This is a genomic window from Blastococcus saxobsidens (genome assembly GCF_002938435.1).
GTDB lineage: Bacteria > Actinomycetota > Actinomycetes > Mycobacteriales > Geodermatophilaceae > Blastococcus > Blastococcus saxobsidens.
In genome coordinates, this window is sequence record NZ_POQT01000008.1 from 1 (window position 1) to 57,671 (window position 57,671).

A 57,671-nucleotide genomic window follows, 5' to 3' on the forward strand; every position below is an offset into this window, starting at 1 on the left:
TGAAGACCATCGCCGAGCTGGAGGCGATGGCCGCCGCGATCGGCCGCCCGGCCCGCCAGCGGACGACGGAGTACGGCACCCCCTCGGCCGAGCGGATCGCCACCGCCCGCTCCGACGAGGGCCGCGCGCGGCTCACCCTGTCCCCGCTGCCGTGACGGCGCCGACGGCCTGGATCGTCGTTCTTCCCCTCAAGGCCCTGGGGCGAGCCAAGTCACGCCTGCACGACCTGCCGATCCACGTCAGGCGCGCCCTTGTGGTTGCCATGGCCCGCGATGTCTGCGACGCCGTCCTTGCCTGTCCTGGTGTTGAAGAAGTGGTCGTCGTCAGCGGCGATCCGCGGTGGGAGGGCCTCCTCGGCTCCCCGCGGGTGCAGCATGTAGCTGATGCCCATACGGACACGCTGAACGACGCCCTCCGCCGCGGAGCAGGAGCATGTGACACGAAGCGGTCCCGGTATGGAGTGGCGGCATTGACCGGCGATCTCCCGGCCCTGCGACCGGATGAACTCGCGCAGGCGCTGACTCATGCGTCCAGAACGTCGACCGCCTTCGTGCCTGACGCCAGAGGGGACGGGACGACAATGTTCGCGGCCCGATCGCTCTCGGAGTTCTGGCCCCAGTTCGGTGAATGCTCCGCCACACTCCACAGCCAGGCTGGCGCGCAGATGATCTGCTTACCCGAACTGACAGGACTGCGTCAGGACGTCGACACCCTCGATGATCTGAAGCGTGTCCAAGACCTGGGACTGGGCCTGCACACCGCCACCGTTCTGCTGACGCTCGTGAACAGCAGCTCGGAGGCGGCGCTGGCCCGATGGCCGTAGACGGGCGCGGGTCGCCTTCCAGCTCGTCTAACGGATCTCGCGAGGCCGTCCCCGGCAAGCAGTTTCCTGCCGTGGTGTTACGCCCCACGTGGTTCCTGCCAGGACCCGCTTGTCGAGGGGCACCAGACGCCAGTCGCGGCGGCCGAGGATCCCGCACAGCCGTGGTTGACACGGGTTCTCCGAGGAGACCTTCGACGGCGTCGAGTAGCGCGACGTCGTCTCCTTCACGGTGCAGCTCTACGACGGCAAGCAGTTCCTGCTGCTGGTCTACGTCGACGCCGTCTGCGACTTCTCATGAACCGGCTGGTCCTGATGCGGCAGGGCCCTGCGGCAGTCGGCGCAGATGCCGAAGATCTCCAGGGTGTGGCTGACGTCGGCGAAGCCGTGCTCGTCGGCCACCCGGTCGGCCCACTGCTCCACGGCGGGTCCGGCCACCTCCACGGTGCGCCCACAGGTGCGGCACACCAGGTGGTGGTGGTGCTGCGGGCTGCACCGGCGGTAGAGCGCCTCGCCGGTGTCCGTCCGGATGGAGTCCAGCTCGCCGTCGTCGGCCAGCGACTGCACGGCGCGGTAGACGGTGGACAGGCCCACCTGGTCGCCGGAGCCGCGCAGCCGGGCGTGCACCTCCTGGGCGCTGTGGAAGCCCTCGAGGTCCGCGAAGACGGCTCGGACGGCGGCGCGCTGCCGGGTGGTGCGGACCATGCGTCCATGGTGACAGGCGCGCATGGCACGTTCTGCGCACGACCACGGGGCGACGACGGGAGATCTGGGTGTTCGCGGTGACACGACTGCGCGTCGGAGCGGGCCAGGCGGCGGAGCTGGTCGAGCAGCTGGACGCGCTGCTCGCGGCGCTCGCCGCGCGGCCCGGGTTCCGCGGTGGGGAGTTCGGCACGTCCGCGGACGACCCCGGGCTGTGGGCGATGGTCACCCGGTGGGACGGCGTCGGCGCCTACCGCCGGGCCCTCTCCGCGGCGGAGGTCAAGATCGCCGGGGCGCCGGTCTGGGTGCACGCCCTCGACGAGCCCGGGGCCTACCTGCCGCCGGCCGACGCCGCTCCGGGGACGCGGCAGGCGTAGTCCGCCGCGGGACGGGCACTCCTCCGGCGACATCGCCGCCGTCGGAGGACGGACCGCCGAACCCCGTGGAGGCCCGCATGACCGAGTCCGTGCACCCCGATCGCCCCGTGCCCGAGGACCGCACGCGGGACATCGCCCTGCCGCCGCTGCCGGACCGGCCGCCGCCGGCGCTGCCGAAGGAGTGGGCGGGACTGCGCGCACCCACCGATGCCCCGACGACGAAGGTCCCCGGCCGGGTGCCGCCGCCGTCACCCGACGCGCTCCCGGCCACCGCGCCCCCTGCGACGGCGCCCCCGGCCCCGGCAGCACCGGCGGACGCGGCACCGGTGGATGCAGCACCGGCGGACGCCGGGCAGGAGGCCACCGCACCCCCGGCCACCGCACCACCGGAGCCGCCCCCGTTGTCCGCCATCAGCCGCGAGGACGCCGTCGCCCGGATCGAGGCCCGGCGGCTGGCCTCGCAGCGCACCGACGAGATGCAGCAGCCGCCCGTCTCCACCCGGCGGGACCGCACGCTGGCGTTCAGCTCCCCGGAGATGAGCCGGCGGCCGGTCGAGCCGGTGGCGGTGGGTCGGACCTCCCGCCGCTGGCCCTGGGTGGTGCTGACCCTGCTGCCGATCCTCGTCATCGTGGGCGCCGCCGTCGCCTGGATGCTCCTCCTCGACGGGGCCTGAGCACCCGACCGCGCCCGGGACCGGCCGACGCGGGACGACTAACGTCTTGAAGAACCTCCCTGCCCCCCCCCGCCACTCGCACGCTCGTGGCGGGCCCCTGCAGGAAGGCCACCGCCGACCGCCAGCCGGATGGAGCCCCTCCCCGTGAGCACCGCCACGCACGATTCCGCACGCCTCGACAAGGTCGTCAACCTCTGCAAGCGCCGGGGGTTCGTCTTCCCGTCCGGCGAGATCTACGGCGGCACCCGCTCGGCGTGGGACTACGGCCCGCTGGGCGTCGAGCTCAAGGAGAACATCAAGAAGCAGTGGTGGCGCACCGTCGTCCAGAGCCGCGACGACATCGTCGGCCTGGACTCCTCGGTGATCCTGCCGCGGCAGACGTGGGTGGCCTCCGGGCACGTCGGCGTCTTCACCGACCCGCTGACGGAGTGCCAGAGCTGCCACAAGCGGTTCCGCGCCGACCACCTGGAAGAGGCCTACGAGGAGAAGAAGGGCCGGCTGCCGGAGAACGGCCTCGCCGACATCTCCTGCCCGAACTGCGGCACGAAGGGCGCGTGGACCGAGCCGCGCGACTTCAACATGATGCTCAAGACCTACCTCGGCCCGATCGAGGACGAGTCCGGGCTGCACTACCTGCGCCCGGAGACCGCGCAGGGCATCTTCGTCAACTTCGCCAACGTCATGGGCGCCGCGCGCAAGAAGCCGCCGTTCGGCATCGGCCAGATCGGAAAGTCCTTCCGCAACGAGATCACCCCCGGGAACTTCATCTTCCGGACGCGTGAGTTCGAGCAGATGGAGATGGAGTTCTTCGTCGAGCCCGGCAGCGACGAGGAGTGGCACCAGTACTGGATCGACGAGCGCACCCGCTGGTACACCGACCTCGGCATCTCCCCGGACAACCTGCGGCACTACGAGCACGCCACGGAGAAGTTGTCGCACTACTCGAAGCGCACCGTCGACATCGAGTACCGCTTCGGCTTCCAGGGCTCGGAGTGGGGTGAGCTGGAGGGCATCGCCAACCGCACCGACTTCGACCTGTCGACGCACTCGCAGCACTCGGGCACGGACCTGTCCTACTTCGACCAGGCCACCAACACCCGCTGGACGCCGTACGTCATCGAGCCCGCGGCCGGTCTGACCCGCTCGCTGATGGCCTTCCTCATCGAGGCCTACACCGAGGACGAGGCGCCCAACGCCAAGGGCGGCGTCGACGTGCGCACGGTGCTCAAGCTCGACCCGCGCCTGGCGCCGGTGAAGGCCGCCGTCCTGCCGCTCTCGCGCAACGCCGACCTCTCACCGAAGGCCCGCGACCTGGCCGGCGCCCTGCGGCGGAACTGGAACGTGGACTTCGACGACGCCGGCGCGATCGGCCGCCGCTACCGCCGCCAGGACGAGGTCGGCACGCCCTTCTGCCTCACCGTCGACTTCGACACCCTCGAGGACGACGCCGTCACGGTGCGGGAGCGGGACTCGATGAGCCAGGAGCGCGTCGGCCTGAGCCAGGTCGAGTCCTACCTCGCTGCGAAGCTCCCCGGCTGCTGATCCGGCCCCGTGCCGTACTGCCGGCGCCCGCCTCCGCCCCCGGAGCCGGGCGCCGGCGGCCAGGCCGGCATCGACGCCTTCACCGAACTGCGCTGGAAGGGCATGCAGGTGGAGCCCCGCGTCCACCCGTTCTGAGCGGGCCTCGTCGTGGGCCGTGCACCGGGCCAACCCGCACGGTCGACCCCTGAGCCGCGCCACTGCGCGGCCCAGGGGGCGACGGCGCGGCTCAACCCGGTCGGCCGACGCCGTCGTCGGCCCGGGCGAGCCAGCCGTCGTCCTCGCCGTCACCCCCTCGTGCTCGGCCCTCGGGTCGCGGGACCGCCCGGGACTCCCGCCGTTCGGGGCCGGGCACGGCCAGGAGCCGCCGGGCCGACTTCTCCAGTCGCCGCCGCCGCCCGCCGCTGAGGTCCTCGTAGGCGACCCGCAGGAACCGCACCCCGATCGAGCGGAGCAGATCCTCCCGGCGCTTCTCCTCCCACAACTCCTGCTCCGCGGTGCGGCCGAACTGCGTCCGCCGGTACCTGATGCGACCGTCGAACTCGACCGCCACCGCGGCCTCGGGGTACCAGCCGTCGACGACCTCGAGGAGCTCTCCCTCCACCCACAGCTCGACCTGCGAGACGAACGACGGGAGCCCGAGCGCGTCGAGCGTCAACCGGCCGCAGGTCTCCAGCCACGACTCCGCCCGGCCGTCGGCGAGGTACAGGGCGCGGACGGTGCGCGGGATGCCCGGCACGGTGGCCTGCCTGCCGAGGACGCGCCGCACGTCGGCGCGGGTCGTCAGCCCGCGCAGCAGCGCGGCGTCGAGCGCGGCGACGGCGTGGACCTCCGGCCACGTGCGGGCGACGTCGACCAGCGTGCGCGCCGCCGTCGTCACCCGGCAGGCGCCGCGGACGGTGACCTCGTCGACGGGCAGCGCGGCACGGGTCATCCGCCAGCCACGCCCTGGCGCCAGTGGTGCGGGTCCGTCAGGTGCACCGTGACCGGGGTGGCGGTGCGCGGTCGGGGGAGCCCCCACACCCAGGCCGCGCACTCCCGGCTGAGGACGGCGGACGGACGGGCGAGGCCGGCCACGACGGCCAAGGCCTCCAGCCCATGTCGTCGGTCGGAGCGGTCGACCTCGGCCAGGTCCGCGGCGCTGACGAAGACGCCGGTGCGCAGCCGCACCCATGCGCCCGTGCGGACCGCCGTGCGCACCTCGCGCTCGGTGACGCCCCGTGCGGCGAGGTCGGCGGTGGTGAAGAGGCCGAGGCGCCGGCGTGCGGGTTCGTCGACGGCGAGCGGGAGGGGCAGGGGAGCGGTCACGGGACGACCGTCCGGCCTCCACCGCGGGCCGCACGCGACCTCGGCCGATCCGTGGACGGAGGCCGGGCTGGGGACGTGTCGCGGCTCGAGCCGCGCCGCGGTCTGGTGAGCCGTGCCGTGGCGCGGCCCCGGGTACGGTGGGGCGGGTTGACCCGGGCGGCGACTCACCCGGGCGGGCGGCGAGGGTGACCGTCGTCGCCGCCTACCCTGGGTGGCGTGACCGCCACGCTCGAGCCGACGACGACGGCGCTCCCGCCGCTGCGGTTGGGCGCCCTCACCGTCGACCCCGCCGTGGTGCTCGCGCCGATGGCCGGCATCACGAACCCGGCGTTCCGCACCCTGTGCCGCGAGTTCGGGGCGGGCCTCTACGTCTGCGAGATGATCACCACCCGGGCGCTGGTCGAGCGCAGCGCCAAGACGCTGCAGATGGTGCGCGCGACCCCCGACGAGAAGGACGCGTTCTCCGTCCAGCTCTACGGCGTCGACCCGGCCACCGTCGGCCGCGCCGTCGAGATGCTCGTCGACGAGGGCGTCGCCGGCACCCGCCCGGCGCACATCGACCTGAACTTCGGCTGCCCGGTGCCCAAGGTGACCCGCAAGGGCGGCGGCTCCGCGCTGCCGTGGCGCCGCGTCCTGCTCCGGAACATCGTCCGCGAGGCGGTCCGCGCCGCGAAGGACGTGCCGGTCACCATCAAGACCCGGATCGGCATCGACGCCGACCACGTCACCTACCTCGACGCCGGTCGGATCGCCCAGGACGAGGGGGCGGCCGCGATCACCCTGCACGGACGCACCGCCGACCAGCTCTACAGCGGCACCGCCGACTGGGCGCCGATCGCCCGGCTGGTCGGGACCGTCGACATCCCGGTGCTGGGCAACGGCGACATCTGGGAGGCCGACGACGCCCTGCGCATGGTCGCCGAGACCGGCTGCGCCGGCGTCGTCATCGGCCGCGGGTGCCTGGGCCGGCCGTGGCTGTTCGGCGACCTCGCCGCCGCCTTCGCCGGGGAGTCCCGCCGCGCGCTGCCCACCTTCCGCGAGGTCGCCGCCATCATGCACCGGCACGCCGAGCTGCTGAGCGAGGAGCAGGGCGAGCTGCACGGCTGCACCGACTTCCGCAAGCACGTCGCCTGGTACCTCAAGGGCTTCTCGGTGGGCTCCGACACCCGCCGCGCCCTGGCCATGGTGAGCGGCCTCGACGAGCTGGCCGAGCTGCTGGCCGGCATCGCCGACCAGCCCTACCCGACCGCGGTCCTCGGTGCGCCGCGCGGGCGGACCAGCACGCCGCGCCCGGTGGCCCTGCCGGAGGGCTGGCTGGCCGACCGGGACGACCCGCGGTCGCCCGTGGGGGCCGAACTGGAGACGAGCGGCGGATGACGAGCCAGGGCCCCTTCCTCTACGACGACGGCCCGGCGCCGCTGCACACCGGCACCCCGCGCAGCCGGCAGGGCTGGATCATCGGGGTGATCGTGGGCATCGCCCTGCTCTCCCCGGCGATGGTCGGCGTCATGTACCTGGTCAACGGCTCCCCGGGCGAGCAGGCGACGGAGTCCGCCGGCGTGTTCGTGGCGTCGCTGTCCGCCGGCGACACCGAGACCGCCCACCAGCTGCTGTGCGGCACCGAGCAGACCCGGCTGGATCCCGAGGAGGTCGCCGGTGCCTACCTCGGCGCGGTGCCGGGCGAGGTCGGCGAGGTGCGCGACGACGAGGCCGAGGGCTCCGCGGTCCAGCTCGTGACCGTGTCCTGGGCCGACGGCTCGACGACGGAGCTCCGGGTGGTCAACGAGGACGGGCCGCGCGTCTGCGGCCTGTCCGCCGGGGACTGATCCGGGGACCCGACCCGCGACCGGCGTGCGAACCGGTCGAGGGCCGGGCCCGCGTCAGCCGGCGCAGGCCAGTCCGCGGCGCAGCGCGTCCAGGTTGGCCGACATGAGCTCCGGATAGGTCTGCCCGTCGCCCACCCGCTCGATCGGGTGCAGGACGTCGGCGGCCAGGTCCAGTTCGGACGCGAGCGTCTCGGCCACCCCGAGCCCCGCGGCGGCTTCGAAGAAGACCGTGCGGGCGCCGGTGTTCCGCACCTCGTCGGCCACCCGGCGCAGCCGGGCGGGGGAGACCTCGACGTGCGGATCGAGCCCGGCGACGCCGATCTGGTGCAGCCCGTACCGGTCGGCGAGGTAGCCGAACGCCTCGTGGGAGGCGAGCAGCGTCGCGCCGCGGCAGGGTGCGAGCGCCTCGGCGTACCGCTCGTCCAGCTCCCGCAGCGAGGCCTGCAGCCGCTGCGCGCCCTCGGCGTACTCGGCCGCGTGCTGGGCGTCGACCGCCGCCAGTTCGCCGGCGACCTCGCCGGCGAGCTCGGCCACCCGCAGCGGGTCGAGCCAGAAGTGCGGGTCCTCCGCGCGGTCGGCCAGCGGCGCGGCGTCCACCAGGTGCTCGGGCCGCTGCTGCGCGACGACGTCGTCGACCGCGGGCTGGAGCCCTCCGGACAGGTGGACGACGACGTCGGCCTCGACCAGGGAGGCGACGTCCCGCGGCGCGGGCTCCAGGCCGTGGCTGTCGCCGCCGGCCCGGGTGAGGTTCATGACCGTCACGAGGTCCCCGCCCACCTGCTCGGCGACGAACTCCAGCGGGTAGGACGTGGCCACCACGTCCACCCGGCCGTCGTCGGCACCGGCCGGCTCGCCGCCGCACGCCGCGAGCCCGCAGACCAGGCAGCCCGTCACGGTGAGGACGCCGAGGGTGCCTGCCCGCGTCACTCGTCGTGCTCGCCCTCGTGCTCGTGCTCGGCGTGCTCCTGGACGTCGCCCGTGACCCCGGAGAGCTCGTTGGGCGTCACCTCGAGGTCGGCGCTCTTCCAGACCTCCCCGGCCTCGACGTCGACCGCGTGGATCTGCCGGGTTCCCGGCTCGGTCACGTAGGCGATGCCGTCCACGACGGCGACCTGGGGGTGCGGGTCCTGCCAGTCGTCGGACTCCTCCCAGGGCCCGGTCACCGGGATGGAGCGGGTGACGGCGCCGGAGTCGACGTCGATCACCTGCAGCGCGCCGTCGTAGGTGAGGACCAGGCCCTCGCCGTTCGGGCCGCGGTCGAAGGACTGGTACCAGTACGGCGCCGGCAGGTCGACCAGTCGCAGCGACGCGGTCGTGGTGTCGATGAGGGCGACGGTTCGGGAGCGGTCCTCGGCGCTGCGCTCGTAGTCGCCGAGCACGATCGGGGAGTCCTCGCTGCCGAACTGGTTGCCGATGCGGCCGTACGCGTCCGGGCTCTGGATCTTGGTGAGCTCCCCGCCGGTGTAGAGCACGGCGCCGTCCTGGCAGCCGATGACGATCGCCTCGCCGGCGGCCACGGTCTCGCCGTGGACGGAGGGGCAGTCGTCGCGCGCGGTGATCTCCTCGCCGTCGGCGTCCAGGATGCGGACACCGCTGCGCGTGTCCTCCGTGCCGTCGGATACCAGCATCGAGCCGTCCTCCAGCTGCACTGCGACGCCGTGGTGGGCCTCCGGCGTGGAGAACGCCAGCACCTCGCCGTCGGGGTCGGCGATGTCCGCGCTGTCGAAGGCGGTCACGTCCCCGGTCCCGTCGTCGAACAGGACCGTGCGGCCGGCGTGCGCCACCACGTGACCGGGCTTCTCGGCCGGGAACAGCACGTCGGTGAGCTGCGGCTCGGCGGTGTAGTAGTGGTCGTGGTCGCCGTGGGGCTCGGCCCAGGCCCCACCGTCGAGCAGCCGGAAGCCGCCCTGGGTCGAGACCAGGAAGTGCCGGCCGTCGCCGGCGGGGTTGAGCCGGTTGAAGCCCTCCATCGGCACGTCGGCGAGCACCTCGAGCGTGGTGGCGTCGAGGATCTGCACCCCGCCGTCGTAGGTGAGGGCGAGCCGGGGCGCGCTGGCACCTACCTCGGTGGGCGCCGCGGACGCCGGTGCCTCGGACGTCGGGGGCGAGGCCGCGGCGCCGCCGTCGGTCGAGGCGCAGCCGGTGGCCAGGGCGAGGGGCAGCGCCGCCGCGAGCGCGGCGGTGCGGAGGGGGAGGGGGAGATGGGGCGTGACGCGCACGGGCTCTCCTGCGGTCGGTGCTGGAAGGGGACGCCGTCACTCTATCTATAACGACAATCATTCCCAGTTAGGGTCGCCCGAGGCGGTGCGCGACGCGTCGAGGAGCGGGCGGACGGGGCGGTGCCACGCGCCGCGTCAGCTCCGCGTGGTACCCATGACGGGTGGTCGTGTGGAGTCTGCTGACGAGGCTGGTCGGTGCCGCGGTCCTGGCTGCCGTGCTGCTCGTCGTCTCCACGGCGCTCGGCATCTGGTGGACGGCGCGACAGGACTCGCGCCCGCAGTCCGACGCGATCGTGGTGCTGGGGTCGGCGCAGTACAACGGCGTCCCGTCCTCGATCTTCGCCGCCCGGCTGGAGCATGCGATCGGTCTGTACGAGGCCGGCGTGGCCCCGGTGATCGTGACCGTGGGGGGCAAGGCCACCGGTGACCAGTTCGCCGAGGCCGAAGCCGGCCGGGACTACCTGGCGCGGGCCGGGGTGCCGGCGGAGGCGCTGCTCGCGGTGCCGGAGGGTGGGGACACCCTGGAGAGCATGCGGGTGGTCGGGGCGGCGTTCGCCGAGCGCGGCTGGCAGCGGGCCCTGGTGGTGACCGACCCGTGGCACGCGATGCGCGCCCAGCGGATGGCCCAGGACGCCGGCATGGAGGCGGAGAGCTCGCCGACCCGTCAGGGTCCGGCCGTCCAGACCCGCAACACCCAGTTCCGCTACATCCTGCGGGAGACTGCTGCGTATCTGCTCTACCGCGTGACGGGCGAGAGCATCGCCGGCGCACCCGGCATCGGCTGAGGGAGTGACGTAGAGGATGGCCGGACGGGGTCGCATCAGGGCCGCCGACATCGCGCTGGTCCGGGAACGCAGCAAGATCGACGAGATCGTCGGCGAGCACCTGCAGCTCAAGCGCGCCGGCGGCGGCAGCCTCAAGGGCCTGTGCCCGTTCCACGACGAGAAGTCGCCGTCCTTCCAGGTGACCCCGTCGAGAAACCTCTTCCATTGCCTGGCGGGGGAGACGGGGGTTCTCACGCAGGACGGCGTGGTGCCGATCCGTGAGCTCGCGGGCAAGACCGTTCGAGTTCTGAATGGCGACGGAGGCTGGGTCGAGGCGCCGTTCAAGGCCTACGGCATCCAGAGGCTGATGAAGCTGACCCTGACTCGAAACGGTCGCACCAAGGTGGTTCACGCGACGGACGAGCACCGGTGGTTCGTCCCGTCCGGCGCTCTGCGGCAGAACCGTCGCGAGAAGTTCACGAAAGACCTGCGCGCAGGGGACCGGCTCTCGCACTCGTTCCCGATGAGCCGTGTGCTGAACCCGGCGACGAGGCCATCCCCGTTCGGTATCGCGCGCGGGCTCGTCTACGGCGACGGAACGCGCGGCGGCGCCGGATCAGTCGCCAACCTGTTCGGTGAGAAGGATGCGCAGCTCGCTACCTACTTCGCAGGCTGTCGTAGCTGGGAAGGCGATGGCGTCACCAAGTACTACGGCTTGCCCGCCTACTTCAAGGACGAGCGCCCCTCGTTGGACGAGGACATGTCCTACCTGTTGGGGTGGCTGGCCGGCTACTTCGCCGCCGATGGATGTGTCGCCGAGGACGGCGACGCGATCCTGAACTCGGCTCGCGTCGAGGACCTGGAGTACGTCCGAACGCTGTGCACTCGTCTCGGCATCGGCACCTTCGGCGTCGCGAAGCAGACCCGAGTCGGTATCGACGGCGTGCCCAGCGACATCTACAACGTCCGCTTCATGACCAAGGGCCTGCCCGAGTCGTTCTTTCTGCTGGAGCAGCACCGCCGGCGATTCCTGGCGAATGACAAGAAGTACGAGCGCAAGAACTGGGTCGTCCAATCGGTCGAGTGGTCCGACCGGGTGGAGGAGGTCTATTGCGCCGAGGTTCCTGGCACGCACGCCTTCACCCTCGAGGACAACCTCCTCACCGGGAACTGCTTCGGTTGTGGGGTCGGCGGCGACGTCATCTCCTTCGTCCAGCAGATCGACCACCTCTCCTTCGCCGAGGCCGTCGAGCTGCTGGCCAACCGGGCCAACATCGAGCTGAAGTACGAGGACGACGGCGGCCGTCCCACGGCGGGCCCCGACCGTGCCTCGGTCGGCCAGCGGGCACGGCTGGTCGCGGCCAACACCGCCGCGGCCGCCTTCTACGCCGAGCAGCTCGGCACCCCCGAGGCGACACCCGCCCGCCAGTTCCTCGCCGACCGGGCGTTCGACCGGCAGGCGGCGCTGGACTTCGGCTGCGGGTACGCGCCCGGCGGCTGGGACGCCCTCACCCGGCACCTGCGCGCGAAGGGCTTCACCCAGGCGGAGCTGGTCACCGGCGGGCTGGCCAAGGAGTCCTCCCGCGGCACGCTCATCGACCGGTTCCACCGCCGGCTGATCTGGCCCATCCGCGACATCACCGGCGACGTCATCGGCTTCGGCGCGCGCAAGCTCATGGACGACGACCCCGGCCCCAAGTACCTCAACACCCCGGAGACGCCGCTCTACAAGAAGAGCTCGGTTCTCTACGGCATCGACCGGGCCAAGCGGGACATCGCCAAGCGCCACCAGGCCGTCGTCGTCGAGGGCTACACCGACGTGATGGCCTGCCACCTCGCCGGCGTGACGACGGCGGTGGCCTCCTGCGGCACCGCGTTCGGCGCCGAGCACATCGGCGTGCTGCGGCGCCTGCTCATGGACCAGGACGAGTTCCGCGGTGAGGTGGTCTACACCTTCGACGGCGACGCGGCGGGCCAGGCGGCGGCCATGAAGACCTTCGCCGAGGACCAGCGGTTCGTCGGCCAGACGTTCGTCGCCGTCGAGCCGAACGGCAACGACCCGTGCGAGCTGCGCCAGGAGCACGGCGACGCCGCCGTCCGCGACCTGGTCGCCCGCCGCACGCCGCTGATCGCCTTCGTGCTGAAGACGACGCTGGCCGGCTACGACCTGGACACCGTCGAGGGCCGGGTCGCAGCGCTGGAGAAGACGGTGCCGCTGGTCGCCGGCATCAAGGACCACGCGCTGCGCCCCGCGTACGCCCGCGAGCTGGCCGGGATGATCGGCAACACCGACGAGGCCGAGGTGCAGGAGCGGGTGCGCCGGCTCACCGGGAACGGCGGAGGGGCGCCGTCGCGCGGCCGGCCGCGCGCGCCCAAGCGCACCCCGGACGACGCCGCGGTCGCCGTGGAACGGGAGGCGGTCAAGGCCGCGCTGCAGGTGCCCGAGTACGCCGGGCCCACCTTCGACGCCATCCCGCCGAGCGCCTACACCGACCCGGACTACGCCGCCGTCGCTGCGGCGGTGGCCGGGGCGGGCGGTGCGGCCGGCGCCACCGTGACCGGGGCGGCCTGGCTCGACGAGCTCGCCGCGCACTGCGACCGGGAGAGCGCCCGCGCCCTGCTCACCGCGCTGGCCGTCGAGCCGATGCGGTCGGTCACCGGCGACTCCGACCCCACCTACGTAAACGCGATCCTGGCGCGGCTGCAGGAGATGGCGACGGTGCGCGAGATCGCCGGCATCAAGGGCCGGCTGCAGCGGATGAACCCGGTGGAGCAGGCCGACGACTACATGAAGGCGTTCAAGCAGCTGATGGACCTCGAGCAGCTCGCGATCTCGCTGCGCAAGCGCGCCGTCGGGGGGCTGGGATGAGCGTGCTGGACGCCCTGCGGCGCCGGTTCGCCGGGCCGCCCGAGCCGGTGCGGGCCGCCGTCGAAGACCCGGACGAGCGGGTCCTGGCCTGGGGGCCGCTGGCCCGCGAGGACGGTTGGCTGGTGGCCACCTCGCGCGGGCTGCGCACGGTGGTCGCCGGCGGGGCGGCGGACGCGCTGCCGTGGCACGAGGTGGGCGCGGCGCGTTGGGCGGGCACCAACGACGGCGGCGGCAGCTTCACCGTGACGCCGCTGGCCGAGGTCGAGCCCGGCGTCCAGGCGCGGCAGCCGACGGTCCGGCACGTGCTCTCCGACGCCGGCGACCTCCCCGCCGTGGTGCGCAGGCGGGTGGACCAGACGATCCTGACCAGTCGCCGCTCACCGCTGCCCGGCGGGGGAGGGGTGCTGCTGGTGGCCCGCCGGGTGCCCGGTCAGGCCGCCCGCGAGTGGACGGTCGTCTTCGACGACGACGCCGACCGCGACGATCCCGTCGCCAGGGACGTGGCCCGGCAGAAGCTCAGCGAGGCCCTGGCCGCGGAGCAGCCGGGCTGACCCGGCGGGGAGTCAGCGCGGGGGCTCGCCGCCCATGCGCGCCTTGAGCGCCGAGACCGCGTCGTCGGCGCGGGCCTGCGCCATGCCGGCCAGGCTCTGCAGGCGCGGGTCGTCCTTGGCCTGCTCCCAGCCGCGACGGATCTGCTCGTACCGCTCGTGGCCGGCACGCGCCCCGAGGACGTACCCGGCACCGAATCCGGCGAGGAACGACAGCTTGGCCACGGGAACCTCCACAGGGTGAACGCGCGATGAACGAAGGTCACGCTACCTGTGGCGCACAACGCTTCGCCGCCGGTGAGCCCTGCGCGAGCCCTCGGCGGGGGTGGGGTACTCTCGTCGGGCCAGCGGGTCGCGCCCGCTGATCCCCCGTAGCTCAATTGGCAGAGCATGCGACTGTTAATCGCAGGGTTACTGGTTCAAGTCCAGTCGGGGGAGCAGAACCGCAGGTCAGCAGCCTGTAAGGCCGCGTTGGGGTGTTAAAATGTCGCTCCGACACATCACAAACTCACCACCTAAGAGTTCGGCGGCGGGTTCACCTGGTCATGTCAGCCCAGGTCCACGGGCCGGCCTGTGCGGAGACGGCGGGGTCACACGTGCCGGCGAGGGGCGATGCGCCGCACGACTTGCGCGCCGTGCAGCCCGACGATCAGAAGCTGCGGTGCAGAGCCTCAGCCGCTTCGGGGCTGGCCGTGCCGCGGCCGAGGTAGACGTCCTGGGTCAGGCTGGGACGGCTGTGCCCGAGGTGGTCGGCGATCTGGCGTGCGGAGAGACCAGCATCGTCGAGACGGGTCGCCACGGTCTTGCGAAACGTGTGCGAGGTGACCCAAGGGAATCCGGCTCGGTCAAGAGCCTGGCGGAGATCGCCGCTGGTGTTGCTCGGGTCGCGTAGGAGACCCTTCCTGCTGGGGAAGACCACCTGCAGGTCGGATTCCCCGGGAGGATCGTTCAGACGGCGCCGCAGGAGGTCGACCGTCCGCGGCGGCAGCGCGATGGTGCGCCGGCCGGCGTCGGACTTCGGTCGTTCCTGGATGAAGAGACCGCGTAGCCGATCGCGGGTCACGGTGCCGCCGACCGACAGTGTGCTCGCAGCGAAGTCGATGTCGGTCGGGCCGACGGCGCAGGCCTCGCCGATGCGCAGGCCGGTGCCGAGCATGAAGGCGACCAGGTCGGGGAGGCCCTGGAGCACGGCGGCGGGGTCGTCGTCAAGCCGGGCCAGCAGCTCGCGCGTCTCCGCGACGGTGAGCGACCGCGGGCGGCGGGAGCCGCGTGTCGCTCGGCGAGCCGGGGTCTCGCGGACGGGGTTCATCGGAAGCAGACCGTGGCGGACAGCAAGGCCGAGGATGCTGGAGACGACGCTTCGGGTTGACTTCGCGGCTGCGGGTCCGTGTTCCTGGCTGACCGAGGTCAGCAGACGGTCGATGACGGGCACGGTGACTTCGCGCAAGCGGAGCTCACCAAGCCTCGGAAGGACGTAGGACTCGCTGACGAAGCGGTACAGACGCTTCGTGCCGGCTGCCAGATCGCTGTCGTCGATGTCGGCTAGCCACTGGGCGGCCACGACGCTCAGGCGACTGTCGACCGGCACCGGGGGAGTGGCGCCCGTGGCACGGTCGCGCAGTGCCTCCCGCAGTCGTCGCTCCGCGTGCGCTCGGGTCTCGGCGTAGCGGGTGACCAGTCGACGACGACCGTCGAGGTCGCGGAAGTAGGTGCGGGCGCCGACGCGGTGCTTGCCGAGCTTGAGGAAGTGGATCTGGCCGAAGGTCCCCACCGGCAGTGGAGGCCTTCCCATGTCAGCTCCTCCTCTCTCGTTCGCTCGGGCCTGGGGCCCGACCGTGAGGATGATGCACGGCCGGCGGGCATGCCGGGGCGCGGAGCTGCGCGTCTGGGGAAAAGCTCGCCGGCCTGTGCATGACGCCTCTCGGCCAAGGCCGCGTCCAGGCTCCTGGGGAGGCTCCAGTTGTCCTCCGGTCGTGGGGTGCGGCGGACAAGGCTGGGCTTGATCTCGAAACTGTCGGTGCCGATGGGCATAGTGGAGCCAGCCGATCACCCGGCGGACCATGATCGAGGGAGGGGAGTGCCGTGCCGGCTGTGGAGATGTTGTCCGTAGAAGAGGCGAGGCGTCGCCGCGCGGAGGTTCTCGCTTGCGTAGGCGGGGATGAGTCTGACCTGCGGGACCGCGCCGCCCGCTACATGCTCAATGCCGAGGAGCTTGCTGCCCTCACCGAGCTGAACGAGCTCGACTACCTCCTGTCCGAGTGACCACCGGGGACGCCCTCGTCGCGGAAGCGCAGCGGTTCGCTGCCGACCTCACCGCCACTGTTCAAGCGGTGGTGGGCGGCCATGTCGAAGCGTTCGGTGCCCGGGCGCTCCACCGTCAAGGCCTTGATCACGTCAGTGTTCGCCAGGAGCCTCGTACGGGGATTCCGCTCACTGTCGATGGAGCTCCGCTCCTGAACCTCACGGCTGAGTACTACTGCGTGTGGGACAGCCCAGGGCAGTACCTCGCTGTGGATGAGTCAGCCGTCAAGGTCTATGCCGGCGCCAAGGCCGCCGGCGAACCGCTGTTTCGTTACGAGTACCTACGTGCTGCGACGGGCGATGTCCCGGGAGCCCACGTCCAGATCCACGGACACCGGGACGCCCTTACTTTCGTCATGACACGAGCGGGCGTCGGATCACCGCGCGGGCAGCGGCTTGCCGGTCGAGTCGCTCAAGGCGCTGCGGTACCCCAGATGTCCGACCTCCACTTTCCCGTCGGGGGTAGCAGGTTCCGCCCGAGCCTTGAAGACGTGCTCGACATGCTCGTCCGTGAGCTCGGTGTGGACCATGAGAAGGGGTGGCGCGAGGCCCTCGCCGCCGGGCGCGAGCGTTGGCGCCGCATGCAGATCCGAGCGGTCGTGCGGGATGCCCCGGGTGAAGCCGTCGCCGCGCTCCAACAGCTCGGTTATGAGGTTCGTTTGCCTGACGGGCTCTCCGCGCCGCAAGACAACTACTCTCGGCTTCACGAGCTGTAGAGCGAGTAGCGGACCTCTCCTCTCACCGGACCGTCGTATTCCGGTCGAGCAAGAGGTGTGTCAGGTCGGAGGGGTGGGGTGACGCCGGCTCCGGTCGCCGGGCTGCTGGGGGTGACGCTCAGGTCGGCAGCCGTGTCACGAGGCCGTGTGACGATCCGGCGGTCGGTCAGCCGGACGAGCGGAGGAAGCGGTGGCCAGAACAGTGAGTCGGCAGGCGGCGGCGCTGACGAAGGCGCGGGAACGACGACGAGCGCTGGACGTCGCTCGCGATGAACAGGACCGCCGGGTCGAGGAGGCGACGGCCGAGGCGCTGGTGGCGCTGGAGGCGCGAAGCGAGGCGGAGCAGGCCTTGCTGGCGGCGACGGCGGCGCTCCGCGAGACGCTGCGTACCTTGCTCGCCGAGGACGTGCCGGTCGAGCGGGCGGCCGCGCTACTGGAGTTGGACACCGCCGAGGTACGGCGGCTGACGAAGGTGACCGAACAGCGAGCGGCCACTCCGGCGAAGCCGGTGGCGACGAGACGTTCCTGATCGGCGCAGCCAGGCCGGCCCCCGTGACGCAGAGGCAGCCGAGGTGACCCCAGTGGTTCTGCTGGCAGCGGTCGAGGACTCGCAAGCCGCCACCGGGAGCCCTGGAGCAATCAGGCGCGGCGTCAGCGAGGTCGAGGACCGGTCAGGAGGAGGAGGGCCCAGGCCCGGGCGCGTCTCCCCGCTGAGGGAGCCAGACGATGGTTCGCACGTCGCCGCCGCCAAGGTGCTCCTGGAGCACATTAGGGGTCTCTCCGGCGCGAAGTCGGGCACCATGGTCGCCGCAGAGGACGAGCTTGACCCGTCGCCCGACGAGGGTTGGCGCCTGAACCTCGGTCGCCAGCTGGTTGCAGTTCCAGTGGTCGCAGGAGGGTGCAGGATTCATACCAGGGAGTCTCCCGCTGCTTACGCAGCGTGCGCGACCGCAGGCGCCACCCGCGGCTCCCGCGGGTGGCGCCTGCGCGCCGACGACTGGACGATGAGCGCAGACGCCGCCAGGGAGTTCGCCGCAGCGGCTCGTTACAAGCCGCCGAACGGCCCGACCGACGCTCAGCTGTGGACGGCGGTGACCATTCATCCCCTGATGCCCAGTCGTGGGGCTCGGCCGTGACAGGATCGCCGACGGCACCGGGAGATCCACGCCGGTCATTTTCAGGAGACCGCGTGAGCGAGCGGATCACCCGGCCGACCTGCCACCGCTGCGGGGGGACGGCGGCCGTCGGCTGGGCGCCCACCGCCGGGAACGACGATCGGGCGCACAGCGAGGAAGCCATCGACAGCCATAAGCCTGCTCGTCTTGCCAAAGCATGAAGTTTGAGGGCCATCGCAGCGCCCGTAACGGTGTAGCTGCTCGCGGTGGGTATCACCGCGCTGCTGCTGACTCCGCTGCCAGCGGTAGGCGACCTGCGGCTGCAGTGGGACCTCAATCTGGTCGTGCCCGGTACCGCGCTTGCCGATCCTGACGTTCACCGCAGCCACCAAGAACGCGTGCACCCGCGGGGGCCCGGTAGCGGATCGGCTCCCGCAGCACATGAGTGCCCTGCTGGGAACGGATGAGGGCGCCTTGGTTATTGCACCTCACGTACGTCACCCTTGCTTCTCGCTCCTCACCCCCTCGCTGCGGGATGCCGAGTGTCCCCGGACGCAAGAGCGGGACAGCGCTGCTCTCGCGGTGACGTGACCGCTCGCTGTCACCCCTGCTGCAGGTGACGGCTCGTTGAACATCTCTGCGGAGCGTCGACGACATCACACCGATGCCGGGGGACCCGCACATGTTCCACGACCGACCATCGTCGGCAGCTGGCCGCGCTCACCGCACGTCTGGACGGCGACGCCATCCTCGTCCGTTGGGTAGCCACCGAGCGTCGATGGAGGCCGTGCAGATCTGTTCCTTGCCGGAGCGTGGACCATCGAGCTGGCGAAAGTTGTTTCATGGCCGAGTGCTGGCGATGGTTCATTGCACGCCGTTGTCTTTGAGCAAATCGGTTTGCCGGCGAGGTCGACGGTGCCATATCGGCGGGCGTCACGGCTTGCCGTGGCGCCGTTGGAACTCGTTGCAATCTCTGAAGGCCTGCACGCCCGAGTCTATGAGGAGGGCTCCGTGCTGGCCAGTGTCCGCAGCGCGTGCAGTTGTTCTTCTCGAAGCCAGCGGGTGGAGCGGGCAACATAATCGTCCAGCGTCATCCAGATCAGCCGGAAGGGCTGTTCCATTGCCGTGGCAAACCCCGGGTTGGCCGGTCCTTCTATGCCGACGGCCGCATGCCCCGTCAGTTCAAGTCGCAGACGAGCGTCGTCCACATCAGTCCTATTGCTGACCGCGATCACACAGACCAGCTCCTTGGCCGTTAAGAGGTCGCGCTGCCACCACGACCACACTCGCAGCCGCCCTTGGCCCGCTGGAGGCTTGCGCGGTTGTCCGTTGCAGGGTGCCAAGGCGTGCCGCGAGAGCATGCCGACTCGTCGGGACATCGGCGACGCGCTGTCGGCTCCAGGAAGGGCCCAAGCTTCGGGATGTGCGCCCGAGAACGCGTGGTCCCTGCGGTCCCGCGAGGCATCCACGGGCAGCCTGACTCCAGGCGGCCGGTCGCCGTTCTGACACCTCAATGCTGCTGTGCGTCCTGTGTCCTCGGAAACTCGGTCGCATGCTTGCTGTCTCGCGGGGACCGTTTCGGTGGTACGTCGCTCTGTCATGATGCTCGTGTCGGTCGCCGTCGGCTTCTTCTGAAGCGTCGAGTTGCGCTCTTGCCCCTGTAGGGATGCACGCGGGACCTTGCGGGCAAGCCTCTTCGCTCGCGCGTGCCCCGCGGGCGGTCTTAACGGAACCCGAAATTACCAGGCGAATATAGATGGTCGCGCGACCTTGGTTCGCTAGCTTTGATGAGCGGATGCGGGCAGATTCCACGCGAGCTAGTTGATCTGCTTGGGAGGGCGCAAATCGAAACTGAGGATGACTAACCCTACGGAGGGGGAGATGACCTCGTCTTCTAAGTAAAAAGCCATCCCGGCCGATGACAACGGCGAGTCGCTTGAGCTCCGGAGCAGCTGGGGCGGTGGCAAGAAACCGGGGAGTTGACATGGAGTCTGGGTACGCGGAGGGCGGAACTTCCACGCTGAGCACCCGCCTGATCTTGCGAATTGTGGCCGAGGAGGGCGGCGAGCAGGCGGTCGACCAGGTGCTTGAGCGGGCCGGGCTACTCGCGAAGAAGGCGCACCTGCAGAGCGCTCATGGTCGGGTGTCGTACTCCGTGATGCTCCAGCTTTTCGACGCGGTCGCCCGTGAGCTCGATGACTCGCGCCTCGGGCTGAAGCTGGGAGCAGCTGCCCTGGAGGACCCTGCGCTGGCGCCCATTCGGGCGTTGACGCGGGTGGTCGGCTCTCCTGCCGCCGTGTTTCGGCATGTATCACGGGTGTCGACCCGGCTCGACAGCACGGCTGTTACCCGCTGTGTCGCTGCGCGGGCCGGGGAGGCGGAGTTGGCATGGCGCGTCCTGCCGCCGCGGCGACCCACCCGTCTGGATTGTGACTACGCCATCGGCATGATTGAGCAGGTCCCTGTGCTCTTCGGTCTGCCGCCGGCGCGCGTCGCGCAGAAGACCTGCCAGGTGGATGGTGCACCCGAGTGCGAATACACGGTGACCTGGCGGGAGCATCGTGCCGGAGCATTGTGGCGTCGTTGGCGTGGGCTGTCGGTGGCTGCCGCGAGTCGCCAGGACGCCATCGCGCACGCCGAGGAGCGGCTGCGTGGACTCCGTTCGGCTGCGAGCGACTTGGTCAGCGGCGGCTCACTGGAGGAGACGTTGGACCGGGTCGCCGAGCGTGCCGATGGTGCCGTCCACGCCCGCGGGCACCTGCTCGATCTCCGGTTGCCGAAAGGCGTGCGCCATGTACGGTCCCGCGGGCTCGACGAATCGGTGCTGGAAACCCTCAGGGAAAGGCCGCTGGAGCCAGGAATCCGGTCCGTCGAAGGCGCGGAGGTCCTGGCAGTGGAGGTGGCCTCGGCGACCCGTCACTATGGAGTTCTCGCTGCGGTGGCCAGCCCTGGGCAGGCGTTCTTTCCGGAGGACGAGGGTCTTCTCGCGGCATACGCCCAGCACGCGGCGGTCGGCATCGAAAACTCGGTGCTGCTGACTGAGGTTCGAGAGCAGGAGGAGACCGCTCGGCTGCTCCTCACGGTCGCCCGTTCACTGGCTGGGCGCCGCACGGTCAGCGCGGTCGCGCAGTCGGTGGCCGAGGCCGTCCCGGTGCTGTCCGGCGCTGACCGCTCCGCAGTCGCGCTGTGGGAACCCGGTGTGGGCAGCATCTGGGTGCCCGGCTCGAGCGGGTGGCCGGCGGACCTCGCGGAGCGGCTGGCGCAGTACGTGGCAACCCCTGAGGAGAGTCCCGAACTGCGCGAGATGGTGGCTGCCGGTCTTCCGATGCTCGTCGACCGTGGCGGCTCGACATGGGCGCGCGACATGCTCGATGAATTCGGTGTCGAGGCCATCGGTGCGGTTCCCATCAAGGTCGATGACCAACTTGTGGGCATCGTTCTCGCCCACTGGGTGGAGACCACCCCCCCGCCCGTTCTCGGAGAGGTGCTCACCGAGCGCCTCTGGGGACTCGCGGGGCTGGCCGGAGTGGCCCTGGACAACAGTCGGCTCCTGGAGGAAATCCGGCGGCAAGACTCCCACGACGCGCTCACCGGCCTGCCGAACCGCGCTTTGTTCGAAGCCCGGTTGGAGTCCGCGCTCGGTGAGGTCGACCGGGAAGGGGTTCAGGTCGCCGTCTTCTTCTGCAATGTCAGCCGGCTCAAGCGGATCAACGACAGCCTCGGGCACCGGGCCGGAGATGAGCTGCTGCGGCAGGTCGCTGGTCGCCTGAGCGCCGCGGTGGTACGGGAAGGGGACACCGTGGCTCGCTACAGTGGCGACGAGTTCGTAGTGCTCCTTCCTGGCGTCGGAGATTCGGATGCTGAGGACGTCGCGGCCAGGGTCCGGAGCAATCTGACCGCGCCAATGCGCGTCGGTGGCGAAGACGTGTTCGTCGACCTTGCCATCGGATTCGCCGTCGCGGAGGCGGCGCCCCTCGCGAGACCACATGACCGCCGCGGGCTCAGCCAACGACTGATCGAGCGCGCGTACGAAGACATGCACCGGGTCAGGGCCGAGGCCCGCGGACTGGTGCACCTGGAACAGTCGCCGGAGCGGTTGCGAGTGGAAACGGAGCTTCGCGGCGCGGTCGGCCGCGGCGAGTTCCGAGTTCATCTCCAGCCGCAGATCGATCTGGCCAGCGGCCGAGTGGTTGCGGTGGAAGCCCTCGCGCGCTGGTATCACCCGGAGATGGGACTGGTATCTCCAGGCCTCTTCGTGCCCATCGCCGAGGACAGCGGAATGATCGAGGAGATCGGGGAGTACATCCTTCGCGAGGCCTGCCGCGTCGTCGCGGGCTGGCGTGAGCAGGGGATCGATCTGGAGTTGGCAGTGAACGTCTCGGCCGTCCAACTGAACAAGGCTGACTTCGCCGACTTGGTGCACCAAGTGCTCATGGAGTCCGGGCTGCCGTGCAACCGGTTGGTCGTAGAAGTCACGGAGAGTCAGGTGATGTCGCACGTCGCGGCAGGGGACGCCAACCTGCACCGGCTTCGGGAACTGGGTGTGGGCATCTCCGTGGACGATTTCGGGACCGGCTACTCGTCCTTGGCGCAGCTGCGTCGCTTGCCCGTGACCGAGGTGAAGGTCGATCAGGCCTTCACGGCGCAGCTCACCGACGAGGACTCCTCCGCCTTTGTGGCCGGCATCGTGGGTCTCGGGCAGGGTCTCGGGCTCCGCGTCGTAGCCGAAGGGGTGGAAACATCGGCCCAACTGGATGCGCTTCAGGGCATGGGGTGCCACCGGGCGCAGGGCTACCTCCTCGGTCGGCCGGGTGATCCGGCTGCCGTGCTCGACACCCTCCTCGCAGGGATACCGGTCCCGGTCATGGCGTAGTCGCCTGAGGGCCTGCCCCGTGCGGCCACCTACAAGGTGGGTAGCTGCACGGGGCAGCCCGTCTGCCGTCCGTCGCTGCCATAGAGAAAGCGGCCCTTCCCCTTGAGTTCGGGACGGCGGTGCCGAAAAAGCACCAGGCGTTACGTCGCCGACCGCCACCCCATGGTCACCCAGGAGCTCCGTTGTCTCTCCCTGCTCAGTTGCTGACTCGGTCGTCGGCCGATACCGCGTCGATCCTGTTGGTGGACGACGAGGTAGCGATCCTCGATGGACTGCGGCGTCAGCTGCGCAAGCGGTTCACGGTGCACACGGCCAACGGTGGTGCGGAAGCGCTCGAGCTGATGAAGGCCGAGCCGGTCTCCGTCGTGGTCTCCGACATGCGGATGCCGCAGATGAACGGGGCAACCTTCCTGTCCCACGTGCGGTCGCTCTACCCGAACGTCGTGCGGATTCTGCTGACCGGGCAGGCCGACACCCAGGCCGCCATCACGGCGGTCAATGAAGGCCAGATCTACCGGTTCCTCACCAAGCCATGCCCTCCCGAGGTGCTGCTGGAGGAGATCGGCAGCGCTGTCGAGCTCAACCGTCTCGTGACCGCCGAGAAGGAACTCATGGGCACGACCCTGCGCCGAACGGTAGAGGCGCTGACGGCCACGCTGTCCCTGGCACAGCCGGCTGCCTTCGGCCGGGCGGTCCGCATCGCGCGGACCGTCACTGAGCTCGCCGAGGCGCTCGGGGTCGAGGAGCCTTGGGAGCTCGAAGTGACGGCGATGCTGTCTCAGCTCGGCGCGGTCACGCTGCCACCGAACGTCCTGGAGAAGCTCGACACTGGCCGGCCGCTCAACGAGGACGAAGCCGAGATGGCCAATCGGGTACCCGAGGTCAGTCGCAAGCTGGTCAGCGCAATTCCTCGACTGGAGGGCGTGGCCGAGGCCATCGGCTGGCAGCGGGTCCGCTTCGACGGGCGGATGGCCCCGCCGGCTGCTCCGCGAGGTCCTGATCTTCCCCTTGGTGCCCGGATTCTGCGGGCGGCGGCGGACTTCGACCTAGGCAAGTCCCAGCGCCCCTCTGTGCAGGACACGCTGAGCGCGATGAGCAGCGACGCCGGCGCTTATGACCCGCGCGTCCTGGAGGCACTCATCGGCCTCCATGGCGGGGAGGAGCTCCATGGCGAGCCCCGCGAGATTGACATCGACGACCTGGAACCCGACATGGTGATCTTCGACGACATCCTCACCACCGACGGCGTGATGCTCATCAGCCGCGGCACGGTCGTTACCGATCCCCTGATCCTCCGCCTGGAGAACTACATCAGTCAGAACCGGGTCAACCGCCGGATGCGCGTTCAGGGGTAGCTCCTCCTACCGCCTTGGGGCGCCCTGCGCTGCTTCAGTGGCGGCTCAGCAGCAACACCCATCGCTCGGCGGACTCGACCAGACCGACAGGGACGTCCCGTGCTATCGCGGACGGCCGACCTCCAACAATCGGGGACCCCATGCATCCGTCGCATCACCAACCCCCCTTCACTTCCCAGGACAACGAGCTTCTGACGCGGCTGGCTTCGCAAGATTTCGAGTTAGCCCGCTACGCGGCGGTGCTCGCCTCGAGCGACGACTCGATCATCACGATGTCGCCGGACGGCCGGATCACTGACTGGAACGCCGCGGCTGAGCGGCTGTACGGGTATCCGCGGGAGGAGGTTCTGGGGCAGCAGCTCGACGTCCTCGTCACCAACGGCGATGGCGGCGTGCGCGCGGTGCTGGACACAGTGCTGGCGGGCGACAGGGCGACCGTCGAGACGGTGCACCTCCGATCTGACGGCGCGATGCTGCACACATCGGTGAGCCTCTCGGCCATCGTGGATGTGGACGGCCAGGTCATCGGTATAGCGGCCGTCGCCCGAGACATCAGCGACTACAAGGTGCGTGAGACCGAGCTTCATCAGGAATCCAAGCTTGAATCTCTGGGCCGGCTGTCGGCCGGTCTGGCGCATGAGATCAACACGCCAATCCAGTACGTCGGTGACAACGCCCGCTTCCTCGAGGAGGCCTACCAGGAACTCATTCGGGTGGTGGAGGTTTATCGCGGGCTGCTGGACACTTCCAACCCGATCGGTTGGGTCGAACGTCAGGAGCGGGTGCGGGAGGTCGAGGCCGGCATCGATTTTGACTACCTGGAGAAGGAAATTCCCAGCGCGGTGGAACAGACCCTGGAGGGCATCGAGCGGGTATCGCGGATCGTCCGGGCGATGAAGACCTTCAGCCACCCGGGGCATCAGGAGCAGGTGCCGGCCGACCTCAACGAGGCGGTCGCGGCCACGGTCACAGTGACACGCCACCAGATCAGCGACGTCGCCGACGTGACCATGGAGCTGGCCGACCTACCTCCGGTGTTGTGCAACATCGCCGACCTGAACCAGGTGTTTCTCAACCTCATCGTCAACGCTGCGGATGCCATCGAGGAGACCGGGCGGCGGGGTGCCATCACCGTCACGACGGCGCTCGACGGCGACGACGTCATCGTCTGTATCAGTGACACGGGCGGCGGGATCTCGGACGACGTGCGGGCGAAGATTTTCGACCCGTTCTTCACCACAAAGGATGTCGGTCGCGGCAGTGGGCAGGGACTGCCGCTTGCTCGCGGCGTCGTGCAGGAGGGCCACGGCGGCACGCTCACGCTGGAATCCGTCCTCGGGCAAGGAACCACCTTCACCGTGCGCCTACCAATCGACGGACGACCGACGGACGTGCCTGCGGAGCGCGGCGCCTGAACTTGTCGGTCTCGTGTAGTGCGGTGAGCTTGCGGCGCACCGGGCGACCGTCGAGGGCTGTGCCGCACGGGGCGCTGTCAGAGATTCCATGCGCTTCGAATCTCAAGCAGCGGCGTGCTGGTCCTGGTTGTGGTGAGCGTGCAAGCCCACGTTGGCCCGTACGCGCCGGTCAATGCCTTGGCTGGGTCAGCTCCGCCGAGCGCAGCGCGGCCTGGATCGTTTCGGCTTGACCTCGACGTGGCGGCGGCGGGCGCCGTTTGAGCGATCTTCGACCGGGGCAGCCGGGCCGCCCGATCAAGGTCCGGAGCGGTGGCCAGCAGCTCCAGGGCATCGCGAGCAGTCAGCTCATCGAAGGCCTCCAGCGCGGTGGAAAAGAACTCGCGTAACGCCGCAGGTCCGACGGGCACGTCATCCCATCAGCGGTCAGGCTCCGACCACCGGTGATCGCACGGAATGCTACCTACCGGCCACTATCGGTACCGAGCCATCCGCATCCGTATCGGCCCGGCAGGCACAGTCAGGCGATGGCGAGTGCTGTGGCCGGGGGTCCTGCAGTTGGTCCGGTGGTCGACGCCTCGGCATCCGAGCCGGCGATGAGGGCCATGATCTTCTCCGCGTCCACCGGGCGGGAGAAGAGGTAGCCCTGAGCCAGGTCGCAGCCCAGTTCGGCCAACTGCTGCTGTTGTTCGCCGGTCTCCACGCCCTCGGCGACGGTGCGCAGTCCCAGGGCTCCGGCCAGATCCACGATGGCGCGGGTGACGACGTCGGCGTTCGCGTCCCTGCCGAGGCCGTCCACGAACTCACGGGCAATCTTGAGCATGTCGAGAGGGAATCGGCACAGGTACGCCAACGACGAGTAACCGGTGCCGAAGTCATCGATGGCAATACGGACACCGAGGGCCTTGAGTCGGTTCAGGTTGGCGGCAGCGGCATCGCGGTCCTGCATGAGAACGGTCTCGGTGATCTCCAGGACCAGCCGGTGCGGTTCGAGGCCCGTGTCGGCGAGGGCCGCCCGGACGGCCTCGACGGTGCGCGCGTCAGTCACCTGGCGTGCGGAGAGGTTCACCGTGACGAGGAGATCAGTGGGATCGCTGGAGGACTGCACCCAGCGGGCGGCCTGCCAGCAGGCGTCGCGCAGCACGAACTCGCCGATCTCCATGATCAGGCCGGTTTCCTCTGCCAGGGGGATGAAGGTGTCCGGCGGGCGGTTGCCGTCGACCGGGTGCTGCCAGCGGACTAGTGCCTCTGCTCCGATGGCGCGGCCGGCGCGCAGGTCCACCAGCGGCTGGTAGGCGACGGTGAGCTCGCCGCGGTCCAGGGCGGCAGCCAGGTCGGCGGCCGGGTCCGGCCGTTCAGGGGCGGCATCGCCCAGACCGGCCTCGTAGAAGACGGAGCGCTGACGGCCGTTGCGCTTGGCCGTGTACATCGCGACGTCGGCGTGACCGATGAGAGTGGCGACGTCGGTCCCGGCGTCAGAGAAGGCGACGCCGATGCTCGCACCGATGGTGGCTTCCCGCCCCGCGCCGAGATCGATCGGAAGGTCCAGCTGGCTCCGGATGCGCTCGAGCACGCGCTCAACACCGGAACGGTCGATCGGCCCGTGCAGGAGGACGGCGAACTCATCGCCTCCCAGCCGGGCGGCAGTATCGGCCGATCGCAGGCAGCCGCCGAGCCGCTCGGAGAAGACCTGGAGCAGCACGTCACCAGCCTCGTGTCCGTAAGTGTCGTTCACGGGCTTGAAGCCGTCGAGGTCGATGTAGAGGACCGCGGGCCAGAGGCCGTTGCGGGCGGCGAGGTGAACCGCGTGCTGCGTGCGGTCGAGGAAGAGCGTGCGGTTGGGTAGCCCGGTGAGTGCATCGTGCATGGCCTGGTGGCGGAGCTTCTCCTTCAGCTCTGTCACCTGCCGCAGGTCGCTCTCCAGCCGCCCACGCTCCAGCGATGTGGCCAGGTGCCGCGCGAAGGTCTCCAGCAAGGCCAGGTCACTGCTGGCGAAGGTGGCGACGTCGCCCAGCCGGTCGCCAACCAGCAGCACGCCGTGCACCCGGTTCTCCGTCCGGAGCACCGACACCATGGCATCCTTGAGGCCTCGCTGGGCGGCGTACTGGTCCAGCCTTGACCCGCGGACTTGGCCGGTCCGCGCGGTGAGCACACCGGTAGCCGTCGCCGATTCGATCAGCCGCTGGATGTCGGCGCTGTGCGGCAAGGGCAGCAGGGCCGCCGGCTCCTGCCCATCGCGGCTGCGGCTCACCGTGGTGACGCCGTCCTCGGCGAGCAGGATCAGCTCGCCGAGCCCAGCGCGGAAGGCCCCGCGCACCGAGGTGAGGAAGTTGGTCAGCGCGGTGGAGGCGTCGTCGCTGTTGTAGAGCAGCGAGGTGGTCTCGTGCAGCAGCCGGAGGTTGTTCTGCTGCTCGCGGGCACGGGTGTAGGCCCGGTAGGCGGAGAAGAGCAGCGCGGAGGGCAGCACGAGTAGCAGTAGCGCGGCTCGGCTCTGCAGGGCCAGGTAGGCCGTGAGCTGGCCCATCGCCGCCACCCCGACGGCGAACGGCAGGGAAAGCGCGACCATGCGCGGCAGCTCACGGACGTGCAGCTCGCCCTCCGAGATGCTCAGCGCGGCGAACAGGCAGAGGTCCGCGGCGAGCGTGACGACCGCGACGGTGATCAGGGCCGCCGTCCAGCGCCACGGGCTGTTCCAGTCGGTGTCCCGCGCGAGGGTGGAGAAGACGACCACGGCCAGCGAACCGGTGAGTGCGTACTGCGCGAGGTTGAACGTGAGCTTGAGGCCGCGCTGGCGCTGGCGCAGCACCAGGTCCAGCCCGACGCCTAGGAGCTGCGTCGCGACGACCGTGGCCGGGTCGGCCAGGTAGAGCCCGGCGACCAGCACCAGGTCGGTGAGGGAGAAGCCGTGCGAATCCCGCTTGAGCTGGACCCACACCTTGAGTGCTTCGCCGGTGGCGAAGGCCGCGACCCACAGCCACCAGGGCATGCCGATCGGCGTGCCGAGGCCCGGCAGGTCACGGACGACGATGACGAACACCGTGCCCGCAGTGAGCGACATCGCCCCGACGAGCAGCGCGATGCGCCGGGTAATGGTCAGCCAGGACCACCCCCGCCGGTTCGCGGGGTGGCTGTCCGTCATCGTCGTCCTCATGTGATCAGGCCCAATCCACGCCGGACCAGAGGGCGCTGCCCCAGGTGCGGCCACCCCACGTGCGGCCGCCCCAGGTACGACCGGCCCATTCGTCGCCGCCCCAGGTGCGGCCGACCCAGGCGTCGCCGCCCCAGGTGCGGCCGCCCCACGTGCGGCCGGCCCAAGTCAGGCTCCCCCAGGTGCGACCGCCCCACGTGCGGCCGTTCCAGGTGACGCCGTCGCCAGGGGTGGTCACGAACCATTCGGTGCCGTTCCAGGCGCCGCCAGTCCACACGCCCTTCCGCAGCTCGCCGCCGGTCCACGTGGTGCGGGCAGCGGACGCTGCGGTCCAGGTAGCTGGGTCCCACGCCTGACCGCGGACGTCGATCTCGCCCTCCAGCGTGGTGCCCTCGTACTCGAGGTTGGCGGTACCGCGGGCCCCCTCGAGCGTGCCGAGACCGGTCGCCCTCGGCCACGACTGCACGGCCTGCGGCGTGGCGGCGTCGCGCGCAGCGCGCAGGTCGATGATGCCATCGCCCTGCGCGATCGGGTCGGCGACCGGCAGTCGCTGGGCGGTGCTCATGAGCAGCGCCTTGATCTGATCCGGCGTCGCCTCGGGGCGCTGCTGGATCAGCAGGGCGGCCGCGCCGGAGACGACCGCAGCCGCCTGCGAGGTGCCGCTGCCGCGGAAGAACCGCTCGCCCTGCCGCGCGTTCGGGTAGCTCTCGTCGAGGTACGAGCCCGGACTGCGCAGGCTGACGATCGAGGCGCCGGGCGCCACGACGTCGGGATTGCGGGCGCCGTCACCGGTGCTCGACCACGCCGGGACGATGTCGTCCTGCACGTCGTAGGTGCCGCGGCTGTCCGCGCCGCCGACCGCGATGACGTACGGGTCGTAGGCCGGATTGTTCAGCTGAGGCGTGCCGTACCCGCCGTTGCCGGCGGCGACGACCACGACGATGCCAGCGTGCCAGGCCTGCTCGACCGCGTAGGTCAGCGGGTCCAGCTGGTAATCCTGGACCCCGTCGGTGCCGAACGACAGGTTCAGCACCCGGATGTTCAGCCCCTTGCGGTTCTTGTTCTGGACCACCCAGTCGATCCCGGCGATCACCTGGGACACGTCGGTCGCGCCGTAGGCATCGGCGAGCTTCAGGCTGACGATGCGCGAGCCGGGGGCCATGCCGGCGAAGGTGTTCGGGTCACGGAAGGTCCGCGGGTTCGCGTTGGAGTCGCGGCCGGCGATGATGCCGGCCAGGTGGGTGCCGTGGCCGTAGGTGTCCAGGTTGGTCTGCGGACTGGCCTCGCAGCCGTCCACGTCGCAGACCTGCGCCTCGAAGGAGAGATCCGGCCCGTGAACGATCTTGTCCTTGTCGGACAGGCCCTCGACGGGGACGACGCCGGAGTCGATGAGGGCGACGTCGACGCCCTTGCCATTGATGCCCTTCTCCCACATGGCGGTGGCGCCGGTCACCTCGTGGGTGACCCGGAACATCGAGCCGGCCTGGTCCAGGACCTCCGTCGGAACCTTCGTGCCGAGCAGCTCGATCGGCGCGTCCTCGGTGACCGCAGCGATGCCGGCCGTCGAACGCAGCGCACCCAGACGGTCCGCGGGCAGCGTGGCGGTGAACCCACCGATGAGGCCAAGCGGCTCCTCGACGGTGCCGCCGAGGGCGACCACCGCGCGCTCAGGAGCGTTCCCGGCGCCCGACAACTCCTGAACGATGACCGACACCGGCGGAGCGGAGGCGTCGCTCGACGCCTGCGCCACACCAGGGCCGACCACACCCACGGCCAAGGCCGTAGCAGTCGCGAGCGTAGCGATGCGGCGTGCTTGCAGGGCCGGCGCACCGCCTGTCCCGATGAACGTGGGCGGCGTAGTTGGCGCCCGACCCCCGTTGGTCCTTCCCATATCGATCCCTCCATCTGTCAACTGCAACGGCTTCATGAACTAGTTCGGCACGCAACGTGAGCGGCTGTATGCAGTCAGGCCAGAAATGGGCGGGTTCACCCTTGGGTGGGAGTTCTGGGATCAGGTCGCAGTTACTGGCGGGATGCTCGACGCCAAACCACATGGCCACCGGCGTGGGCACTGACGCCTTGACCGCAGCCGCCCCGGCTACGGGGAGCGTGGCCGACACGGTCTCCCACAGCGAACACGGCAGTACACGCCGCGGGCGTGTCGCGGAGATGCGCGCCAGCCGCCGGATTACCCGCTCGATGGGCAGGCGGGCTCCAGTGCAGCCATCGTGCTCAGCCGCCGGGACGATGAGGCACCGAGCTCGCTGCGGGTGCTGATGACATAACCGATCCGAATGCCGATAGGCGCTGGGGGTGGGAGGCGGTACCGCATCCGGCAGGACGCCGCAGCCAGTCGTCTGTCGTGAAGGTCATGCGGCGTTGATGGACGCACGCCGGCGGGAGATCGTGCGTTTGGTGGTGGCGAGCTGTTGGGCGATGTCGCGGATGGACTTGCCGCGTTCGGTGAGGCGCCGGACGACTTCCTTCTGCTCGGCAGGAGTCAGGTGGTCGAGGCGGACGCCGTCGCCGGCCAGGGCGCGCTCGATGGCGATCTCGTCGAGGTCGTCGTCCGTCTCTGCGTGCTCAGTGTGGTGTTGAGGGTCTGGGTCGGTGTCGATGTCGTCCCAGGCCAGAGGTGGCAGCCAGCCGCGTTCGGCGGCGAAGGCACGGGCGGCGTCGGCGGCGGCGCGTTGGTCGTCGGTTGACTGCGGTGGGCGCAGGTTCCACAGCTGTTCGTAGAGGTCGTTGACGTGCTGCGCGGTCTGCGCGGTGACCGAGGCGCTCTGCATGCTGCGTCGGAGGCTGGCAGAGCTGCGGGCGAGCCGGGTGGCCAGCTCGTCGTGGGGCCATCCGACGGCGATCAGGGCCTGCAGTCGGCGACGAGTGCCCGTGGCGCCGATGTGACTGCGCGGCGCCCGGTTGGCCTGGTCGACACGGATGCGCAAGACCTGGTGGGCGGTCTCGGGCCGGACCCGCCGGATGCCCGGGTCGCCGTCGCGCCCCGGGTCGGCCAGCTCGCGGACGTGGCTGGTGGAGATGCCGGCGAGCATGGCGATCTGCTCGACGCCGATGCCGGCGGCCCGTAGCGCGCGGAGGTGCTCGCGCACCGGGGCCGCGTCCACGAACGGCCGCCATCGGCCGAAGGTCTGCGCGCGGTGCACGGCACGGCCGGCCGCGGTGTTGGCGGCAGTGCAGTCGGTGCACCGGCAGCGGTCCTTCACGTAGGCGACGCGGGTTCCGTGCACATGCCGAGCACGCGCATGAGTGCAGTCCCGCCTCACCCGACCCTGAGCGCGCTGAACACGGCGACGTGCTCGCTCGATGGCCTGCCGGTGCCTCGCACAGGAATGGCGCGCGTGGTGGACATCGGCGAGGGCGTCACTGGCGTACGTGCCGCTGTAGCCGCAGGCCGGGCAGGTCTGGGTGGCGCTCATGCCCCGCCCAATGCAGATCCGGCCACCGGCTGACCGGTGTGGCCACGACCGGGTACACCGGCCCTGGCCAGGACGTCCTGGATCCAGTCGGTGCGCAGGCTGCCGGCGTCTCCGACGTGGTCGTCGAAGGCCATGGCCGTGAACTGTTGGGCGGTGGCGGCCCACTCCCGGTCGGACAGGGGCCGCTCGAGGTGCGCTTCGACGGTGGGCCGGTCGACGTAGGCGATGCTGGCGCCGATGACGTCGGCCAGGTCGGTGAGCAGGCGGTGGGTGTCGCCGCCGTAGCAGTCGACGAGGTCCTGCAGCACGCCGCAGCAAGCAGGGGGGACGTGGGACGGTGCCGGCGCAGGGGCTGCCGCCGTCCGTCGTCCCGGCTGACCGCACATCCCTGCTCCGCTGGTGAGTAGTTGCTCTCACCGGGAGAAGGCGCTTTTCGGAGCCGTTTGGTGACACCCCGCCGAGAGTCGGGATGCGGCGGGCGCTCGATGTGTTGTGTGCCGAAGCTTCGGTTGAGGTCAGTCGCGGCACCAGGCCTTGCTGTCCCTGGAAGGCGCCGACGAGGGCTCCGTTTCTGTCGCGATCGTGACGAGGGGATGTCAGTCGCGGAAACCGGGTCAGGATCCGCTGACCGTCCAGTCGTTCGACGACCCTCGAACGCGCTCACTGAGCCGGAGAGGACTCCGTCGCCGGATAGCGATACACGGCGTGCCAGTCGTCGGTGAAACGGGTGATGTCCTCGGTGTGCACGTTGATGTACCCGCTGCGGTTGCGCAGCAGCTGAAGCATCTCCGTTTGTGGCCAGGCTATGGTGGCGAACAAGGTCGGGAAGTTGCGCCCGGACGCGTCGGCGTAGGCGAACACCGTGTCGGGGTCGTTGGCGTCGGGTCGCCGTCCGGTGAACTTGACGGCCAGGTCCAGGTCTCCGAGTTCGACGGCGTCAGGGCGCAAGTAGGAGCCGAACACTGCAATCTCTGTGATGACATAGAGCTTGCCGTCGTCGGCGTTGTAGTCGGCCGCGCGCTCGAGGACCCCGGCGAGTAGCTTCTCGGCTCGGGTGCGGGAGATGGGTTTGAGGAACGACGCCATCGTCAGCGCGCCGCCGGTGATGGTCGTGTTCCACTCCACATGGCCGCCGTCGCCGCCGTCGCGTCGCTGGAGGTAGGCGGCGTCGGCGAGATGGTCGAGCATGACGGCGAGCTCTTCTGCTGGCACGTGCACCTTGTCGGCGATCGCGGCGGTCGAGCTCCAGTAGTCGTGGCAGGCGCGAGCGATGTTTCGTGCCGTCTCGGGGTCGACCCCGGCGACGGGGGTCCCACGCTGCAACCTCATGCCCGGAGTCTGCCCGTTTCTCCGGGGCACCCCACACTTCCTCGCCTGGACCCACCTTGTGAGTGACAGCCGCAGACGGTCCCCGGGGACCGCTGTGAGACGCGTAGCCGCACGGACGCGACGGTGCCGGTGGGGCGGGTGTGGCGAACTCCCCGAAACTGTCGCTGCCGTCCGGCAGGCTGAGACCTGGAACGCAGCACACCCCGGTCGCCGACCGAGGAGGTCGCGTACCCGGGTGCCGTCTACATGGGGTGTAGGGGCAGCACGGTAGCACCGGCGTTCCGGACGGCGGGAGCCCCTTCCGCCGCAGGAAGGAGACGCCATGCCACAGGCTGCACACCCATCCCTGGAGACCATCCTCGAGCAGGCCCGGCGCCGCATCGAGGTGACCGACGACGAGCTCGCCGAGGCCCGGCGACGACGCGAGGCGATCGCCAACGCGCTGCTCCGCGAGTTCCCCGGCTCTCGGGTGTACTTCAACGGCAGCGTCGCGCACGGCGACGCGCTCACCCCGCTGACCGACATCGACCTCGGCATCGTCATCGCCGAGGCCCTGCGAACGCACGGGCCGGACAAGCGGGGCCCGAAGGACCTGATGGAGCGCGCCGCGGCGGCCATCCGGCGGGAGCTCAAAGGCGCCTACCCCAAGCTCACCGTCCGGACCGAGGGCTGCAAGCGGGCGGTGCTCGTCCGGTTCGGTGACCCCGTGCACGCCGGCGAGAAGGACTTCACCGCCGACGTCATCTGCGCGCTGGACAACCTCGGGGCGGCGGGTCTGTTCATCCCGAAGATGCCGACCTGGGACCGGTCGCACCCGGAGGCGCACACCGCGATGGTTCTCCAGGCCATCGAGGACACCGCAGTGGCCTTCGCCCGCATCGTGCGGCTGCTCAAGCACTGGAACCGTCGCAACGGCAAGCCGCTGTGCTCGTGGAACATCAAGGCTCTGGCGCTGGGCTGCATCCAGCAGCCGACGTCCCTGCTCTCCGGCATAGCCACCTGGTTCCAGTACGCCGCCGACGAACTGGACAAGGGCGAGACCCGCGATCCCGCCCGCGTCGCCGAGAAGCCCATCAAGCCCAACAAGCCCCGACTGGAGGTCGTTACCGCCCTGCGCAAGGCCGGCAAGCGGGTCGACGAGGCCACCCGGCTCGAGCGGGACGGTTACCCGCAGCTCGCCCACGATGAGCTGGCCAAGCTGTTCAACGACGAGGAGATGCTGCCCCGCCCGGACCAGACGGCGGTTGTCCTGGAGGAGGCCCGCCGCTTCCGCGCTGGCCGGACCAGCGGCATCACCACCGGGACGGGCGCCGGCGCACAGCGCACGCGGATCCCGGCGAAGAGCTGGGCGCCGTGAGCACCGGCCTTCCCGCCGCGGCAGCCGCGGCGGGAAGGCCGGACACCGCCTGGTACGGCATGCAGCCGTGGTGGCAGATTCCCGTGGAGGGCGCCGCACGTCGCGAGCACGGCCGGGAGCTGCGTGCGACCGTCGAACGAGACCTGCTCAGCTACCGGGTGCCGCTGGAGGTGCGTGGACGCCGGAATCCCGTGCGGGTCACCGTCTACTTCTTCGCGCAGCCGACCTACGCCTGCTGGGGGTTGTCGCCCGAGGAGTACCCGCGCGTCTTCGCCGACCCGGGTAGGCCGTCCCCGCACCGCATGCCCGACGACGACGCGCTCTGCCTGTACTACCCGTGGTCACCACCCGAGCAGCGCTGGCGGCCGCAGGACGGTCTGCTAGCACTGCTCGACCTGACCCGTGACCACCTGTTCTTCGAGGACCACTGGTGGGCCACCGGTGGCCGGCGTGACGGCGAGTGGCTCGGCGACGAGCAGCCGCACGGCTTCCCCAGGCGGGCCGCGTGACAGCGTTCCTGGCCGCGGCGGCCGGCGCGGCCGCACAGGGGACGTGGGAGCGGCTGCTGGGCCACCTCGACGGCGGCGACCTCGCCACCGCCCTCATCAGCGTGCTCGGTGTCATGGGGGCCGCGGCGGTTGCCGCCATCGTCGCGGTGAAGGCCTACAAGACCCAGCAGAGGGAGGCCCGCCGCCAGCAGCGGGCGACGTTCTATGCCGAGGCCGTACGGGCGGTGGAGGACTACCTGGAGGCCCCGTACCGCATCCGCCGCCGCGACGGCTCCGCCGCGGCACGGCGCGAGCTCACCCAGCACGTCAGCGACGTGAAGTCGCGCATCAGCTTCTACACGGCCTGGATGGCTATCCACGGCACCGACGCCGTCGCCGGGGCCTACGACGCGTTCGTGCGGGCCGCGCGGACCGAAGCCGGTCAGCAGATGACCGCGGCCTGGCGGAGCAGGCCGACGAAGAAGGACCGTGACGTCCCCATCGGGTCCCCTTTACCCCGGGCGGTAAGTGACGCCGCTCGAGCCACGCTGCTCACCGCGATGGAGGTCGACCTCGACTGTTAGAGCCAGGCGTCGTGTTCTGACACCACTGCTGCGCGACACCGCACAGCGAGGACCGACGTGTGCCCATCGGCCAGCTCCTGGTTCGCCCGCGAGAGCGGTTCGCTCATGCGGACGACGAGCGTTCCCGGCTCGGGACGCCCCTGGCCGACGCTGCGGTCAGCCGGCGAGCCGAGTTCGCCGCCGACCGGTCCGCCGCCGATCACGGCCTCTCGCTGGAGTTGGCGCCGCACTCCACCCTGGACGGCGGCCGGAGCGCGGTCTCCGGGTAGTCGCGGCAGCTCCTGGCATCCCACCCGACCTTCGACCAGCGGATCAGCGCGCTCCTGAGGGGCGACGGTGGACTCGATGCTCGACCCGAGGGCGCCGTCGTCGTGCGACCTCCTGCCTCATGTCCAGCTGGCTGAGACGCCAGTCGCGGTAGGGCGCCAGCAAGGCCGAAACGGATCAGCCGGGGCATCCGGGCGGGCCGCGAAACTTCCGCCCGGGAGGAGGTGGCGGGTGATCGTCGCTACCGCCGGGCCGGCGACAGGGACTCTTTAGGCACCCAATACTCCCGCGACCAGCCGTCGCGGGCCGTCGCAGTTAGCGCCTCGCACTGGCTCTGACCTGCGTACTCAACGCGGGCCAACGCGAGCAAGCGCCTCAAGATCAAATCGCAGGGTTATTGGTTCGAGTCCAATCGGGGGAGCCTCCAGGCCCCTGACCAGCGAAGACGCCGGTCAGGGGCCGTCGTCGTGGTTCAGGCGCGGCGGAGCCGGTCCGCCCACGGCGATGAGGGTGCTCACCCGTCGAACACCACCACGGAGCGCAGGACCTCGCCGGCGTGCATCTTGGAGAAGGCGGCCTCGACGTCGTCCAGGCCGATGGTCTCGGAGACGAAGGCGTCGAGGTCGAAGCGGCCCTGCAGGTAGAGGTCCACGAGCATCGGGAAGTCCCGGCTGGGCAGGCAGTCGCCGTACCAGGAGGACTTCACCGCCCCACCACGGCCGAAGACCTCGATCGCCGGCAGGGTGATCTCCATGCCCGGTGTCGGGACGCCGACCATCACCACCCGCCCGGCCAGGTCGCGGGCGTAGAAGGCCTGCTCGAACACCTTGGGGTGGCCGACGGCGTCGATCGCCACGTCGACCCCGAACCCGCCGGTGAGCGCCTTGATCGCCTCGACCGGGTCGGTGCCGGCGGAGTTGACCGTGTGCGTGGCACCGAACTTCTTGGCCCACTGGAGCTTGGTGTCGGAGATGTCGACGGCGATGATCGTGCTCGCCCCGGCCAGCTTCGCCCCGGCGATCGCGGCATCCCCGACACCGCCGCAGCCGAACACCGCCACGGTCTCCCCGCGCTGCACCGCCCCGGTGTTGATGGCCGCACCCACCCCGGCCATCACCCCGCAGCCCAGCAGTCCGGCCGACGCCGGCGGCGCGGCCGGGTCGACCTTGGTGCACTGCCCGGAGTGCACCAGCGTCTTCTCCGCGAACGCGCCGATGCCCAGCGCCGGGGACAGCTCGGTGCCGTCGGCCAGCGTCATCTTCTGCGCGGCGTTGTGGGTGTTGAAGCAGTACTGCAGCTGGCCCTTGCGGCAGGCCCGGCACTCCCCGCACACCGCGCGCCAGTTCAGCACCACGTAGTCACCGACGGCGACGTTGGTGACCCCCTCGCCGACCGCGGACACCACACCGGCCGCCTCGTGGCCGAGCAGGAACGGGAACTCGTCGTTGATCCCGCCCTCGCGGTAGTGCAGGTCGGTGTGGCAGACCCCACAGGCCTGCACGTCCACGACCGCCTCACCCGGACCCGGATCGGGCACCACGATCGTCTCCACGCTGACCGGCCGACCCTTGCCGCGGGCGACCACGCCACGCACCTCGTATGCCATCTGTCCGTCCTTTCTGCTGGGGCCTTGACCCGCTCCGCACCGGAACCTACTGTCAGCACGACTGATATACCAGTCCTCTGCTCAGTGGTCTTCCAAAGGGGAACCGATGTCCGTCCTCGCCGACCCGCCCCAGGCCGAACCGGCCACCAGCGACACGGTGCTGTCCCGGTCGCTCGCCGAGACCGACCCCGAGGTGGCCGCCGCGATCGCCGCCGAGCTCCGCCGGCAGCAGACCACCCTGGAGATGATCGCCAGCGAGAACTTCGCGCCGGTGGCCGTCATGCAGGCCCAGGGGTCGGTCCTCACCAACAAGTACGCCGAGGGCTACCCCGGTCGGCGCTACTACGGCGGCTGCGAGCACGTCGACGTCATCGAGCAGCTGGCGATCGACCGCCTGAAGGACCTCTTCGGCGCGGAGTACGCCAACGTCCAGCCGCACTCCGGCGCGCAGGCCAACGCGGCCGCGATGGCCGCGCTGCTCCAGCCCGGGGACACGATCCTCGGCCTGGACCTGGCGCACGGCGGCCACCTGACCCACGGGATGAAGCTCAACTTCTCCGGCAAGCTGTACGACGTCGCCGCCTACCACGTCGACCGCGAGAGCCACCTGGTCGACATGGCCGAGGTGGAGCGACTGGCGCACGAGCGGCGGCCCAAGCTCGTCGTCGCCGGCTGGTCGGCCTACCCACGGCAGCTGGACTTCGCGGAGTTCCGGCGGATCGCCGACGAGGTGGGCGCCTACCTGATGGTCGACATGGCGCACTTCGCCGGCCTCGTCGCCACGGGCCTGCACCCCTCCCCGGTGCCGCACGCGCACGTGGTCACCTCCACGACGCACAAGACCCTCGGCGGCCCGCGCGGCGGCGTCATCCTCGCCACCGCGGAGCTGGGCAAGAAGTTCAACTCGGCGGTGTTCCCCGGGCAGCAGGGCGGACCGCTCGAGCACGTGATCGCGGGGAAGGCCGTCGCGTTCAAGCTGGCCGCCGAGCCGGCCTTCCGCGAGCGGCAGGAGCGCACCCTCGACGGGGCCCGGATCCTCGCCGACCGGCTGCTCGCCGCGGACTGCCGCGAGGCGGGCGTGAGCGTCGTCAGCGGCGGCACCGACGTCCACCTGGTGCTGGTCGACCTGCGCGACTCCGTCCTGGACGGCAAGCAGGCCGAGGACCGCCTCCACGCCATCGGCATCACGGTCAACCGCAACGCGGTGCCCTTCGACCCGCGTCCGCCCATGGTCAGCTCGGGTGTCCGCATCGGCACCCCGGCCCTGGCCGCACGGGGCTTCGGCCGCGAGGACTTCACCGAGGTCGCCGACATCATCGCCACGGCGCTGCACCCGGCGGTGGGCGACGACGGGCTGGCCGAGCTCCGCGAGCGGGTCACCCGCCTCGCCGACCGGCACCCCCTGTACCCCGCGCTGGACGGAGCCGCCCGATGACCGGTGACATCACCCGCCCGCGCACCCCCGGGGCCGACCTGCCCGACCACCCGGACTTCCTCTGGCGCAACCCCGAGCCGAAGAAGTCCTACGACGTCGTCATCGTCGGCGGCGGCGGGCACGGCCTGGCCACCGCGCACTACCTGGCCAAGAACCACGGCATCACGAACGTGGCGGTCCTGGAGAAGGGGTGGCTCGCGGGCGGCAACATGGCCCGCAACACCACGATCATCCGGTCGAACTACCTGTGGGACGAGAGCTCGGCGATCTACGAGCACTCCCTGAAGCTGTGGGAGGGGCTCGAGGAGGACCTCGGCTACCCGATCCTGTTCAGCCAGCGCGGCGTGCTCAACCTCGCGCACACCCTGCAGGACGTCCGCGACAGCATCCGCCGGGTCGAGGCCAACAAGCTCAACGGGGTCGACGCGGAGTGGGTCGAGCCCGACGAGGTCCGCAAGATCTGCCCGATCGTCAACACCTCGGCCGACATCCGCTACCCGGTCATGGGCGCGACCTACCAGCCGCGGGCGGGCATCGCCAAGCACGACTACGTGGCGTGGGGCTTCGCCCGCCGGGCCGACGAGGCCGGCATCGACCTCATCCAGGACTGCGAGGTCACGGGGTTCACCACCGACGGGAACCGGGTGACCGGCGTGCAGACCAGCCGCGGCACCATCGCCGCCGGCACGGTCGCACTCTGCGCCGCCGGGCACACCTCCGTCCTCACCGACATGCTCGGCTTCCGGGTGCCCGTGCAGAGCCACCCGCTGCAGGCCCTGGTCTCCGAGCTGCTGGAGCCGGTGCACCCGACGGTCGTCATGTCCAACGCGGTGCACGTGTACGTCTCCCAGGCGCACAAGGGCGAGCTGGTCATGGGCGCCGGTGTCGACTCCTACAACGGCTACGGCCAGCGGGGCGCCTTCCACATCATCGAGCGGCAGATGGCGGCGGCCGTCGAGCTGTTCCCCGTCTTCGCCCGGGCGCACCTGCTGCGCACCTGGGGCGGGATCGTGGACACCAGCCCCGACGCCTCGCCCATCGTGGGGCGGACGCCGTACGACAACGTCTACCTCAACTGCGGCTGGGGCACCGGCGGCTTCAAGGCCACGCCCGGCATCGGCGACGCCATGGCCCACACCATCGCCCACGGCGAGCCGCACCCCTACGTCGCGCCCTTCGCCCTCGACCGCTTCGTCAGCGGCGCGCTCGTGGACGAGCACGGCGCCGCAGCCGTCGCCCACTGACGCCGCCCACCGACCGCAGGAGTTCCCCGTGCAGCTCATCGAATGCCCCTGGTGCGGTCCTCGCGAGGAGGTCGAGTTCCACTACGGCGGCCAGGCGCACGTCGCCTACCCAGAGGACCCCGCGGCCCTGGACGACGAGCAGTGGGCCCACTACGTCTTCTACCGCGACAACCCCAAGGGCCGGTTCGCCGAGCGGTGGAGCCATGCGGCCGGCTGCCGGCGCTGGTTCAACGCCGTGCGCGACACCGCCACCTACCGCTTCGAGAGCGTCTACCACCCCGACCAGCCCAAGCCGGTGATCCCGTGAGCAGCTCGTTCCGCACCCCCGACGGTGGCCGCATCGACCGCAGCACCACCCTGGAGTTCGTCTTCGACGGCCAGTCCTACGCCGGGCACGCCGGGGACACCCTCGCCTCGGCGCTGCTGGCCTCCGGACGCCACTCGATCGCCACCAGCGTGAAGCTGGGACGCCCACGCGGCATCGCCGCCGCGTGGGCGGAGGACCCCAGCGGCCTGGTGCAGATCGAGGAGCCGTTCCCGGAGCCGATGCTGCTGGCCACCACCGTCGAGCTGTACGACGGCCTCGCTGCCCACGGGCTGCCCGGCCAGGGCCGGCTCGCCGACGTGCCGGACTCCGCCCGCTACGACGCGATGCACGCCCACGTCGACGTGCTCGTCGTCGGCGCCGGGCCCGCCGGGCTGGCCGCCGCGCTCACCGCCGCCCGGGCCGGTGCACGGGTGGCCCTCGTCGACGAGCAGGCCGAGGCCGGCGGTGCGCTGCTGGGCAGCGACGACCGGCTCGACGGTTCACCGGCAGCGGACTGGGTGGCCTCCGCCGTCGTGGAGCTCGCCGCCCACCCGGAGGTCCTCCACCTGCAGCGGACCACGGCCTTCGGGCTCTACGACGACGGCTTCGTGCTCGCCCTGCAGCGGCGCACCGACCACCTCGGGGGAGCGGCGCCCCGGCACGAGGCCCGGCAGCGCGTGTGGCGCATCCGCGCCCGCCAGATCGTCGTGGCGGCCGGCGCCCACGAGCGGCCGGTGGTCTTCGCCGACAACGACCGGCCCGGCATCATGCTCGCCGGCGGTGCGCGCACCTTCCTGCACCGATACGGGGTGCGGGCCGGCAGCGAGGCCGTCGTCTTCACCACCAACGACAGCGCCTACGCCGCGGCGGTCGACCTCGCGGACGCCGGCGTGCGCGTCGCCGCCGTCGTCGATGCCCGCCCCGAGGCTCCCGGTCACTGGCTGGCCGCCTGCGCGGACCGCGGCATCCCGGTCCGCTCCGGCAGCGTGGTCACCGGCACCGACGGGGACGAGCGGGTCGCGGCCGCCCACGTCGCACCTCTCGCCGACGGCCGGCCCGGCGACGCGGAGCCGATCGCCTGCGACCTGCTGCTGGTCAGCGGGGGCTGGAACCCCGCCGTCCACCTCTTCAGCCAGGCCCGGGGCACGCTGCGCTTCGACGCCGCCCTGGGCGCCTTCCTGCCCGCCGAGGAGCTCGACGGCGTCGCCGTCGCCGGTTCGGCGGCCGGCGTCATGGACCTCGCGGGGTGCCTGGCCGACGGTCGGCGCGTGGGCGCCGCTGCCCTCGCCGCGCTGGCCGTCGGTGCGCCGGCGGAACCCGCCCTGCCCGCCGCGGACGACGCGCCGGCCGGGCTGGGCCCGATGACGCTCTGGCGGGTCCCGGACGGCGGCGACGGGAGCACCTCCTTCGTCGACCTGCAGCGCGACGCCACCGTCGCCGACCTGGCCCGTGCGGCCGGCGCCGGGCTGCGGTCGATGGAGCACGTCAAGCGGTTCACCACCATCGGGACGGCGCACGACCAGGGCAAGACCTCCGGCGTCCTCGCCTCCGGGATCACCGCCGAGCTGCTCGGCATCCCGATCCAGGCCACCGGGACCACGACCTTCCGCCCGCCCTACACGCCCGTGGCGTTCGCCGCGCTCGCCGGCCGCGACCGCGGCCGGTTGTTCGACCCTGAGCGGACCACCGCGGTGCACGACTGGCACGTCGCCGAGGGGGCGGTCTTCGAGGACGTCGGCCAGTGGAAGCGGCCGCGGTACTACCCGCGCGCCGGTGAGGACATGGAGGCCGCCGTCCTGCGCGAGTGCGCCGCCACCCGCTCCGGGGTGGGGATCCTGGACGGCTCGACCCTGGGGAAGATCGACGTCCAGGGCCCCGACGCCGCGGTGCTGCTGGACCGGCTCTACACGAACCTGATGAGCAGCCTCAAGGTCGGCTCGGTGCGCTACGGCGTCATGTGCGGCGTCGACGGCATGGTGATCGACGACGGCACCGTGCTGCGCCTGGCCGAGGACCGCTTCCTCGTGCTCACGACCACCGGCGGGGCCGCGAAGATCCTCGACTGGATGGAGGAGTGGGTCCAGACCGAGTGGCCGGAGCTGCGGGTGCACCTGGCCTCGGTCACCGAGCAGTGGTCGACCTTCCCCGTCGTGGGGCCCCGCTCGCGGGACGTCATCGGCGCCGTGTTCGGCGACGTCGACGTCTCCAACGAGGCCTTTCCGTTCATGACGTGGCGGGACACCACCCTCGGGGGCGTGCCGGTCCGCCTGGCCCGGATCAGCTTCTCCGGCGAGCTGGCCTACGAGGTGTACGTGAGCTCCTGGTACGCCCTCGCCGTCTGGGAGCGGCTGGTGGAGGCCGGCCGCCCGCACGGGATCACGCCGTACGGCACCGAGACCATGCACGTGCTGCGGGCCGAGAAGGGCTACCCGATCATCGGGCAGGACACCGACGGCACCGTCACCCCCCACGACCTGGGCATGGCGTGGGCGGTCTCCAAGAAGAAGCCGGACTTCGTCGGCAAGCGGTCGTTCTCGAGGCCGGCCAACCAGAACCCCCTCCGCAAGCAGCTGGTGGGGCTGCTCCCGGTGGACCGGGAGACCGTGCTGCCGGAGGGCTCCCAGATCGTGGAGTTCCGCGACGACGGCCGGCTGCCGGCCCCGCCGGTGCCGATGCTCGGCCACGTCACCTCGAGCTACCGCAGCGCCGAGCTCGGCCGCCCGTTCGCGCTCGCCCTGGTCAAGGGCGGCCGTGCGCGGATCGGCGACACCGTGCACGTCCCCGTCGGCGGGACGCTCGTCCCGGTCGAGGTCACCGGCTCGGTGCTGGTCGACCCGGAAGGAGCCCGTCGTGATGGCTGAGCAGCTCTCCCGCACCCACCCGCTCGAGGCCTGGCTGCCCGCCTTCGCCGAGCTGAGCGGCGCCGTCCGGATCAGCGCGGAACCGTTCGTCCCGATGACCGTGCTGCGTGCCGACCCGGCCACCGCCGGGGACGTCCGGATCCGGGGGGCGGCGCTGCCCACCGCGCCTGGATCGTGGGCATCCGCCGGTGCCGGGTGGCTGATCTGGCTGGGCCCGGACGAGTGGCTGCTCACCGGCCCCGGCGCCGCGCCGGAGGCGCTGGAGGAGGAGCTGCGCACCCTGCTGCGGCCCGTGGGCGGTTCGGCGGCCGACGTCTCCGCGCAGCGGATCGGAATCCGCCTCGGCGGTCCCCGGGCCCGTCAGGTGCTCGCCAAGGGCTGCTCGATCGACCTCCACCCCCGGGTGTTCACCCCCGGGCAGAGCGCGCAGACCACCCTCGGGCAGGCCGGGGTGCTGCTGCTCGCGCTCGGCGAGGACGAGTTCGCCGTCCTCGTCCGCTCGTCCTTCGGCGGATACCTCGCCTCCTGGCTGCTCGACGCGAGCCTCGAGTACGCCGCCCCCGCCCTGACCTCCTGAGAGGAACCCTCATGTCCAGCACCCCTCGCGTGGTGATCATCGGAGCCGGCATCGTCGGGGCCAACCTGGCCGACGAGCTCACCGTGCGTGGCTGGAACCGGGTCACCGTGGTCGACCAGGGCCCGCTGCCGCTGACCGGCGGCTCCACCTCGCACGCCCCCGGCCTGGTCTTCCAGACCAACGGGTCGAAGACCATGACGCAGTTCGCCTCCTACACGGTCGAGAAGTTCCTCGGCCTCGACGTCGACGGCGCCTGGTGCTTCAACCAGGTCGGCGGCCTGGAGCTGGCCACCACCCCGGAGCGGCTGGCCGAGCTGTACCGGCGGCAGGGCTGGGCCACCTCCTGGGGCGTGCAGAGCGAGGTCGTCGGTCCCGAGGAGTGCGTGCGGCTGCACCCGCTGGTCGACCCCGGCCAGATCCTCGGTGGCCTGCACATCCCCGGTGACGGCCTGGCGAAGGCCTCCCGCGCCGTCGTCGCGCTGGCCCGCCGGGCGGAGGCGCGCGGCGCGGTGTTCCAGGGCGACACCCGGGTCGTGGGCATCGAGCAGTCCGGCGGCCGGGTCACCGGCGTCCGCACGCAGGACGGCGTGATCCCCGCCGACGTCGTGGTCTCGTGCGCCGGCTTCTGGGGCCCGGCCGTCGGGGCCATGGTGGGCATGCGGGTGCCGCTGCTGCCGCTGGCCCACCAGTTCGTCTGGACCGGGCAGGTGCCCGAGCTCGTCGGCCGCAACGACGAGCTGACCGAGGCCGGCATGCCGATCCTGCGGCACCAGGACCGCGACCTCTACTACCGCGAGCGCGGCGACCGCCTGGGCATCGGCTCCTACGCGCACCGGCCGATGCCGGTGGAGCTCTCCGACCTGCCCGAGGGCGACGTCAGCGACGCGTCGATGCCCTCGATGCTGCCCTTCACCGAGGAGGACTTCGCCGAGCCCTGGGAGCACAGCCGCGAGCTGCTGCCCTCGCTGCGGTCGGCCAAGGTGGACTCCGGGTTCAACGGGATCTTCTCCTTCACCCCGGACGGCGGCCCGCTCGTCGGCGAGTCCCCGGACGTCGCCGGCTTCTGGATCGCCGAGGCCGTCTGGGTCACCCACTCCGCGGGCGTCGCCCGCGCGGTGGCCCAGCTGCTGGTCGACGGGCGCAGCGAGCTGGACCTGCACGGCTGCGACGTGGCCCGGTTCGAGGAGGTGCAGGTCACCGACACCTACGTGCGCGAGACCGCGCAGCAGAACTTCGTCGAGGTCTACGACATCCTCCACCCGCTGCAGCCGAAGGAGTCCCCGCGCGACCTTCGGGTCAGCCCCTTCCACGCCCGCCAGCGGGAGCTGGGTGCGGTGTTCCTGGAGGCCTCCGGCTGGGAACGGCCGCACTGGTACGAGGCCAACGCCGCGCTGGTCGACCAGCTCCCGGCCGAGTGGGTACCGCCGGGCCGCGACGACTGGTCCGCGCGGTTCTGGTCACCGATCGCCGCCGCCGAGGCGTGGAAGACCCGCACCGCCGTGGCGATGTACGACATGACCCCGCTCAAGCGCCTCGAGGTCAGCGGGCCCGGCGCCCTGGACCTCCTGGAGCGGCTCACCACGGGGAAGATGGACAAGTCGGTCGGCGCGGTCACCTACGCGCTCGCGCTCGACGAGGCCGGCGGTGTGCGCAGCGATCTGACCGTGGCCCGGCTCGGGGAGCAGCTGTTCCAGGTCGGCGCCAACGGCAACCTCGACCTCGACCACCTGCGCCGCGAGGCGCCGGCCGACGGGAGCGTCCAGGTGCGCGACATCACCGGGGGCACCTGCTGCATCGGGCTCTGGGGTCCCCGCGCCCGGGACCTGGTGCGCAGGGTGACGGCCGACGACTTCACCAACGAGGGGCTGAAGTACTTCCGCGCCAAGGACGCCACCCTCGGCGGCATCCCGGTGACCGCCATGCGGCTGTCCTACGTCGGCGAGCTGGGGTGGGAGATCTACGCCAGCGCCGAGCACGGCCAGAGGCTCTGGGACGTGCTGTGGGCAGCCGGCGAGGACCTCGGTGTCATCGCGGCGGGCCGCGCGGCCTTCAACAGCCTCCGGCTGGAGAAGGGGTACCGCTCGTGGGGCTCGGACATGACGACCGAGCACGACCCGTACGAGGCGGGGCTCGGGTTCGCCGTCCGCACGCAGAAGGGCGCGTTCGTCGGCAGCGAGGCGATCGCCGACCGGAGCGACGAGACCGTCAGCCGGAGGCTGTCCTGCCTGACCATCGACGACGGCGTCAGCGTGGTCCTCGGCCACGAGCCGGTGTTCGTCGACGGGGCACCCGCCGGCTACGTCACCAGCGCGGCCTTCGGGCACACCGTCGGCCGGCCGATCGCCTACGCGTGGCTGCCCGCCTCGGCCGGCGTCGGAACCTCGGTGGAGATCCAGTACTTCGACCGCCGGATCGCCGCGACCGTCGCCGCCGAGCCGCTCGTCGACCCGGAGATGACCCGCATCCGCGGCTGAGGGAAGGACCCTCCCCACCATCCGCGCCCTCGGGGCGGGGCGGGGCCCCGCAGGGTGGCCGCACCGGATCGGGACCAGGGGCGCGCCGGTGGAGGTGCGCACGGCCCACCGGCTCGGGCGGTTCCCGTGGCCCTCGGGAAGTGCACGCGCGGCCACGGTGGGCGAGCCGACCGGCCGCGCGGTCGACGACCGGCCGGCCGGATCGGTGACGGCGGCGCTGCCGGCCGCTGAGCGCGGCGCCGCGGTCCTGAGCGTCCACCCAGAGCTGCCGTGCGCGACGCCTGGCGCCTTCTTCACCGGTCCGGTGCTGCTGACAGCCTCCGACGGTGGCGTGCCGAGCATTATGTGGTTGACCTCACAAAATCCCTTGTGCAGCGTCGAAGGGTCTGGTTCGCTCTGCGGAACTTGGGGCGTCACACGCAACAGCTGGGAGTGTCGATGAACGAGAACGGCGATCGCGAGCCCTCGAACACCGTTCCGGGCGTACTTCCACCCGGAAACGAGCACGCGAGGACGCGGGACGTGACCGTCGGCGGAGCGCACCCGGCCATCGCGGAGACGCCGCCATGCCTGGCCGACCGCCGGGGTGCGGTCGACCGCGTGCTGTTCGCCGTGGCCGCGCTGATGGCACTCGCGTTCGTGGTCTGGGGGTTCCTGAGCCCGACGGGATTGCAGTCGGCCAGCGGGTCGGCCCTCGGGTGGATCACCGGCAACCTCGGGTGGCTGTTCGTGCTCCTGGCGACCGCGTTCGTCTTCTTCGTCATCTGGCTCGCGGCCGGCAAGTACGGCCGGGTCCCGCTCGGGCGCGACGGTGAGCGGCCGGAGTTCCGGACCCTGTCGTGGATCGCGATGATGTTCAGCGCCGGTATGGGGATCGGCCTGATGTTCTTCGGGGTCGCCGAGCCGCTGTCGCACTACGTGTCCCCGCCGCCGCTGACCACGGAGGCCGAGAGCGCCGCCGCGATCCAGACGGCGATGGCCACGACCCTCTTCCACTGGACGCTGCACCCGTGGGCGCTGTACGCCGTCGTCGGTCTGGCCATCGCCTACGGCACCTTCCGGCGTGGTCGTCCCCAGCTGATCAGCTCCGCCTTCGTCCCGCTGCTCGGGGAGCGACGGGTCGCGGGGCCGACCGGCCGCCTGATCGACGTCCTCGCGATCTTCGCCACGCTCTTCGGGTCGGCGGCATCGCTGGGCCTGGGCGCTCTGCAGATCGGCAGTGGCGCGCAACTCCTCGGCTGGGCCGGTGAGGCCGGCAACGCGCTGCTCATCGGCATCATCGCGGTGCTGACCGCGGCCTTCGTCGCCTCCGCGGTCTCCGGCATCGCGAAGGGCATCCAGTGGCTGGCCAACACCAACATGGTGCTGGCCCTGGTGCTGGCCCTGTTCGTGTTCGTGGCCGGTCCGACGGTGTTCATCCTCAACCTGATCCCCGACGCGGTGGGCAGCTACTTCTCCGACCTCGGTGCGATGGCGGCGCGGACCGAGGCCACCGGCGGTGACCCGATGGCGACCTGGCTGCGCGGCTGGACGGTCTTCTACTGGGCCTGGTGGGTCAGCTGGACCCCGTTCGTGGGGGTGTTCATCGCCCGCATCAGCCGCGGCCGCACCATCCGCCAGTTCGTCACCGGCGTCCTCCTGGTGCCCAGCCTCGTCAGCCTGCTGTGGTTCGCCGTCTTCGGTGGCGCCGGCATCGCGGCCCAGCAGGGCGGTGCCGACATCGCCGGCGAGGGGAGCACCCAGGGGCAGCTGTTCGGCGTCCTCGAGCAGTACCCCCTGGCGACCGCGAGCACGGTGCTGGTGATGCTCCTGGTGGCCATCTTCTTCGTCTCCGGCGCAGACGCCGCCTCGGTCGTCATGGGCTCCCTGTCGCAGCGGGGCACCCTCGAGCCCAGCCGCCCGGTCGTCATCTTCTGGGGCGTCGTGATGGGCGCTGTCGCGGCGATCATGCTGCTCCTCGGGGACGAGGGAGCGGCCCTGACCGGGTTGCAGAACCTCACGATCATCGCCGCGCTGCCCTTCGTCGTGGTCATGGTGGGGATGGCGGTCGGCCTGGTGAAGGACCTGCGGAGCGACCCGTTGGTGCTGCGCGGGAACTACGCCAGCGTGGCCATCGAGCAGGCGGTCGTCGACGGCATCAGCCGGCACGGTGACGACTTCGTCCTCACCGTGGGGCCGGGGCACCCGGAGGACCACGAGCCGACCGCAGCGCCGGTCCTCAGCCCGCGTCAGGCCCTGGACCCCGAGGTCCTGTCCGAGAACGGCCGGACGAGGCGGCCGGAGGAGGCCGGCGCGCAGCGGAGCGGGAGGCGGCCGGAGGAGGCCGGCGCGCAGCGGAGCGGCCGGCCGGGCGTCTCCCGGGACTGATCCCACGGCCCCCGTGCCCCCCCGTCGCGACCGGCGAGGGGGCGCGGGGGTGCCTCGTTCAGATGACGGCGCGGATGGCCTTCTCGAAGCCGATCACGTGCTCCCGTGCGAGCTCTTCGGCGCGGTCGGCGTCACCGGCCGCGATCGCGCGGAGCAGCTCGACGTGCTCACCGATGTGGGTGTCCACCGTGGGGAGCCGGTCGAGGAACAGGCAGAAGATCCGTGTCGCCAGGTTGTCGTAGCGCACCAGGACGTCGTCGAGGTGCGGATTGCCCGCGGCCCGGTAGATGGCCCGGTGGACGGTGAGGTCCCAGCGCATGAGCTCGGTGCGGTCCACCGTCGCCACGTCCAGCTCCACGATCGCGGCGGCGGTCTCCTCGAGCTCCGTGCGCAGGTCGCGGGGGGCGCGTTCGGCGGCGCGCCGCGCGGCGAGCGGCTCGAGCTGCACGCGGATCTCGGAGATGTGCGCGAGGTCGGTGATGTCCATGCCGGTGGCGAAGGTGCCGCGTCGGGGGTAGGACACCACGAGCCGGTCCACCTCCAGCCGCTTGAGCGCCTCGCGGACGGGCGTGCGTCCCACCCCCAGGGACCGCGCCAGCGCGTCGTCGTCGATCGGCTCGCCGGGTCGGATGTCCAGCATGATCAGCTGGTCCCGGATGGCGACGTAGGCGCGGTCGGCCAACGAGGCCCCGACGGTCTCGACGTCCGGTGCTGCGGTCATCACGGCGCCCATCCTAGAGGCTGGACGGCCAGAATCCTTGCCCCTCGAGAGGGAACGACATATCGTTCCTCTACAGCTGATATACCAAAGGGCTTTCAGATGGGCGTCGAGGGGGTCGCGTGACGATCAGCGTGTTCGACCTCTTCAAGGTCGGCATCGGCCCGTCCAGCTCGCACACGGTGGGTCCCATGCGGGCCGCCGCCACGTTCGCCGCCCGGCTCCGCGACGAAGGCCTCCTGCGCCGGGTCGCGGGCGTCCGCTGCGAGCTGTTCGGTTCGCTGGGCGCCACGGGGCACGGGCACGGCAGCGTGAAGGCCGTCGTCCTCGGGCTGGAGGGCGAGCTGCCCGACGTCGTCGATCCGGTCGCGGCCGACCCGCGGGTCTCCGCCGTGCGCGCCGAGGGCGAGCTCCACCTGGCCGGCGAGCACGCGATCGCCTTCGCCGTCGACGACGACGTCGTCCTGCACCGCCGTCGGCGGCTCCCGTTCCACAGCAACGGGATGGTCTTCACCGCCCTGGACGCCGAGGGCGGCGAGGTGTCCCGGCGCGAGTACTACTCCGTCGGCGGCGGCTTCGTGCTCGACGAGGACGACGCGGGCGCGCCCGTGCTCGTCGAGGACCCGACCCCGGTGCGCTACCCGTTCCGCACGGCTGACGAGCTGCTCGCCCACACCGCCCGGACCGGCCTGCGGATCAGCGACGTCATGCTGGCCAACGAGCTGTCCTGGCGCAGCGAGGCCGAGGTCCGCTCGGGCCTGCTGCACCTCTGGGCGGTCATGCAGGAGTGCGTGGAGCGCGGCACCCGCACCCCCGGCGTGCTGCCCGGCGGGCTCAAGGTGCGCCGCCGGGCGGCGGCCCTGCGCGAGCAGCTCGAGCGGGCGCAGGACGACACCGACCCGCTGCGCGCCATGGAGTGGGTCACCCTGTACGCGCTGGCGGTGAACGAGGAGAACGCCGCGGGTGGACGGGTCGTCACGGCGCCGACCAACGGTGCGGCCGGCATCGTCCCGGCGGTCCTGCACTACCACCGCGACTTCGTGCCCGGCCACGACGACGACGCCGTCGTCCGGTTCCTGCTCACGGCTGCGGCGATCGGCCTGCTGTTCAAGGAGAACGCCTCGATCTCGGGAGCCGAGGTCGGGTGCCAGGGCGAGGTCGGATCGGCCTGCTCCATGGCCGCGGCAGGGTTGGCGGAGCTGCTCGGTGGCACGCCGGAGCAGGTCGAGAACGCCGCGGAGATCGGCATCGAGCACAACCTCGGGCTCACCTGCGACCCGGTCGGCGGCCTGGTGCAGATCCCGTGCATCGAGCGCAACGCCGTGGGCTCGGTCAAGGCCATCACCGCGGCGCGCATGGCCGTGCGCGGCGACGGCAGCCACTACGTCTCGCTGGACAAGGCGATCAAGACCATGCGGGAGACCGGCGCCGACATGTCGGTCAAGTACAAGGAGACCGCCCGCGGTGGGCTGGCGCTCAACATCGTCGAGTGCTGAGGAGGCACCGATGTCCCACACCTGCACGCTCACGCTGAGCTGCCCGGAGCGACCGGGCATCGTGCGAGCGGTGAGCAGCTTCCTCTTCGAGCAGGGCTACGACATCGTCGAGCACCAGCAGTTCGACGACGCGGTGCGCGGTCAGCTGTTCCTCCGCACGGCCTTCGTCGGCGCCGAGGGAACCGACCCCGAGCAGTTGCACACCGCGTTCGCCCCCGTGGCCGACCAGTTCGGCATGACGTACTCGGTCACGGGCGCGCAGCCGCTGCGGATCCTGATGATGGTCTCCACGCTGGGGCACTGCCTCAACGACCTGGTGTTCCGCTGGCGCGCCGGGAGCCTGGGCGGGGAGCTGGTCGCCGTGGTCTCCAACCACGAGGACCTCCGCCCCATGGCGGAGGCCGCCGGGCTGCCGTTCTTCCACGTCCCGGTCACCCCGGCCACGAAGGCCGCTGCCGAGGCCCGGCTGCTGGAACTGGTCGACGCGTGCGGTGCCGACCTGGTCGTCCTGGCCCGCTACATGCAGGTGCTGTCCGACGCGGCCTGTCGGGCGCTGCACGGGCGGGCCATCAACATCCACCACTCCTTCCTCCCCGGCTTCAAGGGCGCCAAGCCCTACCACCAGGCGTTCGACCGCGGCGTGAAGCTGGTGGGCGCGACCGCCCACTACGTCACGCCCGACCTGGACGAGGGGCCGATCATCGAGCAGGAGGTCATCCGGATCGACCACACCCACGACCCGCGGGCGCTGGCGACGGTCGGCCGGGACGCCGAGGCGCTGGCCCTGTCCCGGGCGGTGCGCTGGCACTGCGAGCGCCGGGTGCTGCTCAACGGGTCGAGCACCGTGGTCTTCCGATGAGCACCGGCGTCCTCCCGGCCGCCCGGTCCCCGGGTGATCCGGTTCGGCGCCCCTGAGGGGCGACGCGGTGCGGCGCGCGCCACCGTTCCTCCGCCGGACACCGCCGACCGGCGGCGGGCCCGGGCGGGGCCCCGCCGCCGCCGCCGTCTGGCCCTCCACGGAACGGACGTTCCGCAGGCGCCCGGACGGGGTGCTGGTCAGGACGCGCTCTCCATGCGCCGGCCCGCCAGGGCCCATGGCGCACCGGTGCCACCCCACCGGGGTGGGTGCCGGGTGACCTGTGGCCGGGTGCGTGGCACAGGTCCCTAGGCTGGGCGCATGGGTGTCGAGGAGAACCGCGCAGCCGAGCGCGCGCCGGCAGCGCTGGTGCAGTCGGTGGACCGCGCGCTCGCCGTCCTCGAGATCCTCGGCTCGCGTGGGGAGGCCGGTGTCACCGAGATCGCGGCCGAGCTCGGCGTGCACAAGTCCACCGCGTTCCGGCTCGTCGCCGTCCTGGAGAGCCGTGAGTTCGTGGAGCAGCTGGCCGAGCGGGGCAAGTATCGACTGGGTTTCGGCATCGTCCGGCTCGCCGGCGTGACCGCCGCGCAGCTGGATCTGACCCGCGAGGGCCGCCGGACGTGCGAGGAACTGGCCGTGGACCTGGGTGAGACGGTCAACATCGCGATCCTCGACGGGGACCGGGTGGTCAACATCAGCCAGGCCCGGGGATCCGGAGCGATCACCTCCTACAACTGGGTGGGTCAAGCGACGCCGCTGCACGCCACCTCCAGCGGCAAGGTGCTGCTGGCCTTCGCCCCCGAGCCGCTGCGCAAGAAGCTCCTGGGCGGAGATCTGCCGCGCTTCACCGACGCGACCCTCACCACCCCCGAGGCGCTCGAGCGGGAGCTCGCCGAGACCCGGCGCCGCGGTTGGGCCGCGACGGCGGAGGAGTACGAGATGGGTCTCAACGCGGTGGCCGCGCCCGTACGGGATGCCGAGAGCCGCGTGGTCGCGGCGGTCAGTGCGTCCGGCCCCGCCTTCCGGCTGACCCGGGAGTCCTTCGACGTCGTGTCCTCGCAGGTCGTGGCTGCGGCCGATGCGCTCAGCCGCAGGTTGGGGTTCTTCCCTCGCTAGAGCTGCTACCGGGGACATCGGTCGGCGTCGGGGCACGGGAGAGTGCTGGAGACGCCCGGTCCACGAGCCTGCGCTCTCGACACCGCCGGCGGAGGACCCGGGGCGTCCGGCAGCGCCGGCGCCCCGAGCCCTCCGCCGCTCCTACTGCTGCCCGGCCGGCTCGGGGGCGGTGCTGGAATCCGTCGCCGACGCCTGGGGTCCGGGCACTGCCGTCCCCTTGCGTGCCATCTCCGCGGAGTGCGCGAGAACCGCCCTGCGGATCTGCGGATCGAGCGTCGAGGCGTAGGGCTCCCGCCGCAGTTCCAGCACCAGGTTCACGGAGATCGCGATGAGGACCAGCACGAACACGGTGGCCACCAGGATGGTGGCCGACTGCATCGCGCTGAGACCCCCGGCGAGGGTGAGCGCCGCGGCGACACCGGCGATGGCGACGCCCCACAGGATCACCACGGCGCGGCTCGGCGAGGTGGTGCCCCGCTGGGAGAGCATGCCGAGCACCAGGGAGGCCGAATCGGCGCTGCTGACGAAGAACAGCGTGATGAGCGCCATGACGAGCACCGCGGTGACCACGGGCAGCGGGAACTCGGCCAGGAGTGCGAACAGTGCGCCGCTGGCACCGCTGTCGGCGAGGGACTGGCTCAGCTCGGCCTGGCCGGTGAGCTCGAAGTGGGTGGCGGTGCCGCCGAGCACGGCGAACCAGACGATGCTGACCAGGGTCGGGACGATCATCACGAAGGTGACGAACTGCCGGATCGTGCGCCCGCGTGAGATGCGGGCGATGAAGGTGCCCACGAACGGCGTCCAGGAGATCCACCAGGCCCAGTAGAAGAGCGTCCAGCCCGACAGCCATTCCTGGCCGCCCCAGGCTCCCGAGACGAAGCTCATCGACGGCAGGCCGGCGAGGTAGTCCCCGGTCACGTCGGTGATGGTGTTGAAGATGTGCGTGGTCGGTCCGAGGACGAACACGAAGGCGGCGAGCAGTGCCGCGAGGACCACGTTGGTGTTGCTGACCAGCCTGATTCCCCGGTGCACGCCGCTCACCGCCGACAGGACGTACAGCAGCGTGAGCCCACCGATCACGGCCAGGGCGACGCCGACGTTCTCCGGGACGCCGAAGGAGGTCGCCAGCCCGCTGTTGATCTGCATCGCGCCGAGGCCGAGCGACGTCGCCGCGCCGAAGACGGTCGCGAAGATCGCCAGGATGTCGACCGCGCGCCGGATCCCCGTCCGGTGCTCGCCCACCAGCGGGACGACGGCGGAGCTGACCAGGCTGGGGCGGCCCTTCCGGAACACGCCGTAGGCCAGCGCCATGCCGATCACGGCGTACATGGCCCAGGGGTGCAGGCCCCAGTGGAACACCGAGTACTGCAGGCCCAGCCGAGCGGCTTCGGGGGTGCCGCCCTCCTGGAGCCCCAGCGGCGCGTCGGTGAGGTGGTAGAGCGGCTCGGCGACGCCCCAGAACACCAGTCCGATCCCCATCCCGGCGGCGAACAGCATGGAGAGCCACGATCCGGTGCTGAACTCCGGCCGCTCGTCGTCCTTGCCCAGCCGGATGCGGCCGTAGCGGGACACCGCCAGGACGCCGGCCAGCAGGACGAAGGCCGTGCTGGCGAGGACGAAGATCCAGCCCGTGTTGTCGATCACGGCGCTGAAGGCGGTGCCGACCGTCTCGCCGAGGTGGTCGCCGGCGACGACCCCCCAGAGCACGAAGACGAGGATCAGCGCCAGGGAGACGCCGAACACGGTCCGGTCCGTCCGTGGTGCCTCGGTGGCCGGTGGGCCATCGGTCGGTCCTCGATCGTGGTGCTGTGTCGCGTGGGTCATGGCGCCTCTCCCTAGACGTTGCGCGTGTCACGCTGCGGTGCGCGATACGAAACAGCTGTCCGGCGCCTGTGTCAATGGTCACGTTCCGCTTCCACCAGAAGTGCCGAGAGATCAACGATTCGAACTCGGGACGTGACCATTGACACACTCGCAGGAACGCTGTCAGCATGTTGCGTATGACGGCGGATGTTTCGCATAGCGCACCCGATGGACGACGAGTGCGGGTCTGCGCGTTGAGCGAGCTGGCCCCGGGTGAGGGCCGTCGCGTCGAGCTGGACCCCCCGGTCGCCGTCTTCCACACCGACGACGGGGACGTCTACGCCATCGACGACACGTGCACCCACCAGGACGCCTCGCTGGCCGACGGCTGGCTGGAGGGATGCGAGGTGGAGTGCCCGCTGCACGCCTCCCGGTTCGATCTCCGCACCGGTGCCGTGGACGCTCCTCCGGCCAAGAAGCCGGTGCGCACCCATGAGGTGTCGGTCGAGGGCGACGACGTCTACATCACCCTCTCCGAGGCGGCACCCAACCTGCCGCCCGGCGTCGGGGCGCCGACGGGCGGCTCTGCCCCCTCGACGCAGGGCCTGGCATGAGGACGGTCGCTGTCGTCGGCGCCTCCCTGGCGGGGCTGAGCGCCGTCCGCGCGTTGCGCCGGCAGGGGTTCGAGGGCCGGGTCGTCGTGGTCGGCGGGGAGCCGCACCGCCCCTACGACCGCCCGCCGCTGTCCAAGGACTTCCTCGCCGGCCGCCTGGAGGAGCCGGACCTGACCCTCGAGGCCGAGGGTGAGGACCTGGGCCTGGAGTGGCGGCTGGGCAGCCCCGCCGTGTGCCTCGACCCCTCGGCCCGCACCGTCCGCCTCGGCGACGGCAGTGCGGTCCAGGCGGATGGCGTCGTCCTGGCCACCGGGGCGCTGCCGTGCCGGCTGCCCGGCTCGGAACGGTACGACAACGTCCACGTCCTCCGGACGCTGCGGGACGCCCTGGCCCTGCGCGAGCAACTGCTCCCCGGTCGGCGGCTGGTCGTCGTGGGCGCCGGGCTCATCGGGCTCGAGGTCGCCTCGACCGCACGGGCGTTGGGCATCGACGTCACCGTCGTGGACCCCCAGGCCGCACCGATGACCGAAGCCCTGGGGCTCGACGTCGCCGGGGTCGTGACGGCCCTGCACGAGCGCAACGGTGTGCGCCTGCTCGGCGGCGCGCGGGTCGAGGGTCTGGTCGGCCCCGGAGCGGGCCGCGCCGAGGGTGTGCAGCTGCACGGCGGGCTCCGGCTCCCGGCCGACCTCGTCCTGCTCGCCATGGGTGTGCGGCCGGCGGTCGAGTGGCTGCACGGGTCCGGCGTTCGGGTGGACCGGCGCGGCGTGCTGTGCGACGGCGCCGGGGTCAGCAGCATCCCGGGGGTCGTGGCGGTGGGGGACTGCTCGGCCTGGTACGACGTCGAGGACGCCGACTTCCGCCGCGAGGAGCACTGGACCGCCGCCCGCGAGCGCGCGGCCGTGGCGGTCGGCTCGCTGCTCGGCTGCTCCACGCCGGCGCCCGTCCGGCCGCCCTACTTCTGGTCCGACCAGTTCGGGCTCCGCCTGCAGTTCACCGGTCGCCGCCGCGCCGACGACGAGCTCGTGGTGGAGGAGGGCGATCCCCTCGACCTGGACTTCCTGGCCACCTATCGCCGGGAGGGGCTGCCCGTCGGGGTCGTCGCCCTCGAGCGAGGGCGGTCCTTCACCAAGTGGCGCCGCGTCCTCGCCGCGCCGGCCATCCAGCAAGCCGTCCGTGCCTAGCCCGTCCCTCCCTCGTCCGACGCAACCCCGAGGTGTCACGTGACCACGACCGACCTGCCCGCCAGCCTCATCCCGACGCTGCCCGGCCAGCACTACACCGATCGCAACGTCTTCGGCCTCGAGCAGTCGAGGATCTTCGAGCAGATGTGGTTCTGCGCCGTCCGTGCGGCCGACCTGCCCACGCCGGGGAAGTTCGAGAAGGTCCAGATCGGTCGGGAGAGCGTGCTGGTCGTGCGCGGCCGGGACGGCGGGCTGCGCGCCTTCCTCAACATCTGCCGGCACCGGGGGGCGCAGATCTGCACCGAGGACTCCGGCGAGGTCAAGCGCGCCTTCCAGTGCCCGTACCACGCCTGGACCTACGACCTGTCGGGCAAGCTGATCGCCGCTCCGAACCTGACGAGCATGCCGGACGTCGACCGCGTCCAGTACGGACTGGTGCCGGTGCACCTGCGGGAGTGGCTGGGCTACGCGTGGGTCTGCCTCGCCGACGAGCCCCCGTCGTTCGAGGAGGACGTGATGGGCGCCGTCGTGGAGCGCCTGGGCGACCTCGAGTCGATCGACCGCTACGACCTGGACACGCTCGAGGTGGGCCGGCGCATCACCTACGACGTCAAGGCGAACTGGAAGCTCATCGTCGAGAACTTCATGGAGTGCTACCACTGCGCGACGATCCACCCGGAGCTGACCGAGGTGCTCCCGGAGTTCGCCGACGGGTACGCCGCCCAGTACTACGTGGGGCACGGCGCGGAGTTCGGCGACGACGTCAAGGGCTTCACCGTCGACGGCAGCGAGGGCTTCGACAAGCTGCCGGGCGTCGCGGACGACCAGGACCGGCGCTACTACGCGCTCACGGTCAAGCCGAGCGTGTTCATCAACCTGGTGCCCGACCACGTGATCTTCCACCGCATGTTCCCGCTCGCGGAGGACCGCACCGTCGTCGTCTGCGACTGGCTGTACACCAAGGAGGTGGTGGAGTCCGGCAAGGACGTCT

At 71.2% G+C, this 57,671-nt stretch carries 50 protein-coding genes and 1 tRNA gene (1 of these 51 running past the window's edge); 35 read left to right on the forward strand and 16 right to left on the reverse strand.

What is annotated here, in order from left to right:
- The first annotated feature begins 151 nt into the window (after positions 1-151).
- Positions 152-823, forward strand: coding sequence for a 2-phospho-L-lactate guanylyltransferase (cofC, locus tag C5507_RS06830; RefSeq protein WP_104527784.1), 672 nt, complete (start codon positions 152-154; stop codon positions 821-823).
- A gap of 267 nt (positions 824-1,090) precedes the next feature.
- Here the strand turns inward: cofC and C5507_RS06835 are convergent, their stop codons facing one another.
- On the reverse strand, positions 1,091-1,525 hold the full coding sequence (locus C5507_RS06835) for a Fur family transcriptional regulator (RefSeq protein WP_104527785.1): 435 nt from the start codon (positions 1,523-1,525) through the stop codon (positions 1,091-1,093).
- 77 nt (positions 1,526-1,602) lie between these two features.
- Between C5507_RS06835 and C5507_RS06840 the strand changes: the two genes are divergently transcribed.
- From C5507_RS06840 to C5507_RS23295, 4 genes are all read left to right on the forward strand, one after another.
- The gene (locus tag C5507_RS06840) at positions 1,603-1,899 is read left to right on the forward strand and encodes an antibiotic biosynthesis monooxygenase family protein (protein ID WP_242610951.1); all 297 of its coding nucleotides are present in this window, start codon (positions 1,603-1,605) and stop codon (positions 1,897-1,899) included.
- A 77-nt stretch (positions 1,900-1,976) separates the two neighbouring features.
- Positions 1,977-2,573 (forward strand): hypothetical protein, encoded by a 597-nt coding sequence (locus C5507_RS06845; RefSeq protein ID WP_130504151.1) that lies wholly within the window; start codon positions 1,977-1,979, stop codon positions 2,571-2,573.
- Positions 2,574-2,717: 144 nt separating this feature from the next.
- On the forward strand, positions 2,718-4,115 hold the full coding sequence (locus C5507_RS06850; protein WP_278044312.1) for a glycine--tRNA ligase: 1,398 nt from the start codon (positions 2,718-2,720) through the stop codon (positions 4,113-4,115).
- Positions 4,116-4,124: 9 nt separating this feature from the next.
- Entirely contained in the window at positions 4,125-4,250 is a 126-nt protein-coding gene (locus C5507_RS23295; RefSeq protein ID WP_278044313.1) for a hypothetical protein, read from the forward strand.
- Between the two features lie 91 nt (positions 4,251-4,341).
- Here C5507_RS23295 and C5507_RS06855 read toward each other — a convergent pair whose 3' ends face one another.
- Positions 4,342-5,046, reverse strand: a complete 705-nt coding sequence (locus tag C5507_RS06855) for a type IV toxin-antitoxin system AbiEi family antitoxin (protein ID WP_104527789.1) — start codon at positions 5,044-5,046, stop codon at positions 4,342-4,344.
- Positions 5,043-5,420: a type IV toxin-antitoxin system AbiEi family antitoxin domain-containing protein gene (locus C5507_RS06860; protein WP_158657528.1), complete on the reverse strand. Its 378-nt coding sequence runs from the start codon at positions 5,418-5,420 to the stop codon at positions 5,043-5,045. Before C5507_RS06860 ends, C5507_RS06855 begins: the two co-directional genes overlap by 4 nt.
- Before the next feature lie 216 nt (positions 5,421-5,636).
- Between C5507_RS06860 and dusB the strand changes: the two genes are divergently transcribed.
- Positions 5,637-6,797 carry a tRNA dihydrouridine synthase DusB gene (gene dusB / locus C5507_RS06865; RefSeq protein ID WP_104527791.1) on the forward strand — a complete coding sequence of 387 codons (1,161 nt, stop codon included), beginning with the start codon at positions 5,637-5,639 and terminating at the stop codon, positions 6,795-6,797.
- A complete protein-coding gene (locus tag C5507_RS06870) occupies positions 6,794-7,246 on the forward strand; it encodes a hypothetical protein (protein WP_104527792.1) in 453 nt (150 codons plus the stop codon). The genes dusB and C5507_RS06870 overlap by 4 nt, the downstream gene beginning before the upstream one ends.
- A 54-nt stretch (positions 7,247-7,300) precedes the next feature.
- Here C5507_RS06870 and C5507_RS06875 read toward each other — a convergent pair whose 3' ends face one another.
- The gene (locus C5507_RS06875) at positions 7,301-8,173 is read right to left on the reverse strand and encodes a metal ABC transporter substrate-binding protein (protein WP_158657529.1); all 873 of its coding nucleotides are present in this window, start codon (positions 8,171-8,173) and stop codon (positions 7,301-7,303) included.
- The gene (gene aztD, locus C5507_RS06880) at positions 8,170-9,465 is read right to left on the reverse strand and encodes a zinc metallochaperone AztD (protein ID WP_104527793.1); all 1,296 of its coding nucleotides are present in this window, start codon (positions 9,463-9,465) and stop codon (positions 8,170-8,172) included. Before aztD ends, C5507_RS06875 begins: the two co-directional genes overlap by 4 nt.
- Before the next feature lie 161 nt (positions 9,466-9,626).
- On the opposite strand from aztD, the gene C5507_RS06885 reads away from it, so the two are divergent.
- The 3 genes from C5507_RS06885 to C5507_RS06895 are packed head-to-tail and all read left to right on the forward strand — an operon-like array spanning position 9,627 to position 13,649.
- Positions 9,627-10,250, forward strand: a complete 624-nt coding sequence (locus tag C5507_RS06885; protein WP_104527794.1) for a YdcF family protein — start codon at positions 9,627-9,629, stop codon at positions 10,248-10,250.
- A 16-nt stretch (positions 10,251-10,266) separates the two neighbouring features.
- Positions 10,267-13,098: a DNA primase gene (dnaG, locus tag C5507_RS06890; protein WP_104527795.1), complete on the forward strand. Its 2,832-nt coding sequence runs from the start codon at positions 10,267-10,269 to the stop codon at positions 13,096-13,098.
- Positions 13,095-13,649, forward strand: coding sequence for a hypothetical protein (locus tag C5507_RS06895; RefSeq protein WP_104527796.1), 555 nt, complete (start codon positions 13,095-13,097; stop codon positions 13,647-13,649). Before dnaG ends, C5507_RS06895 begins: the two co-directional genes overlap by 4 nt.
- 12 nt (positions 13,650-13,661) lie before the next feature.
- On the opposite strand, the gene C5507_RS06900 is transcribed toward C5507_RS06895, so the two are convergent.
- Positions 13,662-13,871, reverse strand: coding sequence for a hypothetical protein (locus C5507_RS06900; protein ID WP_104527797.1), 210 nt, complete (start codon positions 13,869-13,871; stop codon positions 13,662-13,664).
- A gap of 140 nt (positions 13,872-14,011) precedes the next feature.
- Here C5507_RS06900 and C5507_RS06905 point away from each other — a divergent pair.
- Positions 14,012-14,084, forward strand: a tRNA-Asn gene (locus C5507_RS06905).
- Positions 14,085-14,295: 211 nt separating this feature from the next.
- On the opposite strand, the gene C5507_RS06910 is transcribed toward C5507_RS06905, so the two are convergent.
- Positions 14,296-15,234 carry a site-specific integrase gene (locus C5507_RS06910; RefSeq protein WP_158657530.1) on the reverse strand — a complete coding sequence of 313 codons (939 nt, stop codon included), beginning with the start codon at positions 15,232-15,234 and terminating at the stop codon, positions 14,296-14,298.
- Between the two features lie 494 nt (positions 15,235-15,728).
- Between C5507_RS06910 and C5507_RS22155 the strand changes: the two genes are divergently transcribed.
- From C5507_RS22155 to C5507_RS22160, 4 genes are all read left to right on the forward strand, one after another.
- Positions 15,729-15,908, forward strand: a complete 180-nt coding sequence (locus tag C5507_RS22155) for a hypothetical protein (protein ID WP_130504152.1) — start codon at positions 15,729-15,731, stop codon at positions 15,906-15,908.
- A complete protein-coding gene (locus C5507_RS06915; RefSeq protein WP_104527799.1) occupies positions 15,905-16,663 on the forward strand; it encodes a hypothetical protein in 759 nt (252 codons plus the stop codon). The genes C5507_RS22155 and C5507_RS06915 overlap by 4 nt, the downstream gene beginning before the upstream one ends.
- Before the next feature lie 190 nt (positions 16,664-16,853).
- Positions 16,854-17,192, forward strand: coding sequence for a hypothetical protein (locus C5507_RS06920; protein WP_130504153.1), 339 nt, complete (start codon positions 16,854-16,856; stop codon positions 17,190-17,192).
- Between the two features lie 660 nt (positions 17,193-17,852).
- Entirely contained in the window at positions 17,853-17,999 is a 147-nt protein-coding gene (locus tag C5507_RS22160) for a hypothetical protein (RefSeq protein WP_158657531.1), read from the forward strand.
- Between the two features lie 774 nt (positions 18,000-18,773).
- On the opposite strand, the gene C5507_RS22165 is transcribed toward C5507_RS22160, so the two are convergent.
- Positions 18,774-19,013, reverse strand: a complete 240-nt coding sequence (locus tag C5507_RS22165; protein WP_130504154.1) for a hypothetical protein — start codon at positions 19,011-19,013, stop codon at positions 18,774-18,776.
- Between the two features lie 749 nt (positions 19,014-19,762).
- On the opposite strand from C5507_RS22165, the gene C5507_RS06930 reads away from it, so the two are divergent.
- From C5507_RS06930 to C5507_RS06940, 3 genes are all read left to right on the forward strand, one after another.
- On the forward strand, positions 19,763-22,651 hold the full coding sequence (locus C5507_RS06930) for a putative bifunctional diguanylate cyclase/phosphodiesterase (protein WP_158657532.1): 2,889 nt from the start codon (positions 19,763-19,765) through the stop codon (positions 22,649-22,651).
- 182 nt (positions 22,652-22,833) lie between these two features.
- Positions 22,834-24,006 (forward strand): HD domain-containing phosphohydrolase, encoded by a 1,173-nt coding sequence (locus C5507_RS06935; RefSeq protein WP_130504155.1) that lies wholly within the window; start codon positions 22,834-22,836, stop codon positions 24,004-24,006.
- A gap of 140 nt (positions 24,007-24,146) precedes the next feature.
- Positions 24,147-25,421, forward strand: coding sequence for a two-component system sensor histidine kinase NtrB (locus tag C5507_RS06940; protein ID WP_104527804.1), 1,275 nt, complete (start codon positions 24,147-24,149; stop codon positions 25,419-25,421).
- A 517-nt stretch (positions 25,422-25,938) separates the two neighbouring features.
- Here C5507_RS06940 and C5507_RS06945 read toward each other — a convergent pair.
- From C5507_RS06945 to C5507_RS06965, 5 genes are all read right to left on the reverse strand, one after another.
- On the reverse strand, positions 25,939-28,476 hold the full coding sequence (locus C5507_RS06945; RefSeq protein ID WP_130504156.1) for a putative bifunctional diguanylate cyclase/phosphodiesterase: 2,538 nt from the start codon (positions 28,474-28,476) through the stop codon (positions 25,939-25,941).
- Positions 28,477-28,573: 97 nt separating this feature from the next.
- Entirely contained in the window at positions 28,574-30,280 is a 1,707-nt protein-coding gene (locus tag C5507_RS06950; protein ID WP_158657533.1) for a S8 family serine peptidase, read from the reverse strand.
- A gap of 655 nt (positions 30,281-30,935) precedes the next feature.
- Positions 30,936-32,000, reverse strand: coding sequence for a helix-turn-helix domain-containing protein (locus tag C5507_RS06955; protein WP_104527807.1), 1,065 nt, complete (start codon positions 31,998-32,000; stop codon positions 30,936-30,938).
- Complete coding sequence (locus tag C5507_RS06960) at positions 31,997-32,308, reverse strand: hypothetical protein (RefSeq protein ID WP_104527808.1); 312 nt, start codon at positions 32,306-32,308, stop codon at positions 31,997-31,999. Before C5507_RS06960 ends, C5507_RS06955 begins: the two co-directional genes overlap by 4 nt.
- 352 nt (positions 32,309-32,660) lie before the next feature.
- Entirely contained in the window at positions 32,661-33,329 is a 669-nt protein-coding gene (locus C5507_RS06965) for a hypothetical protein (protein WP_207225659.1), read from the reverse strand.
- Between the two features lie 322 nt (positions 33,330-33,651).
- On the opposite strand from C5507_RS06965, the gene C5507_RS06970 reads away from it, so the two are divergent.
- From C5507_RS06970 to C5507_RS06985, 4 genes are read left to right on the forward strand one after another with little or no spacing between them, the layout of a single operon-like run.
- Entirely contained in the window at positions 33,652-34,686 is a 1,035-nt protein-coding gene (locus C5507_RS06970) for a nucleotidyltransferase family protein (RefSeq protein ID WP_104527809.1), read from the forward strand.
- Positions 34,683-35,195, forward strand: coding sequence for a hypothetical protein (locus tag C5507_RS06975; RefSeq protein ID WP_207225660.1), 513 nt, complete (start codon positions 34,683-34,685; stop codon positions 35,193-35,195). The genes C5507_RS06970 and C5507_RS06975 overlap by 4 nt, the downstream gene beginning before the upstream one ends.
- Complete coding sequence (locus C5507_RS06980) at positions 35,192-35,758, forward strand: hypothetical protein (protein WP_104527810.1); 567 nt, start codon at positions 35,192-35,194, stop codon at positions 35,756-35,758. Before C5507_RS06975 ends, C5507_RS06980 begins: the two co-directional genes overlap by 4 nt.
- Positions 35,759-35,817: 59 nt before the next feature.
- A complete protein-coding gene (locus C5507_RS06985; RefSeq protein ID WP_104527811.1) occupies positions 35,818-36,027 on the forward strand; it encodes a hypothetical protein in 210 nt (69 codons plus the stop codon).
- A gap of 512 nt (positions 36,028-36,539) precedes the next feature.
- On the opposite strand, the gene C5507_RS06990 is transcribed toward C5507_RS06985, so the two are convergent.
- Complete coding sequence (locus tag C5507_RS06990; RefSeq protein WP_104527812.1) at positions 36,540-37,631, reverse strand: S-(hydroxymethyl)mycothiol dehydrogenase; 1,092 nt, start codon at positions 37,629-37,631, stop codon at positions 36,540-36,542.
- 106 nt (positions 37,632-37,737) lie between these two features.
- Here C5507_RS06990 and glyA point away from each other — a divergent pair, with 106 nt between their 5' ends.
- The 7 genes from glyA (at position 37,738) to C5507_RS07025 (ending at position 48,896) form a co-directional block, all read left to right on the forward strand.
- Entirely contained in the window at positions 37,738-39,066 is a 1,329-nt protein-coding gene (gene glyA, locus C5507_RS06995) for a serine hydroxymethyltransferase (RefSeq protein ID WP_104527813.1), read from the forward strand.
- Entirely contained in the window at positions 39,063-40,310 is a 1,248-nt protein-coding gene (locus tag C5507_RS07000) for a sarcosine oxidase subunit beta family protein (protein WP_207225661.1), read from the forward strand. The genes glyA and C5507_RS07000 overlap by 4 nt, the downstream gene beginning before the upstream one ends.
- A 28-nt stretch (positions 40,311-40,338) precedes the next feature.
- Entirely contained in the window at positions 40,339-40,617 is a 279-nt protein-coding gene (locus C5507_RS07005; protein WP_104527814.1) for a sarcosine oxidase subunit delta, read from the forward strand.
- Positions 40,614-43,478, forward strand: coding sequence for a 2Fe-2S iron-sulfur cluster-binding protein (locus C5507_RS07010; protein ID WP_104527815.1), 2,865 nt, complete (start codon positions 40,614-40,616; stop codon positions 43,476-43,478). Before C5507_RS07005 ends, C5507_RS07010 begins: the two co-directional genes overlap by 4 nt.
- Positions 43,471-44,055, forward strand: coding sequence for a sarcosine oxidase subunit gamma (locus tag C5507_RS07015; protein WP_104527914.1), 585 nt, complete (start codon positions 43,471-43,473; stop codon positions 44,053-44,055). Before C5507_RS07010 ends, C5507_RS07015 begins: the two co-directional genes overlap by 8 nt.
- A gap of 11 nt (positions 44,056-44,066) precedes the next feature.
- Positions 44,067-46,529, forward strand: coding sequence for a GcvT family protein (locus C5507_RS07020; protein WP_104527816.1), 2,463 nt, complete (start codon positions 44,067-44,069; stop codon positions 46,527-46,529).
- Between the two features lie 522 nt (positions 46,530-47,051).
- Complete coding sequence (locus tag C5507_RS07025) at positions 47,052-48,896, forward strand: BCCT family transporter (RefSeq protein WP_242610952.1); 1,845 nt, start codon at positions 47,052-47,054, stop codon at positions 48,894-48,896.
- A 58-nt stretch (positions 48,897-48,954) separates the two neighbouring features.
- Here the strand turns inward: C5507_RS07025 and C5507_RS07030 are convergent, their stop codons facing one another.
- Positions 48,955-49,617, reverse strand: coding sequence for a GntR family transcriptional regulator (locus tag C5507_RS07030; RefSeq protein ID WP_104527915.1), 663 nt, complete (start codon positions 49,615-49,617; stop codon positions 48,955-48,957).
- A 119-nt stretch (positions 49,618-49,736) separates the two neighbouring features.
- Here C5507_RS07030 and C5507_RS07035 point away from each other — a divergent pair, with 119 nt between their 5' ends.
- The 3 genes from C5507_RS07035 (at position 49,737) to C5507_RS07045 (ending at position 53,082) form a co-directional block, all read left to right on the forward strand.
- Positions 49,737-51,110: an L-serine ammonia-lyase gene (locus C5507_RS07035; protein ID WP_104527817.1), complete on the forward strand. Its 1,374-nt coding sequence runs from the start codon at positions 49,737-49,739 to the stop codon at positions 51,108-51,110.
- A 10-nt stretch (positions 51,111-51,120) separates the two neighbouring features.
- Entirely contained in the window at positions 51,121-51,969 is an 849-nt protein-coding gene (gene purU / locus C5507_RS07040; protein WP_104527818.1) for a formyltetrahydrofolate deformylase, read from the forward strand.
- Positions 51,970-52,287: 318 nt separating this feature from the next.
- Positions 52,288-53,082 carry an IclR family transcriptional regulator gene (locus tag C5507_RS07045; protein WP_104527819.1) on the forward strand — a complete coding sequence of 265 codons (795 nt, stop codon included), beginning with the start codon at positions 52,288-52,290 and terminating at the stop codon, positions 53,080-53,082.
- 141 nt (positions 53,083-53,223) lie between these two features.
- On the opposite strand, the gene C5507_RS07050 is transcribed toward C5507_RS07045, so the two are convergent.
- Positions 53,224-54,825: a BCCT family transporter gene (locus tag C5507_RS07050; RefSeq protein WP_242610953.1), complete on the reverse strand. Its 1,602-nt coding sequence runs from the start codon at positions 54,823-54,825 to the stop codon at positions 53,224-53,226.
- 257 nt (positions 54,826-55,082) lie between these two features.
- Here C5507_RS07050 and C5507_RS07055 point away from each other — a divergent pair, with 257 nt between their 5' ends.
- The 3 genes in view from C5507_RS07055 to C5507_RS07065 are tightly spaced (at most 39 nt apart) and all read left to right on the forward strand, a layout consistent with a single transcriptional unit that may run on beyond the window.
- Entirely contained in the window at positions 55,083-55,499 is a 417-nt protein-coding gene (locus C5507_RS07055; RefSeq protein ID WP_104527821.1) for a bifunctional 3-phenylpropionate/cinnamic acid dioxygenase ferredoxin subunit, read from the forward strand.
- Positions 55,496-56,680, forward strand: a complete 1,185-nt coding sequence (locus C5507_RS07060; RefSeq protein WP_104527822.1) for an NAD(P)/FAD-dependent oxidoreductase — start codon at positions 55,496-55,498, stop codon at positions 56,678-56,680. The genes C5507_RS07055 and C5507_RS07060 overlap by 4 nt, the downstream gene beginning before the upstream one ends.
- Before the next feature lie 39 nt (positions 56,681-56,719).
- On the forward strand, positions 56,720-57,671 hold the 5' portion of the coding sequence (locus C5507_RS07065; protein ID WP_104527823.1) for an aromatic ring-hydroxylating oxygenase subunit alpha. The gene runs 170 nt beyond the window's last position; only the first 952 of its 1,122 coding nucleotides appear in the window; the start codon lies at positions 56,720-56,722; its stop codon lies beyond the right edge, outside the window.

Coding starts and splice junctions, on each gene's coding strand:
- C5507_RS06835 (WP_104527785.1), bottom strand. CDS start 1,525: ATGGTCCGCACCACCCGGCAGCGCGCCGCCGTCCGAGCCGTCTTCGCG.
- C5507_RS06845 (WP_130504151.1), top strand. CDS start 1,977: ATGACCGAGTCCGTGCACCCCGATCGCCCCGTGCCCGAGGACCGCACG.
- C5507_RS06855 (WP_104527789.1), bottom strand. CDS start 5,046: ATGACCCGTGCCGCGCTGCCCGTCGACGAGGTCACCGTCCGCGGCGCC.
- C5507_RS06870 (WP_104527792.1), top strand. CDS start 6,794: ATGACGAGCCAGGGCCCCTTCCTCTACGACGACGGCCCGGCGCCGCTG.
- dnaG (WP_104527795.1), top strand. CDS start 10,267: ATGGCCGGACGGGGTCGCATCAGGGCCGCCGACATCGCGCTGGTCCGG.
- C5507_RS06895 (WP_104527796.1), top strand. CDS start 13,095: ATGAGCGTGCTGGACGCCCTGCGGCGCCGGTTCGCCGGGCCGCCCGAG.
- C5507_RS06930 (WP_158657532.1), top strand. CDS start 19,763: ATGGAGTCTGGGTACGCGGAGGGCGGAACTTCCACGCTGAGCACCCGC.
- C5507_RS06940 (WP_104527804.1), top strand. CDS start 24,147: ATGCATCCGTCGCATCACCAACCCCCCTTCACTTCCCAGGACAACGAG.
- C5507_RS06945 (WP_130504156.1), bottom strand. CDS start 28,476: ATGTCGCTCACTGCGGGCACGGTGTTCGTCATCGTCGTCCGTGACCTG.
- C5507_RS06955 (WP_104527807.1), bottom strand. CDS start 32,000: ATGAGCGCCACCCAGACCTGCCCGGCCTGCGGCTACAGCGGCACGTAC.
- C5507_RS06965 (WP_207225659.1), bottom strand. CDS start 33,329: ATGAGGTTGCAGCGTGGGACCCCCGTCGCCGGGGTCGACCCCGAGACG.
- C5507_RS06970 (WP_104527809.1), top strand. CDS start 33,652: ATGCCACAGGCTGCACACCCATCCCTGGAGACCATCCTCGAGCAGGCC.
- C5507_RS06990 (WP_104527812.1), bottom strand. CDS start 37,631: ATGGCATACGAGGTGCGTGGCGTGGTCGCCCGCGGCAAGGGTCGGCCG.
- glyA (WP_104527813.1), top strand. CDS start 37,738: ATGTCCGTCCTCGCCGACCCGCCCCAGGCCGAACCGGCCACCAGCGAC.
- C5507_RS07000 (WP_207225661.1), top strand. CDS start 39,063: ATGACCGGTGACATCACCCGCCCGCGCACCCCCGGGGCCGACCTGCCC.
- C5507_RS07015 (WP_104527914.1), top strand. CDS start 43,471: ATGGCTGAGCAGCTCTCCCGCACCCACCCGCTCGAGGCCTGGCTGCCC.
- C5507_RS07020 (WP_104527816.1), top strand. CDS start 44,067: ATGTCCAGCACCCCTCGCGTGGTGATCATCGGAGCCGGCATCGTCGGG.
- C5507_RS07030 (WP_104527915.1), bottom strand. CDS start 49,617: ATGACCGCAGCACCGGACGTCGAGACCGTCGGGGCCTCGTTGGCCGAC.
- purU (WP_104527818.1), top strand. CDS start 51,121: ATGTCCCACACCTGCACGCTCACGCTGAGCTGCCCGGAGCGACCGGGC.
- C5507_RS07045 (WP_104527819.1), top strand. CDS start 52,288: ATGGGTGTCGAGGAGAACCGCGCAGCCGAGCGCGCGCCGGCAGCGCTG.
- C5507_RS07055 (WP_104527821.1), top strand. CDS start 55,083: ATGACGGCGGATGTTTCGCATAGCGCACCCGATGGACGACGAGTGCGG.
- C5507_RS07060 (WP_104527822.1), top strand. CDS start 55,496: ATGAGGACGGTCGCTGTCGTCGGCGCCTCCCTGGCGGGGCTGAGCGCC.